The organism is Kitasatospora sp. LaBMicrA B282 (genome assembly GCF_050325825.1).
Classification (GTDB): domain Bacteria; phylum Actinomycetota; class Actinomycetes; order Streptomycetales; family Streptomycetaceae; genus Kitasatospora.
This window is the reverse complement of the sequence record NZ_JBNQTI010000004.1, coordinates 56,175-113,107: the sequence shown is the minus strand read 5'-3', so window position 1 is coordinate 113,107 and position 56,933 is coordinate 56,175. Positions and strand designations below refer to the sequence as shown.

General features: G+C 73.1%; 54 protein-coding genes (2 of these 54 cut by a window edge). 40 read left to right on the top strand and 14 right to left on the bottom strand.

Going from position 1 to position 56,933, the window contains the following annotated elements; translation table 11 throughout:
• From ACQRUO_RS02385 to ACQRUO_RS02325, 13 genes are all read left to right on the top strand, one after another.
• A protein-coding gene (locus ACQRUO_RS02385; protein WP_428313972.1) for a ParB N-terminal domain-containing protein crosses the window boundary here: on the top strand, nt 1–1,032 show its 3' portion. 60 nt of this gene lie to the left of the window's left edge; 1,032 of the gene's 1,092 nt are visible here — the last part of the coding sequence; the start codon falls outside the window, past its left edge; the stop codon is at nt 1,030–1,032.
• Nucleotides 1,029–2,393, top strand: a complete 1,365-nt coding sequence (locus ACQRUO_RS02380; protein WP_428313971.1) for a hypothetical protein — start codon at nt 1,029–1,031, stop codon at nt 2,391–2,393. The genes ACQRUO_RS02385 and ACQRUO_RS02380 overlap by 4 nt, the downstream gene beginning before the upstream one ends.
• Nucleotides 2,394–2,550: 157 nt before the next feature.
• A complete protein-coding gene (locus tag ACQRUO_RS02375) occupies nt 2,551–3,225 on the top strand; it encodes an L-threonylcarbamoyladenylate synthase (RefSeq protein ID WP_428313970.1) in 675 nt (224 codons plus the stop codon).
• Nucleotides 3,226–3,410: 185 nt separating this feature from the next.
• Nucleotides 3,411–5,048, top strand: a complete 1,638-nt coding sequence (locus tag ACQRUO_RS02370) for a B12-binding domain-containing radical SAM protein (RefSeq protein ID WP_428313969.1) — start codon at nt 3,411–3,413, stop codon at nt 5,046–5,048.
• Complete coding sequence (locus tag ACQRUO_RS02365; protein WP_428313968.1) at nt 5,045–5,716, top strand: hypothetical protein; 672 nt, start codon at nt 5,045–5,047, stop codon at nt 5,714–5,716. Before ACQRUO_RS02370 ends, ACQRUO_RS02365 begins: the two co-directional genes overlap by 4 nt.
• Nucleotides 5,713–6,798, top strand: a complete 1,086-nt coding sequence (locus ACQRUO_RS02360; protein WP_428313967.1) for a radical SAM protein — start codon at nt 5,713–5,715, stop codon at nt 6,796–6,798. Before ACQRUO_RS02365 ends, ACQRUO_RS02360 begins: the two co-directional genes overlap by 4 nt.
• Nucleotides 6,795–7,892 (top strand): enolase C-terminal domain-like protein, encoded by a 1,098-nt coding sequence (locus tag ACQRUO_RS02355; RefSeq protein WP_428313966.1) that lies wholly within the window; start codon nt 6,795–6,797, stop codon nt 7,890–7,892. Before ACQRUO_RS02360 ends, ACQRUO_RS02355 begins: the two co-directional genes overlap by 4 nt.
• A complete protein-coding gene (locus ACQRUO_RS02350) occupies nt 7,885–8,919 on the top strand; it encodes an HAD family hydrolase (protein ID WP_428313965.1) in 1,035 nt (344 codons plus the stop codon). The genes ACQRUO_RS02355 and ACQRUO_RS02350 overlap by 8 nt, the downstream gene beginning before the upstream one ends.
• Complete coding sequence (locus ACQRUO_RS02345) at nt 8,916–9,719, top strand: class I SAM-dependent methyltransferase (RefSeq protein ID WP_428313964.1); 804 nt, start codon at nt 8,916–8,918, stop codon at nt 9,717–9,719. Before ACQRUO_RS02350 ends, ACQRUO_RS02345 begins: the two co-directional genes overlap by 4 nt.
• On the top strand, nt 9,716–11,704 hold the full coding sequence (locus ACQRUO_RS02340) for a hypothetical protein (protein WP_428313963.1): 1,989 nt from the start codon (nt 9,716–9,718) through the stop codon (nt 11,702–11,704). The genes ACQRUO_RS02345 and ACQRUO_RS02340 overlap by 4 nt, the downstream gene beginning before the upstream one ends.
• Nucleotides 11,701–12,621 (top strand): TIGR03621 family F420-dependent LLM class oxidoreductase, encoded by a 921-nt coding sequence (locus ACQRUO_RS02335; protein WP_428313962.1) that lies wholly within the window; start codon nt 11,701–11,703, stop codon nt 12,619–12,621. The genes ACQRUO_RS02340 and ACQRUO_RS02335 overlap by 4 nt, the downstream gene beginning before the upstream one ends.
• A gap of 34 nt (nt 12,622–12,655) precedes the next feature.
• Nucleotides 12,656–13,399 (top strand): phytanoyl-CoA dioxygenase family protein, encoded by a 744-nt coding sequence (locus ACQRUO_RS02330; protein WP_428313961.1) that lies wholly within the window; start codon nt 12,656–12,658, stop codon nt 13,397–13,399.
• 22 nt (nt 13,400–13,421) lie between these two features.
• Nucleotides 13,422–14,321, top strand: coding sequence for an SMP-30/gluconolactonase/LRE family protein (locus ACQRUO_RS02325; RefSeq protein WP_428313960.1), 900 nt, complete (start codon nt 13,422–13,424; stop codon nt 14,319–14,321).
• A gap of 10 nt (nt 14,322–14,331) precedes the next feature.
• Here the strand turns inward: ACQRUO_RS02325 and ACQRUO_RS02320 are convergent, their stop codons facing one another.
• Nucleotides 14,332–15,231, bottom strand: coding sequence for a hypothetical protein (locus ACQRUO_RS02320; protein WP_428313959.1), 900 nt, complete (start codon nt 15,229–15,231; stop codon nt 14,332–14,334).
• Nucleotides 15,228–15,515: a phosphopantetheine-binding protein gene (locus ACQRUO_RS02315; protein WP_428313958.1), complete on the bottom strand. Its 288-nt coding sequence runs from the start codon at nt 15,513–15,515 to the stop codon at nt 15,228–15,230. The genes ACQRUO_RS02320 and ACQRUO_RS02315 overlap by 4 nt, the downstream gene beginning before the upstream one ends.
• A gap of 406 nt (nt 15,516–15,921) precedes the next feature.
• Here ACQRUO_RS02315 and ACQRUO_RS02310 point away from each other — a divergent pair, with 406 nt between their 5' ends.
• On the top strand, nt 15,922–16,791 hold the full coding sequence (locus ACQRUO_RS02310) for a phytanoyl-CoA dioxygenase family protein (protein WP_428313957.1): 870 nt from the start codon (nt 15,922–15,924) through the stop codon (nt 16,789–16,791).
• 17 nt (nt 16,792–16,808) lie between these two features.
• Nucleotides 16,809–17,738, top strand: coding sequence for a TIGR03621 family F420-dependent LLM class oxidoreductase (locus ACQRUO_RS02305; protein ID WP_428313956.1), 930 nt, complete (start codon nt 16,809–16,811; stop codon nt 17,736–17,738).
• Nucleotides 17,739–17,841: 103 nt separating this feature from the next.
• On the opposite strand, the gene ACQRUO_RS02300 is transcribed toward ACQRUO_RS02305, so the two are convergent.
• From ACQRUO_RS02300 to ACQRUO_RS02250, 11 genes are all read right to left on the bottom strand, one after another.
• On the bottom strand, nt 17,842–18,090 hold the full coding sequence (locus tag ACQRUO_RS02300) for a type B 50S ribosomal protein L31 (RefSeq protein WP_428313955.1): 249 nt from the start codon (nt 18,088–18,090) through the stop codon (nt 17,842–17,844).
• A 28-nt stretch (nt 18,091–18,118) separates the two neighbouring features.
• Nucleotides 18,119–18,310 (bottom strand): 50S ribosomal protein L33, encoded by a 192-nt coding sequence (gene rpmG / locus ACQRUO_RS02295; protein WP_428313954.1) that lies wholly within the window; start codon nt 18,308–18,310, stop codon nt 18,119–18,121.
• Between the two features lie 117 nt (nt 18,311–18,427).
• A complete protein-coding gene (locus ACQRUO_RS02290) occupies nt 18,428–22,117 on the bottom strand; it encodes a DUF4132 domain-containing protein (protein WP_428313953.1) in 3,690 nt (1,229 codons plus the stop codon).
• Between the two features lie 122 nt (nt 22,118–22,239).
• Nucleotides 22,240–23,931, bottom strand: a complete 1,692-nt coding sequence (locus ACQRUO_RS02285) for an FAD-dependent oxidoreductase (protein WP_428313952.1) — start codon at nt 23,929–23,931, stop codon at nt 22,240–22,242.
• Nucleotides 23,932–23,952: 21 nt separating this feature from the next.
• Entirely contained in the window at nt 23,953–24,228 is a 276-nt protein-coding gene (locus ACQRUO_RS02280; protein ID WP_428313994.1) for a UBP-type zinc finger domain-containing protein, read from the bottom strand.
• Between the two features lie 203 nt (nt 24,229–24,431).
• Nucleotides 24,432–25,337, bottom strand: coding sequence for an alpha/beta hydrolase (locus ACQRUO_RS02275; protein WP_428313951.1), 906 nt, complete (start codon nt 25,335–25,337; stop codon nt 24,432–24,434).
• On the bottom strand, nt 25,334–25,753 hold the full coding sequence (locus tag ACQRUO_RS02270; protein WP_428313950.1) for a nuclear transport factor 2 family protein: 420 nt from the start codon (nt 25,751–25,753) through the stop codon (nt 25,334–25,336). The genes ACQRUO_RS02275 and ACQRUO_RS02270 overlap by 4 nt, the downstream gene beginning before the upstream one ends.
• Nucleotides 25,753–26,349, bottom strand: a complete 597-nt coding sequence (locus ACQRUO_RS02265) for a nuclear transport factor 2 family protein (RefSeq protein ID WP_428313949.1) — start codon at nt 26,347–26,349, stop codon at nt 25,753–25,755. Before ACQRUO_RS02265 ends, ACQRUO_RS02270 begins: the two co-directional genes overlap by 1 nt.
• Complete coding sequence (locus ACQRUO_RS02260) at nt 26,346–27,038, bottom strand: EthD family reductase (RefSeq protein WP_428313948.1); 693 nt, start codon at nt 27,036–27,038, stop codon at nt 26,346–26,348. The genes ACQRUO_RS02265 and ACQRUO_RS02260 overlap by 4 nt, the downstream gene beginning before the upstream one ends.
• 53 nt (nt 27,039–27,091) lie before the next feature.
• On the bottom strand, nt 27,092–27,400 hold the full coding sequence (locus ACQRUO_RS02255) for a muconolactone Delta-isomerase (RefSeq protein ID WP_428313947.1): 309 nt from the start codon (nt 27,398–27,400) through the stop codon (nt 27,092–27,094).
• Nucleotides 27,401–27,411: 11 nt separating this feature from the next.
• Complete coding sequence (locus ACQRUO_RS02250; protein WP_428313946.1) at nt 27,412–28,455, bottom strand: ankyrin repeat domain-containing protein; 1,044 nt, start codon at nt 28,453–28,455, stop codon at nt 27,412–27,414.
• A 243-nt stretch (nt 28,456–28,698) separates the two neighbouring features.
• Between ACQRUO_RS02250 and ACQRUO_RS02245 the strand changes: the two genes are divergently transcribed.
• The 23 genes from ACQRUO_RS02245 to ACQRUO_RS02135 all read left to right on the top strand — a co-directional run bounded on the left by ACQRUO_RS02245 (nt 28,699) and on the right by ACQRUO_RS02135 (nt 53,617).
• Nucleotides 28,699–29,520, top strand: a complete 822-nt coding sequence (locus ACQRUO_RS02245; protein WP_428313945.1) for a type 1 glutamine amidotransferase domain-containing protein — start codon at nt 28,699–28,701, stop codon at nt 29,518–29,520.
• Between the two features lie 33 nt (nt 29,521–29,553).
• Nucleotides 29,554–31,179, top strand: a complete 1,626-nt coding sequence (locus ACQRUO_RS02240; protein WP_428313944.1) for a thiamine pyrophosphate-binding protein — start codon at nt 29,554–29,556, stop codon at nt 31,177–31,179.
• Between the two features lie 5 nt (nt 31,180–31,184).
• A complete protein-coding gene (locus ACQRUO_RS02235) occupies nt 31,185–31,697 on the top strand; it encodes a nuclear transport factor 2 family protein (RefSeq protein WP_428313943.1) in 513 nt (170 codons plus the stop codon).
• 14 nt (nt 31,698–31,711) lie between these two features.
• Nucleotides 31,712–32,101 (top strand): nuclear transport factor 2 family protein, encoded by a 390-nt coding sequence (locus ACQRUO_RS02230; RefSeq protein ID WP_428313942.1) that lies wholly within the window; start codon nt 31,712–31,714, stop codon nt 32,099–32,101.
• The gene (locus ACQRUO_RS02225) at nt 32,098–33,675 is read left to right on the top strand and encodes a GMC family oxidoreductase (protein WP_428313941.1); all 1,578 of its coding nucleotides are present in this window, start codon (nt 32,098–32,100) and stop codon (nt 33,673–33,675) included. The genes ACQRUO_RS02230 and ACQRUO_RS02225 overlap by 4 nt, the downstream gene beginning before the upstream one ends.
• Complete coding sequence (locus ACQRUO_RS02220) at nt 33,668–34,273, top strand: DJ-1/PfpI family protein (RefSeq protein ID WP_428313940.1); 606 nt, start codon at nt 33,668–33,670, stop codon at nt 34,271–34,273. The genes ACQRUO_RS02225 and ACQRUO_RS02220 overlap by 8 nt, the downstream gene beginning before the upstream one ends.
• Nucleotides 34,270–34,716, top strand: coding sequence for a VOC family protein (locus ACQRUO_RS02215; protein WP_428313939.1), 447 nt, complete (start codon nt 34,270–34,272; stop codon nt 34,714–34,716). The genes ACQRUO_RS02220 and ACQRUO_RS02215 overlap by 4 nt, the downstream gene beginning before the upstream one ends.
• Nucleotides 34,709–36,565, top strand: a complete 1,857-nt coding sequence (locus ACQRUO_RS02210; protein WP_428313938.1) for an AGE family epimerase/isomerase — start codon at nt 34,709–34,711, stop codon at nt 36,563–36,565. The genes ACQRUO_RS02215 and ACQRUO_RS02210 overlap by 8 nt, the downstream gene beginning before the upstream one ends.
• Nucleotides 36,562–36,903 (top strand): STAS domain-containing protein, encoded by a 342-nt coding sequence (locus ACQRUO_RS02205; RefSeq protein ID WP_428313937.1) that lies wholly within the window; start codon nt 36,562–36,564, stop codon nt 36,901–36,903. Before ACQRUO_RS02210 ends, ACQRUO_RS02205 begins: the two co-directional genes overlap by 4 nt.
• Nucleotides 36,900–38,972 carry a glycogen debranching protein GlgX gene (glgX, locus tag ACQRUO_RS02200; RefSeq protein ID WP_428313936.1) on the top strand — a complete coding sequence of 691 codons (2,073 nt, stop codon included), beginning with the start codon at nt 36,900–36,902 and terminating at the stop codon, nt 38,970–38,972. The genes ACQRUO_RS02205 and glgX overlap by 4 nt, the downstream gene beginning before the upstream one ends.
• A gap of 17 nt (nt 38,973–38,989) precedes the next feature.
• Nucleotides 38,990–39,301 carry an STAS domain-containing protein gene (locus ACQRUO_RS02195; protein WP_428313935.1) on the top strand — a complete coding sequence of 104 codons (312 nt, stop codon included), beginning with the start codon at nt 38,990–38,992 and terminating at the stop codon, nt 39,299–39,301.
• 19 nt (nt 39,302–39,320) lie between these two features.
• Nucleotides 39,321–39,749, top strand: coding sequence for an ATP-binding protein (locus ACQRUO_RS02190; RefSeq protein WP_428313934.1), 429 nt, complete (start codon nt 39,321–39,323; stop codon nt 39,747–39,749).
• Between the two features lie 7 nt (nt 39,750–39,756).
• Nucleotides 39,757–40,971, top strand: coding sequence for a PP2C family protein-serine/threonine phosphatase (locus ACQRUO_RS02185; RefSeq protein WP_428313933.1), 1,215 nt, complete (start codon nt 39,757–39,759; stop codon nt 40,969–40,971).
• 32 nt (nt 40,972–41,003) lie between these two features.
• A complete protein-coding gene (locus tag ACQRUO_RS02180; protein WP_428313932.1) occupies nt 41,004–41,759 on the top strand; it encodes a MinD/ParA family ATP-binding protein in 756 nt (251 codons plus the stop codon).
• Between the two features lie 8 nt (nt 41,760–41,767).
• Entirely contained in the window at nt 41,768–43,093 is a 1,326-nt protein-coding gene (locus ACQRUO_RS02175; protein WP_428313931.1) for a sugar phosphate nucleotidyltransferase, read from the top strand.
• 17 nt (nt 43,094–43,110) lie between these two features.
• On the top strand, nt 43,111–44,328 hold the full coding sequence (glgA, locus tag ACQRUO_RS02170; protein WP_428313993.1) for a glycogen synthase: 1,218 nt from the start codon (nt 43,111–43,113) through the stop codon (nt 44,326–44,328).
• Between the two features lie 11 nt (nt 44,329–44,339).
• Entirely contained in the window at nt 44,340–46,301 is a 1,962-nt protein-coding gene (locus ACQRUO_RS02165; RefSeq protein ID WP_428313992.1) for an alpha-1,4-glucan--maltose-1-phosphate maltosyltransferase, read from the top strand.
• Nucleotides 46,298–48,190, top strand: coding sequence for a 1,4-alpha-glucan branching protein GlgB (gene glgB, locus ACQRUO_RS02160; protein WP_428313930.1), 1,893 nt, complete (start codon nt 46,298–46,300; stop codon nt 48,188–48,190). The genes ACQRUO_RS02165 and glgB overlap by 4 nt, the downstream gene beginning before the upstream one ends.
• Entirely contained in the window at nt 48,187–49,749 is a 1,563-nt protein-coding gene (locus tag ACQRUO_RS02155; RefSeq protein ID WP_428313929.1) for a Na+/H+ antiporter, read from the top strand. The genes glgB and ACQRUO_RS02155 overlap by 4 nt, the downstream gene beginning before the upstream one ends.
• Before the next feature lie 374 nt (nt 49,750–50,123).
• Nucleotides 50,124–51,323 carry an IS701 family transposase gene (locus ACQRUO_RS02150; protein WP_428313991.1) on the top strand — a complete coding sequence of 400 codons (1,200 nt, stop codon included), beginning with the start codon at nt 50,124–50,126 and terminating at the stop codon, nt 51,321–51,323.
• A gap of 38 nt (nt 51,324–51,361) precedes the next feature.
• Nucleotides 51,362–52,852 carry a sensor histidine kinase gene (locus tag ACQRUO_RS02145; RefSeq protein ID WP_428313928.1) on the top strand — a complete coding sequence of 497 codons (1,491 nt, stop codon included), beginning with the start codon at nt 51,362–51,364 and terminating at the stop codon, nt 52,850–52,852.
• Nucleotides 52,849–53,208 carry a nuclear transport factor 2 family protein gene (locus ACQRUO_RS02140; RefSeq protein WP_428313927.1) on the top strand — a complete coding sequence of 120 codons (360 nt, stop codon included), beginning with the start codon at nt 52,849–52,851 and terminating at the stop codon, nt 53,206–53,208. The genes ACQRUO_RS02145 and ACQRUO_RS02140 overlap by 4 nt, the downstream gene beginning before the upstream one ends.
• Complete coding sequence (locus tag ACQRUO_RS02135) at nt 53,201–53,617, top strand: ester cyclase (protein WP_428313926.1); 417 nt, start codon at nt 53,201–53,203, stop codon at nt 53,615–53,617. The genes ACQRUO_RS02140 and ACQRUO_RS02135 overlap by 8 nt, the downstream gene beginning before the upstream one ends.
• 57 nt (nt 53,618–53,674) lie before the next feature.
• On the opposite strand, the gene ACQRUO_RS02130 is transcribed toward ACQRUO_RS02135, so the two are convergent.
• Entirely contained in the window at nt 53,675–54,214 is a 540-nt protein-coding gene (locus tag ACQRUO_RS02130; protein WP_428313925.1) for a universal stress protein, read from the bottom strand.
• Nucleotides 54,215–54,547: 333 nt separating this feature from the next.
• On the opposite strand from ACQRUO_RS02130, the gene ACQRUO_RS02125 reads away from it, so the two are divergent.
• Entirely contained in the window at nt 54,548–56,284 is a 1,737-nt protein-coding gene (locus ACQRUO_RS02125) for an ABC transporter permease (protein WP_428313924.1), read from the top strand.
• An 18-nt stretch (nt 56,285–56,302) separates the two neighbouring features.
• Nucleotides 56,303–56,933 carry the start of a nitrate/sulfonate/bicarbonate ABC transporter ATP-binding protein gene (locus tag ACQRUO_RS02120; RefSeq protein ID WP_428313923.1) on the top strand. It continues 773 nt past the right edge of the window, so 631 of the gene's 1,404 nt are visible here — the first part of the coding sequence; its start codon is at nt 56,303–56,305; its stop codon lies off the right edge, out of view.

Below are 56,933 nucleotides of genomic sequence, written 5' to 3'. Positions count from 1 at the left end.
CCGATCGGGAAATACGGCGCGGACGAGAACCGCATCGTATCGGTCGCCGTCGCCGAGCTGCTTCCCGCCGACTCACCCCGGCTGGCGGGTGAGAACATCGAGCACATCACCATGCTTGCGGAATCGGAGGCGGAGCTTCCGCCGATAGTCGTGCACCGCCCGACCATGCGCGTCATCGACGGGATGCACAGGCTCCGCGCCGCTCGGCTGCGCGGCGCCCAGCAGATCGACGCGCGGTTCGTCGATGACACGGACGGCAAGGACCTGTTCGTCCTCGCGGTGAAGGCGAACATCGCGCACGGGCTGCCGCTCACGCTGGCCGACCGGCAGGCGGCGGCGGCGCGCATCGTGATCTCGCACCCGCAGTGGTCGGATCGTTCCATCGCCAAGGTGACGGGTCTGGCCGCGAAGACGGTGCGGACGGTCCGCGAGCAGACGATGGGGGACGCTCCGTCGCCGCACAGCCGGGTCGGTCAGGACGGCAAGGTCCGGCCGTTGAGCACGGCCGTGGGGCGCAAGGCGGCCGGCGAGATCCTGAGCGCCAACCCCCATGCCTCGCTGCGGCAGGTCGCCAGGGATGCCGGCATCTCCCTCGGCACCGCGTTCGACGTGCGCAAGCGGCTGCTGTCCGGCGAGGATCCGGTGGCGTCCCGGCGGTGCGGCCCGCCGCCGGACGACGAGTTGACTGATCCCACCGAAGAGATGGCGGTACCGTCGGTCAAGGCCCAGGAACATGACGCACCGTCAGTTCGGCGGCGGGACGCCAGGCAGGTGGAGCAGCCGGTGGTGCAGGACCCTTCGGTGATCATGCACATGCTGATGCGGGATCCCTCGCTGCGTTTCACCGACTCCGGCCGGCTCCTGCTGCGCTGGCTGAACAGCCGGGGGATCAGCCTGTCGGACTGCGAGGAGATGGTGGAGAGCGTACCCCCGCACTGCACCCGCACCGTAGCCGACTACGCGCGCCGGATCGCCGACTCCTGGGCGCAGTTCGCCGAACAGCTGGAGCAGCGCGAGAAGGCGATGGCGTGACCGGAGGCGCTGTCGCGAGCCCGTCCGAGGAGAGCGTGCTCTGCACGTACTCCGGTGGGGCCGGAGCAGGAACCGGCGGCCTGACCTGGGCTCAGCAGTTCATGAGGGAGGTGGTCCTGGCCTCGGGAGCCGCCGTCGGCGACTTCGACGTGATCATCGTCCACGATCCGGTCGGACCCCTGCCGATCGATCGGGCGGAGGATCTGGTGCGCCGCCTGGTGCTGCGCCATCCGACGCTGCGGACCTCGCTGTCGGAGACCGCCGAGGGCGTGCCGGTCCAGCACGTCAGCGCGGCCGGCGCGCTGCCGGTCTCGGTGCACCGGAGTGCCGACCCGTTCTCGGCGGATCCCCGGCAACTGCTGGCGGGCACGACCTTCGAGACGACGGTCCGGGTGCTCTTCGTCGTTCAGGAGGACGCGGTGGCGCGCATCGCGTTGCGGGTCAACCACCTGCTCGCCGACGCCGACGGTTCCCGGGTCGTCTTCCTCGACTTCGCCGCGGTGGCGGCGCAAGGGCCCGCGGACCCGAGCGGCGACCCGGTCACGGCGTCGCCGCTGGACCTCGGGCGGTTCGAGGAGTCCGCGGCGGGCCGGCGGGTCCAGCGACGGTCGCTCGAACATGCCGCCGCCGTCTACGAGCTCGCACCGCCGACGATGTGGCAGCGCCGTCGGACCCCGCAGGCCCGGCGGTTCTGGCTGGGCGAGCTGCGGTCGGCCCAGTTGCTCCCGGCCCTGGAGATCCTGAAGAACACCGCGGGCGTGACCCGGGCCGGGATCCTCGCCGGATCGCTGGCCGTGGTGACCGCGTGCCGGGCGCAGACCGCGTCCGCCCTGCTGTTCCTCATCTCCAGCAACAGATTCGACCCCGCCTGGACGTCCTACGCCGGTCTGCTGACCCAGGAGGCGATTCTGCACCTCCCGATCGGCGAGACCGCGGCGGACACGATGGCGGCCGCCACCACCGCATCGCTGCGCTCCTTGCGCCAGGCCCGCTACGCACCGGCGGAACTCGCCAGGGTCAGGCGTGCCGCCGAGCATCGTCGCGGCGTCAGCTTCGACCGGCTGGGGAACGCCGTCGTCCTGAACCTCCTGTCCGTCGACGCCCCCGCCGCGGAAGTCCGGCGCACTCCCACCACGTTCACCTGGAACACGACGACGAACGCGGAGAACCTCGGGCTCTACCTGGATGCCTACCAGACTGCCGACGAGTTCGTCCTGGGCGTCCGGGTGGACACCGGCCTCATGGCGCCGGACGAGGCGGAAGGGCTGCTGCGGACGATGGAGTGGATGATCGTCTCCGCGGCCTCGCGCGAGGTGGCGATCGACGAAGTACGCACGCGTTTGAGGACCGGATTCGGGTAGCGACCTGGTCTGTTGTGTCGGAGGACGTTCAACTGCGGACGGCCCCCGGTTGAACAGCTGTGTTCCGATGCCGGAACGAGCACAGTGGGCATGCGATGTTGCTCTGTCGGAGGGGGAACGAGTTCATGAGTATCCGGCAGCCGGCGGGCGGCGGGCGATGAAGGTCCTGACCGAGGCGGCGGCGTCGCAGACCGTCGCGGTGCTGGACGCGGGCGGGATCGTCGTCCTGCCCACGCGGCGCTGGTACATGCTGTGCGCGGACTCGACCGATGCCCGGGCGTGCCGACTGCTGTTCGCGGGAAAGGGGCGGCCCGCCACCAAGCCCCTCGCGCTCGTCATGGCGTCAAATGCCGCGGTGGCAGCCCGGTTCACGCTGTCCGACCAGGCCCGGCGCCTGGCCGAAGGCCTCTGGCCCGGTGATCTGGCCCTGCTGCTGCCGTGGTCGGAGCCGCGGTCCGCGGCGGACCTGGACTGGCTCGGCACCCGCACGGCGATGGTCACCCGGGATCCCTGGCTGCTCGGGGAGGTGGCCGCGCAGACCAGGAACCCGCCCGCGGTGACGGTCGTCAGCCGCAGTGACGGGCGGGACGCCGTCGAGCGGCAGCCGGCCCTGAGCCCGGCCGAGGTCGCACGGTTCGTGGAGCGCACCGCCCTGCCGGTGGAGATCCTCGTGGACGGCGGCGTCTGCCCGCTGGGTCGGGGCCTGACGGTGGTCGACTGCTCGTCCGCCCCGCGACTGGTCCGGGAAGGTGCCGTGCACGCACGGGCCGTCAGCGAGGCCCTGGGCGTGCCCGAATCGGCGCTCGGGACCGTGCCGTCCGCCGCGCCTTGACAGCCGACCCGGCAGACGATTCTCTGAAACGGCCGGTGCTCATGGCACAAAGCCACAGGTACGTCCGGCGGAATGCCTCGGTCGCCTGATTCCGTCGACGCCCACATGTCGGCTCCACCGCCGCTGCGCCGCGAATTCCGGGCACTCCGACCGCTCACCGACCAAACCGAACCCGGAGGTGCCTGTTGGTCGACCTCAGTCCCGGCCCGAGTCAGAAGTCCGTCCTGGTCCTCTCCGGCGAGGGGCCGTACTTCAAGAACAGCACGTACTACGACGGCACGATGTTCGATGCCCACGCGAGCCGGCCGCTCGCGCCGGAGCACCCCGGGCATCCCCTCGGCACGCTGCGCCTGACCGACCTGGTCTACTCGGACGGTGCGCGGTGGCAGCCGCTGTTACGTCCCAAACGCGGCAGCGTGCCGCATCTGACCTCTTGCACCCTCGAATCCATCCTGCTGGCGGCCGATCGGTGCTTCGAGCTGATGGACCTGGAGCACGTCTGGGCCGCCGACGGGGAACCGGCGGGCCGTCACCCCGTCGTCTTCCTGTCCACCACCTTCATCTGCGACAAGGGGACCCTGCGGCGCGCCCTGACCTGGATCCGGGAGCGGTGCGAGGGCTCGCTGGTCGTCCTCGGCGGTCAGTACAGCAACCTGAAGTACGACTCCATCCTGCGCGCGCATCCCGAGGTCGACATCGTGGTCCGCGGCGACGGTGAACAGGCGATTCCGCTGCTGCTGGACGCCCTGGACCGCGGCGAGGGGCTCGACGAGGTGCCCAACCTGGTGATCCGCACCGGGCCGGAGCGCTACCGGCTGACCGGATTCGGGTACATCGACCTGGAGGCGCACCCGTCGCCGGGCTTCGGGAGCGACCACCGTCCGGTGGTGCCCTACGAGTCGATGCGCGGCTGCCCGTTCTCGTGCAAGTTCTGCTCCTTCCCCTTCGCATCGCCCGAGTGGCGCTACAAGTCCGCCGAGAAGATCGCCGCGGACTGGGCGCGCTACCGGAAGGTCAACGGGGCGCGCCACATCCGGGCCATGGACTCGACGTTCACCGTGCCGCCGACCAGGATGCGGCGCCTGATGGAACTGCTGCCCTCGGTGGACGTGACCTGGGAGGCCTACACCCGGGCCAACGTCATCACCGGCCGGGAGAGCGTCGAGCGGCTGGCCGAGGCGCACTGTTCGACGCTGTCCATCGGGTTCGAGTCGATGAGCCCCAAGTCCCTGGACCTGATGCACAAGCAGGTCCGGGCCGAGCACAACCGTCGGGCGCACGAGGCGCTCTCGGGTGGTCCCGTCAAGTACCGGTCCTCCTTCATGGTCGGCTACCCGGGCGAGGCCCCGGAGGACTACGAACTCACCCACCAGTTCCTGCGCGGCGAGTACACCGGCCACTTCATGCTGTCGGTGTTCTCGATGACCGACGAGACGATGCCGGTCTGGCAGGACGCCGAACGACTGGGCATCGAGGTCGAGGACTTCGAGGACCCCGACGCGGCGTGGACGCACATCGGCATGGACCACGTGACCGCGAAGCGACTGCGCAAGCGCACCCTGGACGAGGTTCGGCGGCACAACGACGACGCCGTCCTGCTGCTGTGGCAGTCCGACTACCACACGCCGCTCGTCCCCCACCTGCCCGCCAGGACCAACCTGTGGGCCGAGAAGCTCGTGGAGCGACTGGGCATGCTGCCCGTCGACGTCCCCGACGCACGGCGGCGGGTGCAAGCCGCGGCCGACCTGCTCGGCTCGCTGGAACCCCTCGGCGTGCGCGCCGACATCCCTGCCCCCATCAGCCTTCAGGAGCCGGCGCTGTGAACGATCGCCGATACAGTTACCTCCGTCTCGGGGAGGCCCCCGGGGAGGCCGACGACGGCACGCTGTACTGCGATCCGCTGACCTCGCTGGTCGCGTATCCGTCCTTCGAGAAGTACCTGGTCGAGATGGTCCCGCTGTTCGCCGGCGACGGACTGCACTTCGCGATCGGCGACGTGGACGGGTTGCGGGAGTACGTCTCCGAGCGACGGGCCGGCGATCCGACCAGCTTCGGGCACCTGGCGGGCAACGCCTGCATGCAGACCGTCGGGCGGGTGACCGCCGGCTGGGCGGCGGTCGAACTCACCGACGCGGCGTTCCGGGTCTGCGGGACCTTCGGCGGGGACGAAGTCATCGTCGCCGCCTCCGGGATCAGCCACGAGCAGTTCGCGGACCGGATCCGCAAGCTGTGCCGCATGCTCAAGGCCTCGGCCCCGCGCCCGTGCAGCTTCGCGCTCGGCACGCTGGAGGACCGCACCGTGACCAAGGGCAAGGCCTTCGCCGCCTACCGCCACATCGTCTCGAAGGTCGACGCCCGGCTGTTCCAGGTGAAGGAGCAGGCCAGGAGTGACGGCAGACACCTGAACGGCTCCGTGACCGACCTGGGTCTCGTGAGTCTGCTCGACCAGCTGGAGGCCGGTCATCCGGCGAGGATCGGAGGCGGACTGTGAACGACACCACGACGACCGGCATGGACAGCGCGCAGCTGCAGGCCCTGGCCGAGCGCCACCGGGTGCCGTACCTGGACGTGGCACTGATCGCGGCCAACTCCGAAGGCGCCCGCCCGCTGCAGGGTTACCCCAGGGCCCGGATGCAACTGCGGCCGCAGGGCTCGGCGGAGACCTGGCAGATCATCCTGCCGTTCGACAACGCGCAGTCCCCGTTCGAGGTGGCCGACGGCGCGTTGCGGCTCGCGGGCGAGCCGGTCGCCGACGTGGTCGCGTTGGAGAACGACGACGTCGTCCTGACCTACCTGCGGGCCGGCGGCCGGTCGATCACCCTGAACACCCACTCGCGGTCCAAGTGCACCGGCTGCCTGTTCTGCCCCAACGTGATCGAGGACGCCGCCGACGAGACCCTCGCCACGGCCGACCAGCTCGCCGAGGTGCTGGAGTGGCTGATGGCCGACAACGGTTGGCCGGACCTCTCCCACACCGAGGTCATCACCGTCTGCAGCGGCTGCTTCCACTACCCCGGGATGGCGATCGACCACATGGCGGCGCTGCGGATGGCGGCCGACCGCTACGGGTTCACCGGCCGGCTGCACCTGCTCTCCTCGGTGCTGCGCGACCGGGCGGACCTGGCGCGGCTGCGGGAGACCTGCGGACCGTTCCACCTGACCCTGACCATGGAGTGCTTCGAGCGCAGGTCGCTGCTGCTGAAGGACACCAAGGCCTCGCTCACCCTGGAACGGGCCGGCGAGATCCTGGAGGACTGCCGGGAGCTGGACATCGTCGGCGACTTCACCTACGTGGCCGGCCTCGACTCGCTCGAGACCGCCGTCAAGGGGATCGGCCACCTCGCGCCGCGGGTCGGCACCTTCCCCCGGATCCAGGTCTTCCAGGCACACAACGACTACATGCGGCGTGCCCGGCACCGTGCGGCCGAGGACCTGACCTACTACCTCGACCTGCGGGCGGAGCTCGAGAAGGTGTTCGCGCCGACCGGGCTGGTCCCCAAGTCCTGGGAGAACTACCGGCCGCTGTGGTACTCCGAGTTCGCGGGCGCTGCGGTGCCGGGCCCGAGGGTATGAGCCGGGGCACCGGCACCGGCTGGACCGTGCGGGTCGCGCAGGTCCGGCTGCACGCGTTCACGGTGCCGGCGCCCGCACCCGCCGCGCACCATCCGGCGGTCCGGACCGACGCGCGCCGCGACCCCGTGCGCGGCTGGCTGGTCGGCGTCGGCGACGGCCGGCACTGGGGGTGGTGGGGGCCGGTCGACCAGGCCGTGGCCGCCAGGGCCCCCGAGCTGCTGGCCACCGCCTTCCCCGCCCTGCCGGCCGAGGTCGACGCGGCGGACTTCGCACGCCGGCTGCGCCGGGCCACCCGGCACGGGCACACCGGCGTGCTCTCGCTCAGCGTCGGCGCGCTCGAACTGGCCCTGTGGGACCTGCTCGGCAAGCGGGCCGGGCTGCCGGTCTGGGCCCTGCTGGCACCGCGGGCCGTCGAACGGACCGTGCCCGCCTACGCGACCTGCTTCGGCGTGGACCCGGTGCCGAGCCGGCTGCCACGGGTGATGGACGAACTGGCCGAGGAGTTCACCGTGCAGAAGTGGCGGGCGGAGGTGCTCGGGCCGGAGCTGATCGACCTGACGAAGGACTTCGTCGTGCGGCGCGGGCCCGGTCGCCTCGCGGTGGACTTCCACGGCGCCTGGTCACCCGAGCGGGTCCGGGCCGCCTGCCGTCCGCTGGCCGGTGCGCTCGCCTGGGTCGAGGAGCCGTACCACCCGGACGAGGTGGACACGGCCCGGCCGGGCGAGTTCGCCGTGCCGCACGCGGCGGGCGAGCACTGTTACGGCCACGCCGACGCGGCGCAGCTGCGGGCCGGGCGCGTCGACGTCTGGCAGCCCGACGCAGTGTTCTGCGGCGGCCTGGTGAACCTGCGGCACCTGGTGCGGGAAGCCGCGCGGGCCGGGGCCCGGTGCGCCCCGCACGGCGGCGGCTTCCTCCCGGCGCTGCACCTGGCCGCGGCCGGCGAGCCGATCGACCTGGTGGAGCTGCACCTGCTGCTCGAACCGCGGCGCGCCGCGCACCTCGCCGAGCCGCCCGCCATGACGGCAAGTCACCTGGCCATCCCGACCGCGCCCGGCTGGGGCGGCGAACTGCGAACGGACCTCTTCGATGGCTGATCCACGGCCCGTCCTGCTGATCGACGCGGGGGGCACCCTCCTCACCCGGACCCGGCCGGGGCTGACCACCCGGGTGGTCCAGGCCGTCCGCCAGGCCCAGGGGCTGACCGCCGAGGCGGAGTCCCGGCTGCGCGCGGCCGTCCTGACCGCGGCGGACGCGCAGGCCTGCCTGCGCGCGCTCGACCTGCCGCCGGCCACCGCGGCCCTGGTGGCGGAGGTGCTGGCCGCGGATCCGGGCGAGGCCGTCGTGCTGCCCGGGGCGGCGGAACTGCTGCGCAGCGCGGTCGAGTCGGGCTGGCGGGTGGTGCTGGCCAGCAATGCCGGCCCCGGCACACCGGAGCTGCCCGAGGTGCTGCGGCGCCACCTGAGCGCGGTGGTGGAGTCCCGCGCCCTGGGTCTGGTCAAGGAGGATCCGCGGTTCTGGACCAGGCTGGTGGAGACCGAGCGGGTCGATCCGCGGCTGGCCCTGGTGGTCGGTGACCAGGAGGACGCCGACCGGTCGGCTCCGGCGGCTGCCGGGCTGCAGTCCCGGCTGGCGGCCGGCAGCCTCGCGCAGCTCGCGGCGGACCTGCGGGCGGCGGGTCCGGCGCCCGCACAGGCCTTCGCGGTCGTGGCCGGGGACCACGAGGAGTGGGCCGGGCGGGAGATCGTCGTGGCACCCCAGCTGGCGGAGCTGGTGGTCCGGGTCACCCGGGCCAAGCTGAGGTACTCCTCGGGTGCCGCGGGCGGTACCGCCATCGTGGTGAAGCGCCGCTCGGGGCCGCCCGCGGTGGTCGCCCATCAGGGTGAACTTCCGGCTCTGGCCTGGCTCCTGGCGGGGCGGGAACGCTCGCCGTACACCGTCCCCGCGAGCCTGCGCGCCCTGCTGGCGGAGAAGGGCCTCTCACTGGAGGTGCTCTCCGCCGCGGACCAACGGCACGCGCTTTCCATGATCTACGAGGCCAGGGCAGACTCGACGGTCACAGAGCGCACGGCGGATCTGGTGCGCTTCCTGGAAGACCGCAGAGAGCATGGAGTCCCGTCATGACGCACGACCGCGAGCTGTTCTCCGGCACCGCGCAGTACTACGCGCGCTACCGCTCGCCCTACCCGGCCGAGCTGCTCGAGGAGCTGGCCGCCGACTTCGGACTCGGCGCCGGTGCCGAGGTGCTGGACCTCGGCTGCGGCAACGGCCAGCTCGCCCTGCCGCTGTCCCGGACCGGCAGCACGGTCTGGGCGGTGGACCCCGATCCGGACATGATCGCCGAGGGCGTCCGACTGCAGGCCGACGGCGAGTACGGCCGGGTGCGCTGGATCCTGGGCCGGGGCGAGGGCCTGCGGACGGCGGGCCTGCCCGGGCTGCGGCTGTGCACCATGGGCGCCTCGTTCCACTGGATGGACCGCGAGCTGGTGCTGGAGCTGCTGGACGGGTTGGTCGAGCCGGACGGCGGGGTGGCGCTGGTCTCCGGCTCCGCCAGCATCTTCTCGAAGTCCGCCTCGGTGGAGGGCGCCTGGCTGGACGTCACCCGGGAGGTGGTCACCGAGTTCCTCGGGCCGCAGCGGCGGGCCGGACGCGGCACCTACAGCCACCCGAAGCGCGGCCACGAGGAGGTGCTGGGCGACTCCGCCTTCAAGTGGCTGGAGACGAGGCGGTTCACCTCCACCCGGCTGCTCTCGGTGGCCGAGGTGGTGGGCCAGCAGCTGTCCACCTCCTATGCCTCACCGGTGCAACTCGGGGAGCGGCTGGGCGAGTTCGAGTCCGAGCTGACCAGTCGGCTGCTGGCGCTGAAGCCGGGTGACGGGTTCGAGACCGTGGAGCACACCGATCTGATCGTGGCCCGCCGGTGATCACGCCGGCCGGCAGCGCCGCGGTGGACTACTGGCGGGCGGCCTGCCTGCTCGCCTTCAGCCACGCCGCCGGCCTGGCGTGGCCGCCACCGGGCGCGCCGCAGCGGCGGCGCGCCGCCGGGCACTGGGGCTGCAACCCCGGCATCGCCTGGGCGGCCGGGCACCTGGCCCAGGCCGCGGACGAGGAGTTCCTGCTGATCACGGGGACCGGGCACGCGGGCAGCTACCTGTTCGCCCAGCAGGCGCTGCGTTCGGGCGCCACGGCGGCCTCGATCAGCGCGGCCAACCGCCGCTACGGCCAGCCCGGCGGCGAGCCCACCGAACTGCTCGGAATCCCCGAACTGCCCTACGTGGGTGGCGAGCTCGGCCCGGCGCTGGGTGTCGGCCAGGGCATCGCGGCCGCCGCACCCGGTCTGCGCGTGGTGACGGTGGTCGGCGACGGCGAGTGCGAGACGCCCGCCGCGCTGGCCGCCCTCGCCCACCACGACGTGCTCGCGGCGGCCCCGGGCAGCAGCTGGCTGCCGGTGGTCAACGTGAACGGCGCCAGGATGGGCGCTGCGGCGAGGTTCTCGCCCAAGCGGTTGCAGAGCCTGCTCGAAGGCATGGGCTACACGGTGCTCAGCAGCGGCGCGCACCCCGACGAGGCCGCCGAGGCGGCGCGGCTCGCCTGGGAGTCGACCGCGGCCGGTACCCCGGCGGCGTGGCTGAGCATCACCGAGAAGGGCTGGCCCGCCCCGGCGCTGCTGGGCGGCCTGCCGTTCCGCGGCCCGCACGCGCACAAGCCCCGCGGGTTGGACCTGACCGACCCGCAGGTGCGGGCCGAGCTCGAGGACTGGCTCGGCGGGCTGAACTCCCCGCCGGTGGTCGACCGGGACGGCGGCGTGTCGCCCGCGGTGCGGCGCCTGGCCGCCCGGATCCGGCTCGACCTGCCCACGGCGCACGGCCCGTCGGCGCCGGCGGCCGAGGACGGCGGCCGTCCCGCGGCGGCGGGGGTCGGCACCGGCTCGCCCATGGCGGCCGTGGACGAGGTGCTCGCCGCCCGGTCGGTGCGGGTCTTCTCGCCGGACGAGGGGGCCTCCAACCGGATCGACCGCTGCCTGGCGGCGGGCCTGGTGACCGAGGTGCTCGCCGAGGAGCTCTGCTCCGCGTGGACCTGGGGCAGCACCGAGGCGGGCGTCCCGTCGGCGCTGGTCTCCTACGAGGCCTTCGCCCCCCTGGTGGCCACCCAACTGGCCCAGTACCTCAAGCTGATCACGGTCCGTCCACCGGCCGGGCGCCCGCCCTTCGCGGTGGTCCTGACCAGCCTCGGCTGGGGCAACGCGCCGACGCACCAGAACACCGACCTGGTGGGCGGGCTGCTCGCCCGGGCCCGGGACTGCCCCGTTCGTGTCCTCTTCCCGCTCGGCGCCGGCTCGGCTCGGCGCAGGATGCGGGAGGCGTTGGAGGACCGGGACGTGCTGGCCACGGTCACCTGCTCCAAGCAGGAGCTGCTCGACCTGCCGGACCCGGGCGGCGCGGCGGTGGGAATCCGCCTGCGGGGCGCGGCCGCTGACGACGCGGTGATCGTCGCGGTGGGCGACATCGCCGTCACCGAGGCGGCCGCCGCGATGGCGCTCGCGGCGGAGCACGGCGTGCGGGTGGGGATCGTCGCGCTGGTGGAACCGGCGCGGCTGGATCCCGGCGCGGTCCGCCGGGCCTGCGGTCCGCAGCTGCCCGGGGTGTGCCTCTCGTGGGTCGCCGCCCATCACCTCGGCTCCGTCTACCAGGCGGTCCGGCCCGCGGGCACCGCCCGGCTGGGCTACCGCGAACGCTGGGGGCCGACCGGCTGGGAGACCTTGGCCGCCAACGGGCTGACCCGGTGGTCGGTGCTGGGTCGGCTGCGCGCCGCCGGGTGCCCGCTGCCGCCGGAGCTGGACCGTCCGGCCGGCTCGGCGCCCGGACCCCTCGACCCCGCGACGCTGTCCTACGAGGTGAGAAGGATATGAATCCGTTCCGTTTCGGCATCCTGACCAAGGGTGCTCCGTCCGGGAGGGCCTGGCGCGAGCTGCTGGCCAGGCTCGACGACACCGGCATCAGCAGCCTGCACCTGCCGATGCACTCGACCCCGCAGTTCTCGCCCGGCGCGGCACTGGCCGACGCGGCGGCGCGGACCTCGCTGCGGATCGGCACGCTGGTCCGGAACAACGACCTGCAGCACCCGGCCCTGCTGGCCCGGGAGGCGACCACGCTGGCCCTGCTGTCGGACGGCCGCTTCGAGTTGGGCATCGGCGCGGGATGGATGGACCGTGACTACCAGCACTTCGGGTTGCCGCTGGCTCCGGGTGGCGAGCGGGTCTCCCGACTGGCGGAGGCGGTCGAGGTGGTGCGGCGGTGCTGGAGCGGTGCGGAGTTCTCGTTCCACGGCAAGCACTACACGATCGAGTCGCTGCAGGGGCTGCCGGGTCCCGCCGTTCCGCTGCTGGTCGGCGCCGGCGGTGGGCGGATGCTCCGGCTGGCAGCCGAGACCGCCGACATCGTGAGCTTCTCCCGTAACCTGGCCGCCGGGTCGACCCCGCACGAGATAGCCGTCGACGCGTCCCTGGAGTCGACCGAGCGGAAGGCGCGGGTCCTGCGGGAGCACCTCGGCGCGCGGGCGGCCGAGGTCGAGCTGAACGTCCTGGTGGTCCGGGCCGGCCTCGGCGCCGACGCCCGGGCGAAGCTGGACCACTACGTGTCGGACACGGGTGTGAGCGCGCAAACGGCCCGGGAGACCCCGGAGACCCTGCTGGGTGCCTCGGTCGACGAACTGGTGGACCTGCTCCAGGAACGCCGGGCGCGCACCGGGATCAGCTACTACGTGCTCCGGGAGCCGGACCTGGACCTGGCCCGGTCCCTGGCCGACCGGCTGTCGGGCACCCGATGACGAACCCAACCGGCTGACAGAGGGAGTGATGATGATGTCTCACCCAACGCGTGAGGTCCGATCGGCTGAGATCAAGGACGTTCCCGCCGTCATCGAACGGCTGGAGGCGGACGGCGTGGTGCTGGTTCCCGGCTACCTGGACGCCGCTGCCATCGCCGAGGCGACCGGCGAGTGTCGCGAACTGTTCGAGCGGACGCCGTCCTGGGCGCATCACGAGGACTACTCGGTCGGCCAGTCCGTCCGGATGGAACGCGGCGACGTCGACCCAGCCGACTTCCCGGTCATCTCCTCGGCCTTCGCCCGCCCTGAACTGGAGGCCGTGGTGGGCGCGTTCTTCGGCGAGGGCTACATCTTCAGCCGGACCATCTACGGGATCCTCGACGTCGTCGGCAGCACCACGCACGTGCAGCAGCTGCACTACGACAAGATGCGGCACCTCAAGTCGTTCGTCTACCTGACGGATGTCGGTGCTGCGAACGGCCCGTTCCACTGCCTGCCGGGTTCGCACCTCGTGGCCCGCGAGCAGCAGCGGGAGAACCGGCGGCGGCGCATCGTGCCGACGGACGAGGGCGTCCGGCAGCTGCCCGAAGGGCTGGTCGGCCGGGGCGTTCCGGTGCTGGGCGAGGCGGGCACGCTCATCCTGTTCGACAGCGACATCCTGCACCACGCCGGCATCGTCACCGAGGGGGAGCGCCTGGCGATCCGCAGCCTCAGCTTCGGCTCCTACCGGTCCGACACCTGGTACCGCCAGGACGGCAGCGTCGAGATCGCTCCTTGAGCGGCACGGCGGGAGCGACCCGGTGAAGAAGGACGTCGCCGTCCGTTGGTGCGCTGCGCGGCTCGAGGTCGGCGAGGGCCCGCGGTGGATCGACGGACGGCTCGTCCTGGTGGACATCCTGGCCGGCGCCCTCCACGAGACCGACGGAGATCGACCGGGCCCGCTGCGCCAGCTGCACCGCCTGTCGGTGCCGCTGGGCGCGGTCGCGCCCGTCGCCGGGGCGGCGGGCAGCTGGATCGTCGCCGCCGGTCGCGGCTTCGCCCTGCTCGACCGCTCGGGCGGGCTCGACTGGCTGGCCCGCCCGGCCAGGGGAGGAGTCGCACCCCGACGCATGAACGACGGGGTCTGCGATCCGTTCGGCCGCTTCTGGGCGGGCTGTACGGCCTGGGACACCACCCCCGGTGCGGGGGCCCTGTTCCGCGTCGACACCGACGGTGCCGTCACCCAGGTCCTGGACGGGATCACCACGCCCAACGGCCCGGCCTTCAGCCCCGACGGAAGGCTGCTGTACCTGGCCGACAGCGACCGCCGGGTCGTCGACCGCTTCCCCGTCGACCCGGTGACCGGGGCGCTCGGCGAGCGGTCCCCGTTCGTGACGTTCGACGCCGGTGGTCCCGACGGTATGACCGTCGACGTCGAGGGCAACCTCTGGGTGGCGGTCTGGGGCTGCGGTGAAGTCCGGCAGTTCACCCCCGCCGGTGTCCTGAAGGCCGTCGTGGCGGTACCGGCGCCCCAGGTGACCGCTCCGTGTCTGGGCGGACCCGCGGGCACCCGACTGTTCATCACCACGGCCGGGTACGGGCGGGCGGCCGACGCCGCTGACGGCTGCGGCGACGTCTTCGCCGTCGACGTGCCCACACCCGGTGTTCCGGCCGCCACCTTCGGCCCCTTGACCCGGGGCGGCGGGCGGCCCGGACCGTGACCGGGGTCCGTCAGCGGGCGCGGTAGCGCAGGGCCAGCACCGACCACGAGTAGCGGCCGGAGGTGAGCGCGAGCACCGGCGCGCCGTCCGGCAGGGTCCGCTGCTCGACCAGGTCCGCCAGCGCGCGGATGACGTCGGCGGTGAAGCAGTGACCCGCTTCGATCCCGGGCACGATCTGGTGCGGCACGCCCGAGGCGTGGGCCAGGAACCGGCGGGTACCCGTCGAGTACGCGCCGACCACCATGCCCGCCACCTCGCCCGCCCTCCAACCCGCAGCCGACAGCGCGGCCCGGGTGGCCGCACCGACACCGTCGACGCTGGCTCGCAGGCCTGCTATGCCCGGTTGCGGCCCCGGCGGGGCGGCGCGCATCGCCGTGCGCAGGGCGACCAGCTCGAAGCTCGGCCCCGGTGGCGGTCCGTGCGTGACGGTGCAGGCGCCGGCGGCATCGCCGAGGATGCTCATGCTGTCGGTCAGCACCCGGCTGTCCGGCCCGGCCACGTCGGCGGTGACGACGAGGACCGGACCGGCCTCGCGGCACGTCCCGGTCGCACTGATGATCGCGGATCCCAGGTTCGCACAGCCGTTGCCGGTCACGACGAAGGCCGGTGTCCGGTCGTGGCCGCCGGAGTGCAGGAGTGTGTTGAGCACGACGGAGGCCGCGGTGCCCCGGACCTCCTCGGTGGCGTAGACGATGCCGCTGACGTCCTTGGGCCGATCCGCGACGGGACGCAGCAACTCGACTGCCAGCTCCACCGATTGCCCCTTGTACACAGCTGCGCCGGTGGCTCCGGAGTCGCGCAGGGCGTCGCGGTTGGCCATGACGTCGGCGTCGCCCAGGTCGTCGAGCGCGACGACCTCCCCCAGCGCGACGCGGAAATCGGAGAGGTGGACCCGCGGGCTGCCGGTCATGGAGTCGGCGGCTCCGCTCGCCCGGTCGCCAGTGCGTCGACGACGAGCGCCACCGAGCCGACCGACTCGAACGTCGCCAAGGAGAGTGCGGAGTCCGGGAATTCGATGTCGAACTCCTGCTCGGCCGCGGCGATGAGCTGCATCAGCTGGAACGAGGTCACCCCCAGATCCTCCAGCCGGTCGTCGGCCGTGAGCTGGTGACCGTCGGGAAGATGGCTGAGGACCTTGCGCAGAATCCGCGCGAGTGCCGCCACGATCTCCTCATTGATCGGTGATTCGGCCATGACCTGCTCTCTCTCCTCGGGCGCGGACGCGGGCACGGGCGCGGGCGCGCACGAACTCGGCCCGGCGGCCGTCGGTTTGCCGAGCCGCCGTCAGTGATGGCGTTCAACCGGAAACGTTCCGCGGTCGAACACGGGCCGGGGTCCGCACGGGCGTTCCGGAACAGCTGCCCTGACTGATCATCAAAACATCAAGGAGGCTGCAAGATAGCACTCCGTGACACCGCCGGAAAGGTCGGTTCCCGAAACCGTTTCACGGTCGCGAACCGGTTTGTTCCGTCGTTCCGGTGAACGTTGACAGACCAGGCCGTGGTGGAAACGCTGGCTAAGCCGGTACCGGTGGCACCGCCACGGGGCGCCACGCCCGGCTGCGACGCGGCGACGGAGCAACAATCGAAAGAGGCCACCGATGAGCAGCTCGAACCTCACGCTCGACAGCGCGGATCGCGTGATCCCGGTGCTGGCGCGGGACGGCTACGCCCTGATCCGTGACGTCCTGTCGGCCGAGGAGGTGGCGCGAGCCCGCGCGGTCTGCGACGCCCACCTGCTGCCCGATGCCGACGCGGAGTGCGAGATCGAGGCCACGGAGCTGCTGCGGATGCCCGAGTTGGGCTTCATCTTCGACGAGCGCGTGGTGGCGGCGCTCAGCGGGTGGCTCGGTGGAACCCTTGCGTACTACCCGAATTACGTCGCGCGGCTCAACCGTTTCACGGAGTGGCACGTCGACAACGGATTCTCGCCGAGGTTCATCCCCGACGCGAGCCATCTGTACAGCCCGGACTTCCGGCATCTGCAGTGCATCGTCTATCTCCAGGACAACGTCCCCGGAGCCGGGGGAGGACTGGACGTCCGACCCGGGTCGCACGGCTGGGCGGCCGGCGGTCCGTTTCCGGATGACGACGAGCTCGCACGCAGCTATCCCGACATTGTCTCGGTCGACTCGAGGGCGGGCGACCTCATCGTCTTCGACGGACGGCTGATGCACCGGGGGACACCGACGGACGGCTCGCTCAAGCGTCGCAAGTACGGCATTTTCTGGAGTGCGTCACGCGATGACCAGGTGCAGATCGACCGCTACCTTGCGTACTTCCTGGCTCGCGTGGATCATCTGCGCACCCTGAACCAGCCCCCCGACGAATTCGAACGCGAGGAGCTGCGCTTTCAGCTCATGCGCAGTATCCGCTTTCCGGCGAGCTACCTCCCGCAAGAGGTCGAGGTCCTCCGCAAGTTCGGTGTCACCCTCGCGGAGCTGCCCGGGCTCACTCCGGGCAGCGCGTGACCAAGGAAGTCGCCCTGGTGTCCGGTGAGAACAGCCGCGCCCCGTTCCGGTTCTGTGTCGCAACGGGCGGCGTCAAGAACGCGGACGAGTGGTCGGAGCTGGCGCGCAAGGCCGAGGATCTGGGCTACGACCTGCTGGCGGTCACCGATCACGTCCAGCAGGAGATGGCGCCGTTCACGGCGCTGGCCGCGGCCGCCGCCGTCACCACCACGCTTCGGGTCGGCACCTACGTCATGTGCCATGACCTGCGCAGCCCCGTCGTCCTGGCGAAGGAGTTCGCGACCCTGGACATCCTGAGCGGCGGCCGGGCCGAGGTTGGGCTCGGTGCCGGCTGGTTGATGAGCGACTACACCCGGACCGGGACACCGTTCGGCAGTCGCGCGCTGCGCTTCGAGCGGTTCGCGGAGTACGTCGAACTCGTCCGCGAGCTCCTCGCCGGCGGTACGGTCAGCCATGACGGGCCGTACTTCTCGGTGTCCGACGTGCGGTGCGTGCCCGCACCGGTACAGCCGATCCCGCTGCTGATCGGTGGCTCGCGGCGTCGGTTGATCGAGTTCGCGGCGCAGCGGGCGGACACGGTGAGCATCGCGCCGACCACCCGCGCCGATGGCCGCCGGTCCTCCTACTGGGACGCGGAGATCGACGACCGGGTGCGCTGGGCGCGCACCGCCGCGGCCGGACGGTCCGCCGTGCCCGAGATCGACGTCGCCATCCATGAATGCCGGGTGCTGCCGCGCCCCAGGGCGGTGCTGACCGCGCTGAGCGCCGCCCGAGGAGTCCGCGAGGACCAGATCGACGCCATCCCCAGCCTTCTCATCGGGACCCCCGAGCACGTGGCCGAGCTTCTGCTCGCCCGTCGCGAGCGCTGGGGGGCATCGCGGATCACGATTCCGGAATCCGCGGTGGACGAGATGGCGCCGATCGTCGCCCGCCTCGCCGGCCGCTGATTCGCGGGCGGGCGGGGCGCACGGCTCTTCGAGATCGCGCGGTGTCCGGCCGGCACGACTGACCCAGGGTCAGCCGTCCCGAACCGGGCCCGGGCGTGCGGTGTCAGCTGCGGGTGCCGTAGCGGCGGTTGAAGCGTTCGACGCGGCCGGCGACGTCGACCACCCGGGACTTGCCGGTGTAGAAGGGGTGGCTGGCGGAGGAGACCTCGACGTCGATGACGGGGTAGGTGTTGCCGTCCTCCCACTCGATGGTCTTGGCGCTGGTGGCGGTCGACCTGGTGAGGAAGGCGAGGCCACCGGCCCGGTCGCGGAAGACGACGGGGCGGTAGTCGGGGTGGATGCCGGGCTTCACGGCGGTTGCTCCTTCGGCTCGGTGGTGGTCAGCGCTCTTCGCGGAACTCGACGTGGCGGCGGAGCACCGGGTCGTACTTGCGCAGCACCAGGCGGTCGGGGTCGTTGCGGCGGTTCTTGCGGGTGACGTAGGTGTAGCCGGTGCCGGCGGTCATGGGGGCACCCCCGGCCGGAGGCTGGGGGAGGAGTTTGATGATCGGGCGCAGTTCGTTGCGGGCCATGCGGTCCTCCTCGGATCGATGCCCGCGACTCTATACGAAATGAAACCCGTTTTCATCTGACGGTCGGGTAGGGCCCCGGCCGGCGGCGCTCACCGGGGAGCGCCGCCGGCCGGTCCGTCACTCGGCGGTGACCTCCGCCAGGTCGGCGAGCAGTTCGGAGGCGGTGACCGGGTCCAGGTCGCCGAAGCGCAGCGGGTAGCGGTCGGCCGCGGCGGGCCAGTAGTCGCCCGGTGATCGGTCGAGCCAGACGGTCCGGAAGAACTGGTGGGCGGACTCCTCGAGGTTGCCGACCCAGAGGCCGTCCTCGAGCGCGATGACCAGGTGGCCCCCGTCGCCGAGCGGCTTGGAGAACCAGCGCTCGATGCCGGCGTCCTGCGGGGCTCCGCGTTCCCAGCCGCGCTTGGTCAGGGCGAGCAGTCGGCCCACCGGGACGACGTGCTCCTCGAAGCGGCGCAGGCGGTGGTCGGCGGCCTCCTCGGGGGTCGGCCGGTGGACCGGGCGGCCGAGTTGGGCGAAGGGCTGGAGGATCTGGTAGTCGGCGAAGAGCTCTGACCAGGCGGGCAGGGTCTCGCCCAGCAGGAGGGGGTGGGCGAGGCGGACGGTGGCGCCGTCGGGGAGGGTGAAGGCGTCGTCGTGGACGTCGGCGAAGGTGCGGTCCTCGGCGACCCGGAAGGCGGTCACGCCCTCGGCGCCCCCGGTGTCCTCGGCGAGCCAGACCAGGCGGTGCACCAGGTGGCCGAGCAGCGGGTGCTGCACCAACAGCTCCCGGAACTCACCTGCCGTCCAAGCCCGTTGGGCCACCATCGCGGCTTCGAGTCGGCGGATCTGGTCGGTGGCGATGGTGCGGACGTCCTTCTTCAGCCCGGCGAACCGCTTGCGCTCGGCCGGGGCCAGCTCCTGGTCGTCCCGCGCCCCGGGAGCGGGCAGGTCCTTGCGCCGCTTGCCGTCGCCGTCCAGCACGAACGGGCGCAACTGCTCGTCGAAGCCCACGGTGAACCGGCGCGGGCCGTAGTCGATCACCGTGGTGCCGCCCGCGTCCAGGCCCAGGTCCGGGACCAGCCGGTCGGCCAACTGCTCGGCGGTCAGCCCCAGGCCGTCCGCGATCTCGGTGATCTTCTCCTGCGCCCGTTCCTTGAGCGCCTTGAACTTCACCCGCTGCGCCAGGCTGTTGAGGTGCAGCAGGGCGACGTCGGTGCCGATCCCGGCCAGCACGTCCAGGCCCTCGACCGCCCGGCGGTGCGCACCCTGGCCCGGCCAGTCGCGCACGATGGGGGTGAGCCGGCGCACCGTCTCGTCGTCACCCAGCACCCCGAGGGCGTGCAGGATCCAGCTCTCCTTGGGCGGCAGCCCGGCCTGGCGCCACTCCTCGAACAGCGCCCAGGCGAACCCGGCCAGCGCCTCGGCGCGGCAGACCTCGCGGACCACGGCCAGGCCGGGGTAGGGATCGCCGGGCTTGGAGATCGCGAGCATGGTCAGCACGTGCCGCACCGCCGTCTCCGGCAGCGCCGTCCCCGAGCCGTTCAGCAGCAGCTGCGGCAGCGCGCCGGGCTGCACCCAGCCGGGCAGGGCGGGCAGCCTGCCGGGCAGCGCGCTCTCCAGCGGGTCGGTGGCCAGCAACTCGGCGACGAGCTCCGCGGCCTCGGCGCCGTAGCGGTCGGCCACGGCGGTCCGGAACTCCGTCGCGCCCGCGTCGGCCGCGACCAGCCGCACCGCCTGCTCGGCGGCCTGCCGGGCCGCTCCGGCCGGGCCGACCGCGTCGGGCACCAGCAGCAGGCCGGCCGCGATCCCGTGCCGGGCGAACCAGGAACGGGCGGTCGGCTGCAGCGACTTGAGCCGGACCAGCCCGTCAGCCATGATCCGGGCGGTGGCCGCGTCCCGGAACGGGAGCAGCAGCGGAGCCAGGTGGGCCGGCTTGGCCTGCGCGACCGACCGCGCCATCGGCAGCGCCGCCAGGCCGTACCTGGCGACCACCGGGCGCAGGAACTCCTGCCCGCCCCAGAGATTGGTGGGCCGCCAGTTCTCCAGCCAGGGGGCGAGCACGTCGGCGGGTCCCTGCATCAGCAGCCGGTGCGCGATCCAGAGGCCGGTGTTCGTGCCGCTGAGCGCCCTCGACGCCTCGGCGGCCCAGTCGGTCGCGGCCGGGTAGGGCCACCCGGTGGACTCCGTCGCGGCCCACCGCTCCCGTTCGCCGCCACGCCACTCCAGCTGCGGCGCGTCGTCCGGCAGCAGGCCATCCAGTACCCGCGGCTTGCGGACGGTGCGCTTGCGGGTCCACGGCGGCGCGACCAGCAGCGGCGGCAGTGCTTCCGGCGCGGCTTCGGCGGCCCGCTCGCGGGCCGCGTCCAGGGTGCCGATCAGGGCCGTGGCCGCCGGGTCGAGGCGGGTCAGCAGCTCGGGCAGGACGGACTGCCAGCGGGCCAGGTGCGCGTTGAGCAACTGCCGGGCGGCGGGGGCGTGCTTGCCGTCGCGCAGCGCGGTCGCGGCGAGCAGGCGGGCGGCGCGCACCGGGTAGCGCTCCATGGCCTGCTGGAGCGCGGGCCTGGTGTACTTGTCGTCCAGCCGGGCGAGCAGCAGGCGGAAGGCGTCGTCGGTCGGGAACTGCGCGATGGCCGCGGTGATGGCGCGCAGCTGGTCGGCACCCTCGGTCTGCTCGACGGCTCCGCCGAGCAGCGGCACGCAGCCGGTGCCGAGGCGCTCGGCCAGCGTGGCGACGAGCGGGACCGACCATTCCCGCGAGAGCAGTGTCGGCGTCGGACCGAGGCGCTCCGCCTGCGCCGGGTCGTCCAGGGCGCGCAGCAGCAGCGAGTGCAGCTGTGACCCGTCGTTCCCGTACCCGGCGTGCTCGGCCACGCACTCGTCGACCCACTCCGGGGTGCCCGAGGCCAGGTAGGCGGCGACGGCCCGGCGCCGGGGCGTGCTGCGGCACTGCGCGAGCGCGTCGACGGCCTCCCGGTACGCGGGCTCGTCCGCGACGGCGAGCAGCTCCCGCACCCGGGCCGCCGGCGCCCTGCTGACGGCCGGGTGCGGATGGTCGGCCGGGGTGCGGAAGCGCAGCTTCGGGGTGCCGTAGCCGAGCACGCGGTACGTCCGGCCGGTGTACACCTCCAGGAGCTCCACCACGGCGCGGGCGGCGAAGGTCAGGCCGTGCCGGAGCACCCAGGCGTCGGCGAACGGCGCCTGCTCCAGGGCGCCGTCCTGCCACCCGGGCGGCAGCAGCGCGGCCACGGCGGCGGCGCCGAGCGGGTCCGGCTCGCCGGCCAGGTAGGCGCGGGCCGCGTGCACCAGCGCGGGGTCGGTCTCGCCGGCGGTCAGCGCGCGCTCGATCCACGACTCGTCGGCGGCGATCCACTCCTCGGCCAGTGCGACGGCGGCCGCCTCGGGCTGCACCACGGCGCGGGTCACGCTGCCGCGGCGCGGCGGGACCAGCCGGAGCCAGGCGGCGGGCAACACGAAGGTGTCCTCGTCCGGCAGCTGCACGGGCTCGGCAGCGGGTGTCGGGGCCAGCGCCGGGGCGGGGGTCGCTGCCGGAGCGGGTGCCGGGGCCAGTGCTGGGGAGGGTGCCGGTGCCGGAGCGGGTGCCGGGCGGGCCGCGACAGCTGCGCCCGCGGTCTCGGTGTAGCCCTTGCGCTCCTTCTCCCGCACGAGCTTGCCGAACTGAGCCTCTGCCGCCTCCGTGGAGGCCAGCTCCTTCACCTGGACCCGGCCCTCGGTGCCGATCCGGCCGTAGCGCACGCGTATCGAGGCGCCCTCGACCGCGGCCTCCCAGAACTTCTCCGAGCCGTCACCGACGAGCTCCCAGCGCCGCACCGCGTCTCCTCCCATGCCGTGGTCGGCCACCGGGTGCCGTGCTCATCCGGTGATCACGGGCGACACCCTAGCGATCACCGCGGACAGTGGTGCCGCGTCACGGGCCCGGGGCCGGCCGCCGGTCAGCCGTCGGCCCGGTAGCGATGGACGAGGGTGGCCGCCATGGCGCCCTCGCCGACGCCGGCGGCCACCCGCTTGACCGAGTGGGCGCGCACGTCGCCGGCCGCGAAGACGCCCGGCAGGCTGGTCTCCAGCAGGTAGGGGTCGCGGTCGAGCGGCCAGCGGGTGGTCTCGTCGTCGCCCGGCCGGTCACCGTGCGGCAGGTCGGGGCCGGTCAGCACGAAACCGTGCTCGTCGCAGGCGACGGTCGAGCGGAGCCAGCCGGTGCGGGGGCGGGCGCCGATGAAGGTGAAGACGAATCGGGCGGGCTCCTCGCTCCGCATCCCGGTCGCCTCGTCCAGCAGCCGGATCCGCTCCAGGTGCCGCTCGCCGTGCAGCGACAGGACCCGGGTGCGCAGCCGCACCTCGATGGTGGGCGTGCGGGCGATCTCGTCGACCAGGTACTGGGACATCCCGGCCGCCAGCGAGTCGCCGCGGACCAGGACGGTGACCCGGGCCGCGTACCTGGCGAAGTGGATCGCCGCCTGCCCGGCCGAGTTGGCCCCGCCGACGACGAAGACGTGGTGGGCGGTGCAGGAACTGCTCTCGGTGGTGGCCGCACCGTAGTAGAGGCCCGCGCCCTCGAACCGTTCGGCCCCCGGCACGTCCAGCCGGTGGTAGGCGACGCCGGTGCAGAGCAGGACCGTCTCGGCGCTGATCTCGGTGCCGTCCGCGGTGCGGACGATCCGCGCCCGTCCGGCCTGGCGCAGCGCCACCGCCTCGACGGGGTGGAGCAGTTCGGCGCCGAACCGGGCGACCTGGCTGACCGCGCGGCGGGCCAGGTCGCCGCCGGACAGACCCGCCGGGAAGCCGAGGTAGTTCTCGATCAGGCTGGAGGTGCCGGCCTGCCCGCCGGGTGATCCGGTGTCCAGCAGCAGGGTGGAGAGGCCTTCCGAGGCCGCGTACACGCCGGCGGCCAGGCCCGCCGGGCCGGCGCCGATGATCACCGTGTCGTAGTGCGGCCGGGAGGCGGTGGTGGACAGGCCCAGCCGTGCGGCGAGTTCGGTGGCGTCGGGGGAGTGGAGCACGTCGCCGTCGGGGAAGACGACCAGGGGGAGCGCCGCACCGCCGTGGCCCGTCAGCAACTCCCGCGCCTCCGGGTCGGTTTCGGCGTTCAGGAAGCGGAAGGGCTGGCCGTTGCGGGTGAGGAAGTCGCGAACCCCGTGGGTCCCGGCGGAGACGGTCGGACCGATCACCCGGATGCCCCGGTAGGCCGGGCGGTAGGCGGCGAGCCAGTCGGAGAGCAGGTCGTCCAGGACCGGGAAGAGCCGTTCGGCGGGCGGGTCCCAGGGCTTCATCAGGTAGTAGTCGAGCCGCACCCGGTTGATCGCGGTGATCGCGGCGTCGGTCTCGGCGTAGGCGGTGAGCAGCACCCGCCGGGCGTCCGGGAAGCGGCTGACGGCTTCCAGCAGGAAGTCGACGCCGGTCATGTCCGGCATCCGTTGGTCGACCAGGAAGAGCGCGGGGTCGTGGCCGCGCCGTTCCAGGGTGTCGAGGACGCCGAGGGCCTCGCCGGCCGAGGACGCGCCGAGGATCCGGTAGCGATCGGCGTACTGTTCGCGCAGGTCGCGGCGGATGGCGCGGAGGACCTGCGGGTCGTCGTCGACGGTGAGGATCACGGGCCGGGGCGGCGCCTCGGCCGGGGTCGGGGGCATCGCGGGGTCTCCCTCGGTCGGTCAGGAGCGGAGCAGGCGGCTGAAGTCGAGGAAGGTCCGGTCCGGGTAGCACCAGCCCCACTCCTCGCCCGGCTGGTGCGAGGCGACGACGGGGTGGCCGGTGGCCCGGTGGTGGGCACTGGCGTGCCGGCCCCGGGAGGAGTCGCAGCAGCCGACGTGGCCGCAGGTCAGGCACCGGCGCAGGTGCACCCAGGCGCTGCCGTCGGCCGCGCACTCCTGGCAGCCGGCGGCCTCGTCGGTGGCGGGCGATCGGTCGGCGGGCGATCGGTCGATCAGTGAGCAGTCGACCAACGAGCGGTCGATCAGCGAGCGGTCGATCCGGTCGAGGTGCGCACAGGCCGGGGCGGCGGGTGCGCGGTCGGGCGGGATGGGCATGGCGGGCATGGCGGGCATGGCGGGCTCCGGGGTGGGCGTGGCGGGGTGCCGCCCGGGGTGCGGTGCGGGGGCCGCGCCGCACCCCGGGCGGGCGAGGGCGGCGGTCAGGGGCGGCCGAGGGTCTCGGTGAAGTGCCGGGCGGCCCGGCCGGCGGCATCGCGGACCGTGGCGTCCCGGTCGTAGAAGTCGAACTGGCTGCCCTCGGTCCAGACCAGGGTGCGGGGCGCGGTGAGCTCGGCGTGGAACTTCTCGGCGCCCTGCGGGATGGCGCCCGCCCGGCTGTGCACCAGCAGGGTGGGTGCCTTGATCCGGGCGGCCGCCGGGTGCGGGTCGAAGGTCAGCCACTGCGGCCAGGACATCACGGCGAAGCGGTTGTCCCAGGTCGGCACGGCACCGCGGGTCGGGTCCAGGTAGTAGTCGAAGAGGCCGAACATGGCCGCCTCCGGGTTGGCGGTGCTGACCGCCGGGACGTACTGCACGGGTTCGCCGTGCTCGTGGCGCCGCTGGGCCGCACGCCCGGCGTCCAGCTTCCGCTGGACCCCGTCCGGGCCGCCGTAGATCTCCTGGACCAGCGCCTCGTCGTGCAGCCACGGCGCGACCAGGGCCAGGCTGCGCACCCGCGGGTCGTCGGCGGCGTTCACGGCGGTGTAGCCGCTGCTCGCGCAGATGCCCAGGGCGCCGAGGCGGTCCGGGCGGACCTGCCCGTCCCGTTCGAGGAAGCCGACGGCGTGGTGGATGTCGCGGATCTTCCGGGCCGGCGACTCCAGCTGCCGGGGTTCCCCGCCGGACTCGCCGAACCCGGCGAAGTCGAAGGCCAGCGCGGCGAACCCGGCCTCGGCCAGGTGCCGCGCGTAGGTGGCGGCCATCTGCTCCTTGACGGTGAGCCAGGAGCCGGTCACCACGATCCCGGGGACCGGGTGCGGTAGGGCGGGCCGGTACAGCGTGCCGACCAGTTCGGTGCCGTCACTGTCGAAACGCACCCGCTCGGTGCGCACTCCCGCGGTGGTCATATCGCCTGCCCGTCGATCGCGCGCAGGATCTCGGAGGGGTCGGTGAACGACTTCCAGCGCACGATCTTCCCGTCGCGGACGGTGAGCCACTGGATGAACTCGATGTCGAAGAGCTGCCCGGTCCTCCTGACCACCGAGCGCTCGTGCAGCACGCCCATGGCCTGCTCGCCGTCGACGACGAGCTGGACCAGGCGCTCTGGGCCGACCTCCACCACGTCGGTGAAGACCTTGAGGCTGGCCAGCACCTCGGCGGGGCCGCGGCAGGTGCCGATCCACGGCATCCGGTCGTTGTAGCCCGGCACCGGCGCGTAGTTGATCCACTCGACGTCGTCGGCCAGCAGGCTCAGCGCTCGCTCGAAGTCGCCGCCGGTCAGGGCGTCGAACCAGTCGGTGGCGATCTGGCGGGTGGTGCGCATCAGCTGTTCCTCCCCATGGTGCTCGTCCTCTCCATGATGTGGCGGTTGCCGTCGGCCCAGGTGGTGGTCATGGTCAGTCCGTCGATCCGCCAGCCGGCCCGGGTGCGGCGCAGGGTGAAGCGGTAGTGCCCGCCGAGCGTCCAGAGCGGGCCGCCGAGGGCGTTGGCCAGCAGGTGGGTCGCCTGGAAGTCGGCGGTGGCGACGGCGTGTTCCCCGTGCAGCTCGACCAGGTGGTTGGTGAGCAGGTGCTGGGTCGCCGCCAGCGGACCGAGCAGCGCGCGCCAGGCCCCGATGAGCTCGTCCACGGTCGTCACGACCGGTCGGCCGCCGTCGAGGCTGGTGTAGTCGACCAGCACCCGGTCGGTGAAGACCGCGGTGCGCAGCCGGTCCCACTCGCGCTTGTCGGTGTGCCAGCACATCCGGGTGCAGGTCTCGACGACGTCCAGGCGGTCGCGCAGCTCCTGCTCGGGGGCCCGGTCGTGGGTCGGCAGCCGGTCGTTCGTCAGGACCAGCCCGTCCGTGTGGGCCTGGATGTTCATCAGGTCCCGGTTGCCCGTCAGATCGCGGTCCTCGTCGGTCGGGTGCCGGCCGTTCACCGCGGACCGCCGCGGCCGAAGATCCAGTTCTCCCGGAGCAGCAGCGTGTGCCGGTAGCGGGGTTCGGTGAAGCCGTCGAGGTCGGCGAGCAGGTCCTGGTACTCGGGGGTGCGGGCGGCCGCCTCAAAGGCCACCACGTCGTCGAACCAGAGCTGGTACGCGGCGTCGAGCACCGCCTCGCCGACCCCGTAGGCGGCGTCCCGGACGTGGTTCTGCAGGTAGCGGCGCAGGCCCGGGACCTTGGTGGCCAGCGCCGCGTGCTCGCCGAGGCTGTGCTCGCGGAACTCGCGCAGCGGCAGCCCCTCGCGGCGTTTGACCAGGATCATCGCCTTGGTGGTGGGGCCGTCCCCGGGGGTCCCGGGCACGACGGCGTGGGCGTCGGTGTCCAGCACGACGGTGCGCCAGAAGGCCGCCCAGCGCGGTTCGTCGAGCCGGGCGCCGTCCAGGAACTCGGGCGTCTGCAGCGAGGCGAGCTGCTCCTGCTCGTCGGTGAGCCAGATCTCGGCCGCGCCGCTCCACAGCGGGTCGGCGGGATCGCCGGGCCGCGGCACCCGGGTGTCGACGCAGTACCGGCGGATCTGCGGGATCCGGGCGGCGTACCGGACGGCGTGCTCCTCGACCCAGTAGCGCTGGAACTCCGGCTCGGACAGGCCGGGTTTGGGGTGCGCCAGGATGATCTGATGGATCATGGTCTTCCCTTCGGGGGCTCGGGGGCTCGAGTTTCTCGGTGAGCGCGGACGGTTCAGACGGCGTAGCGCTTCTTCACGTCCTCGGCGAAGCCGAGGTAGTCGCGCAGCGGCCAGACCTCCTCGAACTCCAGGTACTCGCGCATGGGCAGCCGTCCGAGGGCGGTGCGGTCCAGTTCCTCGGCGTCCGGCGAGTCGATGATCGCGATCACCCGCTTCTGCGCCGCCACCTTCCAGATCCCGACGCAGAAGCCGGAGTTGATGGTCTCGACGGCGTGCTCGGCCTCCTCCCGCTCGACCTCCCACAGCTCGTCGAGCGAGATCCGGCCTTCGTGGTTCCACTTCATCTGGACGTAGAACAGCATGGGTCCTCCTGTCACAGGTCGGTGTTGAGAACGCTCACCAGGGGGTGCTCGGCGCCCAGGCTCGCGCGGGCGACGTCGGCGGGGCGCTTGCCGTCGTGGCCGATCAGGTCGAGCCGGGCGCCGGCCTCGACCAGGATCCGGGCGCACTGCTCGTAGCCGTGCCAGAGGGCGTCGTGCAGCGGGGTGTAGCCGTTGGTGATGCCCTGGAAGTCCAGGTCGACGCCCGGGGCACGGACGAGCAGCGCGGTGATCCCGGCGTGGCCGTTGTACACGGCCTTGTGCAGCGGCACCGCACCGAAGGTGGGCTCGGTGGCGTTGACGTCGGCGCCGGCCGCCAGCAACGCGCGGGCGATCTCCAGGCGCCCGTCCCGGCAGGCCACCAGCAGCGGGGTGTGCCCGTCGTCGAAGCCGTTGACCATCGGGTACCGGGCGTCCACCGCCGCGCCCGCGGCGAGCAGTTCGCGCACCGCGGTGAGGTCGCCGGCGACCACCGAGGCCATCAGCCGCTGTTCCCCTGCCGCTTCGGCGTCCGCCGCGGTCCGGGCGGTGAGCAGGCGTTCGGCGGCGAGCAGCTGTTCCTTGCCGCGGGTGTTGACGTTCAGCTCGTACTCGAAGTGCCGGCGCATCGAGAAGCCGTAGTGCGTCGAGAGGTTGAGGCCGGCGTCGTGCTCCAGCAGGACCGCGGTCACCTCGGGCCACTTGTACCAGAGCGCGTCCATCAGCGGCGTGTGCCCGGTGGTGGCCGCCACGGCGTCCACGAAGGCGCCGGCCCGGAGCAGGGCGCGGACGGTCTCGGGGTCGCCGCCCTGCACGGCCTTGTGCAGCGCCGTGCCGCCGCCGCGCGAGTCGGCGGTGTAGGGGTCGGCGCCGGCTCGCAGCAGCCGCCGCACCAGCGGGGCGTCGCCCCGCCCGGCCGCGATCATCAGGGCCGTCAGGCCGCTGTGCCGCTCCCGGGTGCCGGCGTCCGCGCCCCGGGCCAGCAGGCGCTCGACGGTGGCCACGTCGCCCTGGTGCACGGCTGCCAGGAATTCCTTCTCGTGCCGTGGGCTGGTCATCCATTCCGCCTTCCGTCGACCGATCCGGCGACCGAACACTAACCAGCGCCCGGGCACCCCGAACGCCGACCTCACAAACTTGTCCGTGGCTTCCCCGCCACCTGCGCGTCCTTGACGCCGGAACCGCCCGACCTCACCAACTCCGGGCAACCTCACAAACCGGCTCCGGGACCCTTTGACAGGCGTTCGCCGCTGGTCCAGTGTCAATTCCCGGAACCCCGACCGAAGGAATCGGAGGACGAAATGCGACACATTCTCGTGGTGCTGTCCGAGTACGGGTACTGGGCGGAGGAACTGGTCGGCCCACTGAGCGGGTTCGACGAGCGGGGGTACCGGGTCACCTTCGCGACCCCCACCGGCAAGCGGGCCCGGGCGCTGCCGCCGAGCCTGGACGAGCAGTACGTCGACCCGCCGCTCGGCCGCTCGGTGACCACCGCGGAGGTGGCCGCCCTGGGCCGTGCCCTCGACAGCAGCAGCCGGCTCGACGACCCGCGCAGCCTCGCCGGCTGGCTGCCCGAGCGTCCCTACGCCAGCGCGCCCGACCACCTGCGGAGGCTGGAGGACTACCACCGCGCGCTCGAACGGATCGACGCCGACCTGCGCGAGTACGACGCCCTGCTGATCGTCGGCGGCAGCGGGCCGATCGTCGACCTGGCCAACAACGAACGGCTGCACGAGCTGATCCTGGCGTTCGTCCGGGCCGGCAAGCCGGTGGCCGCCGAGTGCTACGGGGTCGCCTGCCTGGCCTTCGCCCGGGACTGGGACGACCGGCGCAGCATCATCCGCGGCAAGCACGTCACCGGCCACTGCAAGGAGTACGACTACAAGGACGGCACCGGCTTCCTGGGCACCGACTTCGTGATGGGCCCGCCGCCGTACCCGCTGGAATACGTCCTGCGCGACGCGACCGCCCCGGACGGCGCCTACCACGGGAACTTCGGCCGGCCGGTCTCGGTCGTCGTCGATTTCCCGTTCGTCACCGGCCGTTCCACGCCGGATTCCTTCCTCACCGGCCGGAAGCTGATCGAGGTGCTGGAGGAGGGCCTCACCAGGTACGGCTGGTAGGTCATTCCAACCCCCTAGTCCCAGGAGAATTCGGTGGCGACCCGACCAGGGAAAGAAAAGCTCATCGAGCAGTTCATGGCCGACGGCCTCGACGTCATGTTCGGAAATCCCGGAACCGTGGAACAGGGATTCCTCGACGTGGCGGACCGGACCCCGGGATTCAGGTACGTGCTGGCCCTCCAGGAGACGGTGGCGGCGGGCATGGCCGACGGGTACGCCCGGGCGACGGGCGGACCGGCGCTGCTGCAACTGCATGCCGGCGTCGGTCTCGGCAACGCGATCGGCATGCTCTACCAGTCGCTGCGCGGCCACACCCCGCTGGTGGCGATCGCCGGCGACGCGGGCGTGCGCTACGACGCGATGGACGCCCAGATGGCGGCCGACCTGGTGGCGATGGCGCGCCCGGTGACCAAGTACGCCACCCGGGTGGCCGATCCGCGCTCGCTGCTGCGCACGGTGCGCCGAGCGGTGAAGATCGCGCTGACCCCGCCGCGCGGTCCGGTCTTCGTGGCGCTGCCGATGGACGTGCTGGACGCGCCCAACGACGAGGCGGTGCTGGCGACGTCCGTGCCGGTCACGACCAGTGCCCCGGCCGCCGGGACGGTGGCCCGGGCCGCCGGCCTGCTGGCCGGCGCCGAACGGCCGCTGATCCTGGTGGGCGACGGGGTCTCGGTCGCCGGGGCCCAGCCGGAACTGGTCCGGGTGGCCGAAGTGCTGGGCGCGGACGTCTGGTGCGTGGACTCCTCCGAGGTCAACGTGCCCGCCTCGCACCCGTTGGCCAAGGGGCAGTTGGGGCACATGTTCGGCGAGCGCAGTGCCGCCGTGGTGGCGGGCGCGGACGCGGTGCTGATCGTGGGCACGTACGTCTTCCCCGAGGTGTTCCCGCACCTCGGCAACCCGTTCCGGCCCGGCGCGCGGATCGTCCACCTCGACCTCGACGCCCACGAGATCGCCAAGAACCACCCGGTCGACCTGGGCGTCGTGGCGGACCCGAAGCCGGCGCTCGCGGCGCTGGGCGGCGAGCTGGAGCGCCGGCTGACGCCGGATCAGCGGCGGCGGGCGGCGGAGCGCCTGTCCGCGGCCCGGGCGCGGACGGGGATCGAGCAGCCGGGCGAGGGGACGCTGGAGAGCTTCGTGCGGGAGCTCGCCGAGCGGACCGGCGGCGACCTGATCGTCTTCGACGAGGCGCTCACCTGCTCGCCCACCGTGGTGAAGCACCTGCCCCCCGACCGCCCCGGCGACTACTTCCTCACCCGCGGCGGCTCGCTCGGCGTCGGCATCCCCGGCGCGGTGGGCGCCAAGCTGGCCCACCCGGACCGCACGGTGGTCGGCTTCACCGGGGACGGCGGGGCGATGTACACCTACCAGGCACTGTGGAGCGCCGCCCGGTACGGCGTCGCGGCCAAGCTCGTGGTCTGCAACAACCGCCGCTACCGGCTGCTCGACGACAACATCGAGCAGTACTGGAGCGAGCGCGCCATCCCGCGGCACGACTACCCGTCCTCCTTCGACCTGTCCCGGCCCGAGCTCCGCTTCGCCGAGTTGGCCAGGGCCCTGGGCGCGGACGGCCTCCGGGTGGAGAAGCCGCAGGACGCGGCGGACGCGGTGGCGCGGATGCTCGCGGCGACCGGCCCGTTCCTCGTCGACCTCCAGGTGTGAGCGCCGTGCCGAAGAGGCCTGCCGGGGCCGCGGACGGGTCCGTCTCCGGCGCCGCGTCCGGGGCCGCCCCCCGGGCAGCAGCCGGCGAGCCGATCGACGAGCGGGCCGTGCGGGCGCTGGCCGAGCAGTGGTACGCCGCGCTCGACCGGCACGCCGAGCTGACCGAGGTGACCCGCCTGCTGGTCGACGACGGCCTCGAACTGCGCTTCCCGGAAGGGACGTTCCGGGGGCACCAGGGATTCGCGCGGTGGTACGAGGCGGTCTGCCGCCGGTTCTTCGACGAGCGGCACAGCCTGGTCGGCGTGCGCTGCACGGCCGCGGGCACCGGGACGCTGGTCGAGGTCCGGGTCGACTGGCAGGCCCGCCGCTGGCAACCGCCCGCCGCCCGCAGCGAGTGGTTGGGCTTCCGGGCCCACCAGAGCTGGCTGGTGGCACGCGGACCGGACGACGGTGCACCGCGGATCAGGACCTACGTCTGCCACGCGCTGGAGCCCATGCCCGGCTCCGCCGCCCTGTGAGGAGTGGGGAAGCGATGAACGCCCGTGAGGTACTGGCCAACTACTACGTCTACGCCAACGAGGGCGACTGGGCCCGGTGGTGCGAGCTCTTCGCCGAGGACATGGTGATGGACGAGCAACTGGCCGGCCGGATCGAGGGACGGGCCAGGCTGCGCGCCGTGGTGGCCGGGCTGGGGGAGCTGTACGCGGCGTTCGAGAACCTGCCGCTGCACTTCCTGGTCGACGGCGAGGAGGCGGCGGTGGTCTCCCACATCTCCGCGCGCAGTTCCGCCGGGCGGCCCATCGAGGCCGACGTGATGAACTACTTCCGCATCCTCGACGGCCGGATCACGTACATGGCCAACTTCCACGACACCCAGCCGTTCCAGGTGCTCTCCCGGGCCCATGGCGGGGACGGCCGATGAGCGGCCCGGCGGGCCGCGGCGGGGACGCCCACGAGGAGTACGACTACGTGATCGTCGGTGCCGGCACGGCGGGCTGCGTGCTGGCGAACCGGCTCACCGAGGCGGGCGACGCCCGCGTGCTGCTGCTGGAGGCGGGCACCGGGCGGCTGCCGGCCGAGGCCACCGACCCGACGGCCTGGCTGCGGCTGCAGGGCGGCCGGCTGGACTGGAAGTACCGCAGCGTGCCCCAGGTGGGCCTCGGCGGCCGGGCCACCCGGGAGCCGCGCGGCCGAGGGATCGGCGGCAGCGGCACCCTGTCCGCGATGATGCACGTTCGCGGACACCCGGCGGACTACGACGACTGGGCCCGGCAGGGCGCGGCCGGCTGGGCCCACCAGGACGTCCGGCCGTACTTCGAGCGCCTGGAGCGGCAGCTGCCCACCGTGGACGCCGGGCAGAACGAGCCCAACCCGGCCTCCCGGGCCTTCGTCGAGGCCTGCGTGGAACTGGGCCACCCGCGGCTGGCGGACTTCGACACCGGTGCGGGGTGCGGGGTCGGCTGGCACCGGCTGCACATCTCCGACGGCCGTCGCAGCGGCGTTCTCGCCGGGTACCTGGAACCGGTGCTCGGCCGCCCGGGCCTCACCCTGCGCTGCAACGCCCGGGTCCTGCGGCTGCTGGTGCGCGAGGGCCGCTGCGTCGGGCTGGAGTACCTGCAGCGCGAGGAGCGGGCAGGCGCGGACGCCGCTCGCCCGTCGGCCGGCCCGCCCGCGACCGGGCCGGGCCGGCACCGGGTGCTCGCCGCCCGCGAGGTGGTCCTCGCCGCCGGTGCGATCGACACGCCCAAGCTGTTGCTGCTCTCCGGCATCGGCGACGCGGCACGGCTGCGCGGACTCGGCATCGAGGTGCGGGCGGACCTGCCGGGTGTGGGGGAGAACCTCCACAACCACGTGCTCACCGGGGTGATGTCGCAGTCGCGCACCCCGGTGCCGCCCGCCCGGCAGAACCTCTCGGAGAGCGCGCTGTTCCTCGCCTCCACCCCCGGTCTCCCCGCGCCCGACCTGCAACTCGCCTTCGTCCACGTGCCGTTCGACGCCGTGATCGGCGCCCGGTACCCCGACACGGTGAGCGTGCTGCCCGGTGTGGTCCGGCCCGCCTCGCGCGGCCGGGTGCGGCTGGCGAGCGCCGATCCGCTGGCGCCGCCGCTGATCGACCCCAACTACCTGGGCGAGCGCTGCGACCTGGACCGCCTGGTGCAGGGCGTCGAGCTGGCCAGGGAGATCATCGCGACCGCCGCGTTCTCGCCCTGGCACAAGCAGGAGCTCGCGCCCGGCCCGGCGGTGACCGCCGACGCGGACCTACGGGCCTTCGTCCGGCGCACCGCTGACAGCTACCACCACCACGCCGGCTCCTGCCGGATGGGCATCGACGACCGCTCGGTGGTCGACCCGCGGCTGCGCGTCCACGGCGTGGGCGGACTGCGGGTGGCCGATGCCAGCGTGATGCCCGCCCTGCCGTCCGGCAACTGCCAGAGCGCGGTCGCGATGATCGCCGAACGGGCAGCCGATCTGATCAAGGAAGTGACCCGTGCCTGAGGCCGTGACGATCGACGGCCCGCTCTCCGGTACCCGGATCGCGGTGCTGATGGAGAGCGACTACTACGAACCCGAGATCTCCTACTACCGCCACCGGTTCGCCGAGGAGGGCGCGCGGGTCGAGTTCCTCACCCGGCTCTGGGGCGAGCGGGAACTGACCTTCACCGGCCACGAGTACCGTGCGCCGTTCAGCGTCACCCGCAGCCTCGAAGGGATCGACCCGCGCGACTACGCGGCGATCATCGTGCCCTCCGGCATGGTGGCGGACCGGCTGCGCTACACCGAGGACGTCAACCGGCTGGCACCCGCCGTGCGGCTGCTGCGCTGGGCCTTCGCCGAACCGGGCGTCCTGAAGGGCGTCATCTGCCACGGGATGTGGCTGGCCGCCCCGATCCCGCAGGCGGTGCGCGGCCGGAAGCTCGTCTGCCACAACAACCTGGTCGGCGACGTGCGCAACATGGGCGCCGAGTACGTGGACCAGGACGTCGTGCTGGACGGGGACCTGCTCACCGCGCGCACCGGCGAGCACCACCACCTCTTCGCCCGAGCGCTGATCGAGTGCGTGGTCGAACGGCGCGGCTCGCGGGAGGCACGGTGACCCGCTGGCACCACGTCGGCCTCAACTGCCGCGACCAGCGGCGGACCGAGGAGTTCTACACCCGCTGGTTCGGCTTCCGCCGGGCGCGCACGGTACCGGTCGGCGAGGGCGAGATCGTCTTCCTGCGCAACGGTGACGCCTACCTCGAACTCTTTCCGGCCGGTGGCGAGCCGGGCGAGCCGGGCGAGGTGGGCCGCGCGGACGGCCCGGGCCGGCCCGGCACCGTGCGGCACCTCGCCTTCCGGACCGAGAGCGTGGCCGACTTCCTCGCCGCGCTCGGCGACGCGGCCGAGATCACCCTCGGCCCGCTGGACTTCGACGACCTGCTGCCCAGCTGGCGGACGGTCTGGCTGCGGGACCCCGACGGCACCGTCGTCGAGGTCAGCCAGGGCTTCCAGGACCAGGGCCCGCAGGACCAGGAAAGGGACTCGACCCATGTCTGACCCGGTGACCCTCACCTTCTCCGACACCATCGCGGGGTACGTCACCGCCTACCACCACGAGCAGCGGGAACTCCTGCTGGCCACCGCCGACGGCCGCGAGCTGGTGCTCACCGTGGCCGACGGGACGCCCGCGGAACTGCTGCGCAACCTGGACGAGCCGTACACCGACGCCGGCGGCCACCTGGCGGCCATGCTGGAACCGGGACGGTTCCTCTTCGCCCACGTCCTCGGCTACCCGGAGGACGGCGCGCTGCGGCTGGAGGCCACGAAGCTGGTGTTCCTGGGACGCCGTCCCGAACTCTTCCGGTTCGAGGAACCCGACTGGTGGATCCGCCAGTTGGAGAGCATCGCCGCCTTCTACCGGCGCGCCCAGTTCGGCGACGGGCCGGTCGACTACACCCGCTACCGCACCCAACTGCGCCTGGGCGGTGAGAAGACCGCCAGCCACGTCCAGGAGACCGACACCATCTCCCGGCTGGTCTACGGCATGGCCTCGGCCTTCCTGCTGACCGGCGAGGACGCGTACCTGGAGGTGGCCGAGCGCGGCACCGAGTACCTGCGCGACCACCTGCGGGTGGTGGACCAGGAGGAGGACGTCGTCTACTGGTACCACGGGCTGAGCGTGGATGGGGACACCGAACGGAAGCTCTTCACCTCCGAGTTCTCCGACGACTACGACGCCATCCCGATGTACGAGCAGATCTACGCGCTGGCCGGCCCGGTGCAGACCTACCGGATCACGGCCGACCCGCGGATCCGTGCCGACGCCGACGCCACCCTGCGGCTGTTCGAGAAGTTCTTCCACGACCCCGAGCACGGCGGCTACTTCTCGCACGTCGACCCGATCCTGTTCCGGGCCGACCACGAGTCGCTGGGGCCCAACCGGAGCCGGAAGAACTGGAACTCGGTCGGCGACCACGCGCCGGCGTACCTGGTCAACCTGTACCTCGCCACCGGCGAGGAGCGGTACGCCCGGATGCTGGAGGACACCTTCGACACGATCGTGGCCCACTTCCCTGCCGACCGGCACGGCCCGGACCGGAACAGCAGCCCCTTCGTCCAGGAGCGCTTCCACCGCGACTGGACGCCCGACACCACCCACGGCTGGCAGCAGGACCGCGCGGTGGTCGGCCACAACCTCAAGATCGCCTGGAACCTGATGCGGATGCACTCGGTGCGGCCCAAGCCGGAGTACCTGGAGACGGCGGCGGGGATCGGCGAGCTGATGCCCGCGGTCGGCAGCGACCGGCAGCGCGGCGGCTGGTACGACGTGGTCGAGCGGGTGCTCGCCGACGGACAGCGGTTCCACCGCTTCGCCTGGCACGACCGCAAGGCCTGGTGGCAGCAGGAGCAGGCGATCCTGGCCTACCTGATCCTGCACGGCACCACCGGGCGGGCGGAGTTCCTGCGCGAGGCGCGGCAGGCCGAGTCCTTCTACAGCGCCTTCTTCCTGGACCACGACGAGGGCGCCGTCTACTTCAACGTGCTGGCGGCAGGCCTGCCCTACCTGCTCGGCACCGAGCGGCTCAAGGGCAGCCACTCGATGAGCATGTACCACTCCGCGGAGCTCTGCTACCTCGCCGCGGTCTACACCAACCTGCTGATCAACGGAGCCCCGATGGACTTCTGGTTCAAGCCCGACCCGGCCGGCCTGGCCGGCGGCGTGCTGCGGGTGGCACCGGACCTGCTGCCGGCCGGGTCGGTGCGGATCGCCGAGGTGGAGGTGGACGGCGTGCCGCACCACGACTACGACGCCGAGCAGCTCACCGTCCGCCTGGCGCAGCACGGGCCGCGGGTGAAGGTCCGGGTCCGGCTGGCCCCGACGCCCCGTCAGGAGCCCAGGCCATGACCGTCGAGGTCCGCTCCCGCGACCACGGCGGGGTCACCGTGGTGGAACTGGAGGGGGAGATCACCAGCGTCTCCTCCGCCGAACTCCAGCAGCGGATCCTGCCGCTGATCGGCGGCACCGGCACCACCGTGATCGACCTGGCCAAGGTGCCCTACATCTCCAGCGCCGGCCTGCGCACGCTGCTCCTGGTGCACCGCCAGGCGCTGCGCCGGCAGACCGAGACCGTCCTGGTCGGGCTCTGCGACGAGGTGCGGTTCGTGATGTCCGCCACCGGATTCCTGGAGTTCTTCGACGTCCGCGAGAGCGCGGCGTCCGTTCTGGGGTCGGCCGGCGGATGAGCGGCGAGCGGATCGACACCTACCCGACCCGGCAGATCGCCGGCTACGGGGTGCGGGCCGGCTCCCCGCTGCCCTTCGGGGCCACCCCGGTGCCCGGCGGGATCAACTTCTCGGTCTACTCCGACCGGGCGAGCCGGATGTGGCTGGTGCTGTTCGAGCCCGGCGCTCCGGAGCCGCTGGCCGAGCTGGAGTTCCCCGCCGGGTTCCGGATCGGCAGCGTGTACGCGATGACCGTCTTCGGCCTGGACGTCGAGAACCTGGAGTACGGCTTCCGGGCGGACGGTCCGTTCGACCCGGCCCGGGGCGACCGCTTCGATGCGAGCCGGGTGCTCACCGACCCGTACGCGCGGATGATCTCGGGCCGGGACGTCTGGGGCGCCGCACCGGACCGCGACCGACCCGGCCCCCACCGCTCCCGGCTGGTCGCGGACGACTTCGACTGGGGGGACGACGCGCCGCCGCGGATCCCCACCGAGGACCTGGTGGTCTACGAGCTGCACGTGCGCGGTTTCACCCGCCACCCCTCGGCCCAGGTGGCCGCCCCCGGCAGCTTCGCGGGCCTGCGCGAGAAGATCCCCTACCTGGTCGACCTCGGCGTGAACTGCGTGGAGCTGATGCCCGTCTTCGAGTTCGACGAGCACGACAACCCGCGCCGCGATCCGGCCACGGACGAGCCGCTGCTCGACTACTGGGGCTACAACACGGTCGGCTTCTTCGCCCCCAAGGCGGGCTACGCGGCCACCGGTCGGTTCGGCATGCAGGCCGACGAGTTCAAGGCCATGGTCAAGGAGCTGCACGCGGCCGGCATCGAGGTGGTCCTCGACGTGGTCTTCAACCACACCGCGGAGGGCAACGAGCAGGGCCCGACCATCTCGTTCCGCGGGCTGGACAACGCGACCTACTACATGCTCACCCCGGACGGGGACTACTACAACTTCAGCGGCACCGGCAACACCGTCAACTGCAACCACCCGGTGGTGCGCGACTTCGTGCTCGACTGCCTGCGCCACTGGGTCTCGCAGTACCACGTCGACGGCTTCCGCTTCGACCTGGCGGCCATCCTGGACCGGGCCCCCGACGGCACCCCGCTGGCCAACCCGCCGTTGCTGGAGCAGCTCGCGCACGACCCGGTGCTGCGGCACTGCAAGCTGATCGCCGAGGCCTGGGACGCCGCCGGCCTGTACGAGGTGGGCAGCTTCCCCTCGTACGGGCGGTTCGCGGAGTGGAACGGCAAGTACCGGGACGCCGTGCGCCGCTTCCTCAAGGGCGACCCGGGCACGGTCGGGGAACTGGCCACCCGGCTGGTCGGCTCGCCCGACCTCTACACCGGGCGCGGCGCCACCGCCTCGGTCAACTTCGTCACCGCCCACGACGGCTTCACCCTGCACGACCTGGTCTCGTACGACGAGAAGCACAACGAGGCCAACGGCGAGGGCGGCGCGGACGGCGGCAACGACAACCACAGCTGGAACTGCGGCGTCGAGGGCCCGACCGAGGACCCCGAGGTGCTGCGGCTGCGGCTGCGCCAGACGAAGAACGCCATGGCGCTGCTGCTCACCAGCCAGGGCGTGCCGATGCTGCTGGCCGGCGACGAGCTGGGCCGCACCCAGCGCGGCAACAACAACGCCTACTGTCAGGACAACGAACTGACCTGGCTGGACTGGGAGCTGCTCGACCGCAACGCCGAACTGCACCGGTTCGTGCGGTCGTTGATCGCCGTCCGGCGGGCCCGTCCGGTGCTGCGCGGCACCGAGCACCCGGGCGCCGAGGTCGGCTGGCACGGGGTGCGCGCCGGGGCACCGGACTGGTCGGACCAGAGCCGGCTGCTGGCGATGACTCGCGCGGGTGACGGCGAGCAGCTCTACCTCGCGGCGAACTCCCACTGGGAGCCGCACGAACTGGAACTGCCCCCGGCGGGCCCGGGTGCGTCCTGGCACCTGGCCCTGGACACCGCCGCCACGGCCCCGCACGACATCCACCTGCCGGGCGAGGAGCCCCGGTTGGCGGACCAGGACCGATACCGGATCGGACCCCGCTCGACGGTGGTCCTGATCACCCACCGCTCGTAGCCACCGGAGGACCCGCCATGCCCCTGTCCGTGTCGGTCAGCACCTCCCGCGACACCGCGACCATCGAGCTGGTCGGCGAGTTGGACGCGGCCAGTGCACCCGCCTTCCACGACACCATCGAGCAGGCCGCCGCGGCCGGCGTCAGCACCGTGCTGATCCGGGCCCACGCGCTGACCTACCTGGCCAGCGCCGGGCTGCGCTCGCTGGTCTTCGCCCGCCAGAAGATGGGCGACCAGGTCACCATCACGGTGGCCGGCGCCTGCGCCCCGGTCGCGCGGACCATCCGGCAGGCCGGGTTCGACCGCGGCCTGACCCTCACCGAGGAATGACACCGGGCGGGCCGCACAGATGAACCCGTTGCGCCTGCCTGCCGAACCGGCTTCGCTGGAGCGGATCGCGCGCTACGTCCTGGAGCACGCCGAGCGGGCCGGTCTGTCCGCGGAGGCCGGCTACCGGCTGCGGCTGGCCACCGACGAGCTGGCCACCAACGTGGTCGTGCACGGCTACCGGGGCCGGGCCGGCGAGCTGCGGCTCAGCGCCGGTACCGACGGGCGGAGCGCCTGGGTGCGGCTGGAGGACGACGCGCCCCGCTTCGACCCGAGTGCCGGGTGCCTGCCGCCGCGCACCGAACTCCCGCTCTCCGAACGGCCGATCGGCGGACTGGGGATCCACCTGGCGCTGACCGCGCTCGACGGCTTCAGCCACGACTACGCCGAAGGCCACAACACCAGCACCCTCGTGATCCGGCTCGACCGGCCGGGCACCCCCACCGAATGAGGTCCAGATGACCAGCGTCACCGCGTTGCTCCTGCACCCGGAACGGTGTCCGCCCCGCGACCTGCTGGCCGCGCTGGCCGCCGAGGACGTCGCCGTCGAGGTCCGCACCGCCGAGCAGGCCCTGGGCGGGCAGCCGCCGGCCGCGGCCGAGGTGCTGCTCGCGCCGGCGGCCATGGCGCCGCGGACGGTACGGGAGGTGGGCCGGCGCCTCGGCGGGGCCGGCCCGCAACCCATCGTGGTGGTCTACGCCGAGCACGAGTACGACGCCATCGAGCAGCACGTCCGGCTGGGGCACGACTACCTCGTCCCGCCCTTCCTGCCGCCGCTGGTCCGGGCCCGGCTGCGCAGTTGCTCCGAGCGGGCCAGGCTGGGCCAGACCATGGAGGAGATCGAGGCGCACGCCGAACTCATCAGCTACGAGCGGGAGCTGAAGATCGGCCGGCAGATCCAGGAGGGCTTCCTGCCGGAGGACCTGCCGACGCCGGACGGCTGGGACCTCGACGTCCGCTTCCGCCCGGCGCGCAAGGTGGCCGGCGACTTCTACGACGCCTTCGAGCTGGTCAACCGGCGCCGGCTGGCGCTGGTGGTGGCGGACGTCTGCGACAAGGGCGTGGGCGCCGCGCTCTTCATGGCGCTGATCCGCAGCCTGCTGCGGCACACCGCCGAGCACAGCGGCCTGCAGAGCCTGATGACCACCGCGCTCGGCTCGGCCGACAACGCCGGCCTGATCCCGGTGGTCGGCGCCACCCCGCTGATGAACGCGGTGGTCGGCACCAACGGCTACCTCACCCGCAACCACAGCGGTCAGGGCTACTTCGCCACCATGTTCTTCAGCGTCCTGGACCCGGCCACCGGCAACCTGGTGTACATCAACGGCGGGCACAACCCGCCGCTGCTGGTCCCCGGGGAAGGTGGCGAGCCCCGCCCCCTGGAGCCCACCGGACCGGCCGTCGGCGTCATCCCGGACTGTGCGTTCTCGCTCGGCTACGCGCGGGTCCGCCCCGGGGACACGCTGTTCGTCTTCACCGACGGCGTGCCCGAGGCCCGCGACGAGCAGGGCCGGTTCTTCGGCGACGAGCGGGTGCTCGACCTGCTGCGCGAGCCGGCCCCCTCCGGGCGCGCGCTGCTGGAGCGGATGGAGGCGGCGCTGCGCGAGCACAGCGGCGCGGCCGAGCAGCACGACGACATCACCATGATGGCCGTCCACCGGAAGGTCGGCTGACCGCGGCGGGGGATTCGACGGAGAGCGGACCAATGGCAGCACAGATCATCGCACTGCACTCGCACCGCGGCGGCACCGGACGGTCCACCATCGCGGCGAACCTGGCCAGGCTGATGGCGGACCAGGGCCTGCGGGTGGCCCTGGTCGACACCGACCTGCAGTCCCCGGCCGCCCACCACCTCTTCGGCCTGGGCGAGCCGAGGCCCGGCCGCACCCTGGCCGACTACCTGGTCGGCCGCTGCGAGGTGGAGGACGCGGCACTCGAGGTCCCCGCCGCCGGCGAGCTCTTCCTGGTGCCGGCCCGGGCGGAGGCCTCCGGCATCCACGAGATCATCGCCGAGGGCTACGACGTCGGCCTGCTGCACGAGGGGTTCGACCGCCTGGTCACGGCGCTGGGGCTCGACGTCCTGCTGCTGGACACCCACGCGGGGATCACCAACGAGACCGTCACCGCGGTGGCCGGCGCGCAGACCGTCCTGGTGGTGACCAGATCCTGCCGGCTCGACCTGACCGGCGCCGGCGAGACCATCGAGTTCACCCAGCAACTCGGCGGTCCGCGCCGGGCCCTGGTGGTGAACCTGGTCCCGCCCGGGGTGCCCGGCGAGCTGGCCCGGCAACGCGCCGAGGCGGCCTACGGCTCCCCGGCCGCCGCCGTCCTGCGCTACACCCCCGAGCTGGCGATGGTCGCCGGCGCCCGGTTGTTCGCCGAGTCCCACCCGGACCACCGGCTGACGGGGGAATTCCGCTCGATCATTCCCGCCCTGCTGAGCCGGGGCGGACGGAGGTGAGGGAAACGATGGAACGGCTGTCCGCGATCGCCCTGGTCGGCGGCCGGGGAGTGCGGGCCCGCCCGCTGACCCTGCTGAACACACCGGACCACCTGCGCAGCAAGGCCGCCCTGTCACTGGCCGGCCGGAGCCTGATCGAGTGGGCGGTGGAGCTGCTGCAGGGGCAGGGGATCGAGGACTTCTACGTGGTGGCCAACGGCGCCGAGAACCGCGCCCAGACCAAGGCCATCCTGGAGCACGGCGAGCGCCTCGGCGTCTCCGTCCGCTACTCCCGGACCCGGTTCGACCGCGGCAACACCGGTTCCGGGCAGGCGACGCTGCGCTGCCTGGAGCACTGGGACCTCGGCGGCCTGGCGCTGGTCTTCCCGTCCGACTCGGTCTTCGACTTCGACCTGGCCGCCATGGTCCGCGCCCACCGGGCCGCCGACGCCGTGGTGACGGTGGCGAGCGTGCTGCGCCCGGCGGCCGAGGCCGCGGGCAAGTACGGGGTGCTGCGGCGCGGGCCGGACGGCCTGGTGGAGCGGTTCCTGGAGAAGCCCGACCGGCGCACCGTCGAGACCCTGGCCGGCCCGGTGGCGGAGACCAACGCCGGGATGTACCTGGTGGACTGCGAGCGACTGCGGCTGGCCGGGCGCGAGCCGGAGCTGGTCGCGTTGGCCGGGCGCGGCCTGGACTGGGGCGGCGACCTGCTGCCCCACCTGGTCGCCCACGGCCACCGGGTGGCCTCTCACCCGATCGCCAAGTTCGGTGACCTGGGCAGCCCGCGCGACTACCTGACCACCCTGCGCGAGGTGCTGCGCGACGAGTACCCGCAGCTCAGCAGCCGGATCGAGCCGCCGCCCAGTGCCCTCGCGCGGGCCCGGATCCACCCGAGCAGTCTGCACTCCAAGGACCGGACCAGCGGCCGCACCCTGGCGGAGAAGATCGCTGACGGCACCGTGCGGATCGGCCCCGACGTGCGGATCGGGCGGGACGTGGAGATCGGCCCGGGGGTCACCCTGATCGGCTCCGACGTCGGCGACGGCGTGGACATCGGCGAGGGCAGCCTGCTGCGCGGGGTGGCCTGCGGCGACCACGGCATCATCGGCCCCGGCGCGCGGATCTCGGACTCCTTCCTCGGCACCATGGTCGAGATCGACTCCACCCTGCTGCGTCCGGTCCGCCTGGCGGAGTTCTGCGCCCTCGGGGACGGCGTGCGGGTCCGCGCGGGGACCCGGCTGCGCGGGGTGAACGTCTTCCCCCGCCTGGAGGTCGGCAGCGGGGTGCAGGCCCCGCCCGGCACCAGCCTCGCCGGCCTGCAGGACCTGCTGCACTGGGCGGGGGAGCCGCGGTGAGCGGGCCCGGGACCGGCCTGCGGGTCGACCTGCTCACCCGGGAGTACCCGCCGCACGTCTACGGCGGCGCCGGCGTGCACGTGGCGGAACTGGCGCGCGAGCTGCGGCGGCTGCTGGACCTGCGGGTGCACTGCTTCGGCGAGCCCCGCCCCGGGCCCGCCGTCACCGCGCACCCGGTGCCGGCCGGACTGGACGGGGCCAACCCCGCGCTCCAGGCGGTCGGCACCGCCGCCGCGATGGCGGCCGGCTGCGCCGGGGCCGACGTGGTGCACAGCCACACCTGGTACGCCAACATCGCCGGCCACCTGGCCAAGCTGCTGCACGGCACCCCGCACGTGGTCACCGCGCACAGCCTGGAGCCGCTGCGGCCCTGGAAGGCCGAGCAGCTCGGCGGCGGCTACGCGCTCTCCTCGTTCTGCGAGCGCACCGCCCTGGCGGCCGCCGACCGGGTGATCGCAGTGTCCGGCGCGATGCGGGCGGACCTGTTGCGCTGCTACCCCGAGCTCGACCCCGGCCGGGTCGAGGTGATCCACAACGGCATCGACACCGCCGAGTTCCGCCCGGTGGCCGAGCGCGACGCACTTGCCCCGCTCGGGGTCCGCGTCGACCGGCCCACCGTCGCCTGCGTCGCGCGGCTGACCCGGCAGAAGGGGCTGCGCCACCTGCTCCGGGCCGCGCCGCAGCTGGCCGCCGGGACCCAGCTGGTGATGTGCGTCAGCGCACCCGACACGCCGGAGATCGCCGCGGAGTTCGAGGCGCTCGCGCGGGAGGCGGCCGGCACCGGCGCCGACCTGGTCCACGTGAGCGAGCCGCTGGACCGCCGGGCGTTGCGCCAACTGCTCTCGCTGGCCCGGGTGTTCGTCTGCCCGTCGGTCTACGAGCCGATGGGGATCGTCAACCTGGAGGCGATGGCCTGCGAGACGCCGGTGGTCGCCACGGCCGTCGGGGGCATCCCGGAGGTGGTCGCGGACGGGGAGACCGGCCTGCTGGTCCCGGTCGGGGCCCGGCCGGGCGGTGACGGCGAGCCGGCCGACCCGGAGGCCTTCGCCAAGGACCTCGCCGCACACGTCAACGAGCTGCTCGCCGATCCGCGGCGGGCCCACCGGATGGGCCGGGCCGGGCGGCGCCGGGCGGTCGAGCGCTTCTCCTGGGCGGCGGCCGCGGCGCGGACCGACCGGGTCTACCGGGCACTGGCCGGATCGGCCGACACGAGCGAAGGGAGTCGGGTCCGTTGACCACCGAGACGATGGGGCGCATCCCGATCACCGACGTCCGGCCGGCGGTGGCAGGCGGTCAGCGGGCGGCCCGGCTGGTGCCCGGCGAACCGCTGGAGGTCTCCGCGACGGTCTTCCGGGAGGGCCACGAGGAGGTCGGCGCCCAGCTGGTGCTGACCGATCCGGACGGCAAGGAGCTGTCCGCCGTGCCGATGGTCCAACGGGTCCGGGGAACCGACCGGTTCGCCGCCGAGATCACGGTGGACCGGGTGGGTGACTGGAGCTACCGGGTGGAGGCCTGGGGCGACCCGTTCGCCACCTGGCGGCGGGCGGCGCTGGTCAAGGTCCCGGCCGGGCTCGAGGTGGACCTGACCCTGGAGGAGGGCGCCCGGTTGCTGGACCGCGCGGGCCTGGCAGCCGCCGACCTGGTGCGTGACACCACCCGTCCGGCCGACCGCCGCCTGGCCGCGGCGCTCGATGCGAGCGTGAGCGCTGCGCTCGTGGCCCACCCGTTGCGCGAACACCTCACCGTCACACCGGAGTTCCCCCTGCGGGTGGACCGGGAGCGGGCGCTCTACGGTGCCTGGTACGAGTTCTTCCCGCGCTCCGAGGGCGCCGTGCTCGACCCCGCCGGGCGGCGGCCGCCGCGCTCCGGCACCTTCCGCACCGCCGAGCGCCGGCTCCCGGCCGTCGCCGCGATGGGTTTCCAGGTGGTCTACCTGCCGCCGATCCACCCGATCGGCACCAGCCACCGCAAGGGCCCGGGCAACAGCCTCACCGCCGGGCCGCACGATCCGGGCTCGCCCTGGGCCGTCGGGTCGGCCGCGGGCGGCCACGACGCCGTGCACCCGGAGCTGGGCACCCCCGCCGACTTCCGCCACTTCGTCGAGGTGGCCCGCGGCCTCGGCCTGGAGGTCGCACTGGACTTCGCCCTCCAGTGCTCCCCGGACCACCCGTGGGTGCGCGAGCACCCCGAGTGGTTCCGGCAGCGGGCGGACGGCAGCATCGCCCACGCCGAGAACCCGCCCAAGCAGTACCAGGACATCCACCCGGTCGACTTCGACACCGACCCCGAGGGCCTGCACCGCGAGTGCGCGCGGGTACTGCGGTACTGGATCGGCCAGGGCGTGCGGATCTTCCGGGTGGACAACCCGCACACGAAGCCGGTCCCGTTCTGGGAGCGGCTGCTCGCCGACATCCGCGCCACCGACCCGGACGTCCTCTTCCTCGCCGAGGCCTTCACCCGGCCGGCCGTGCTGCACGCGCTGGCCCGGATCGGCTTCCAGCAGTCCTACACCTACTTCACCTGGCGCAACACCAAGCGCGAGCTGACGGACTACCTGGGCCAACTGGCCGGGCTCGACGGCAGTGCGACCGCCGACTACCTGCGGCCCAACCTCTTCGTCAACACCCCTGACATCCTCACGTCCTACCTGCAGGACGGCGGCCGGGCAGCCTTCCAGGTCCGGGCGGTGCTGGCCGCGACCGCCTCGCCGAGCTGGGGCGTGTACGCGGGCTTCGAACTCTGCGAGGCGACGCCGGCGGCGCCGGGGAGCGAGGAGTACGCCGACTCCGAGAAGTACGCCTACCGGCCGCGGGACTGGGCCGCGGCCGAGTCGCAGGGCCGCTCGCTGGCCCCGTTCCTCACCTCGCTCAACCGGCTGCGCGCGGCGCACCCGGCGCTGCACCAGCTGCGCAACCTGCGTTTCCACCCCTGCGACAACGAGCAGCTGCTCTGCTACTCCAAGCGCTCGGCGGCCGCCGCCGACGTCGTGCTGGTGGTGGTGAACCTGGACCCGCACCGGGTGCAAGAGGGTACGGTCACCCTGGACGCGGCCGCCCTCGGCCTCGGCGAGGACGAGGGCTTCGAGGTCCGTGACGAACTGGGCGGTGCCCGCTACCGCTGGGGCCGCGCGAACTACGTCCGGCTCGATCCGCGGCGGCAGGTCGCGCACCTGTTCACCGTCCGTCCGCTGACCAGGACTTCGCGGTGACGGCGATCCTCGGCGAGCTCGACCTGCACCTGATCGGCGAGGGTCGCCACGAGCGGCTCTGGCAGGTGCTGGGCGCCCATCCGGGGCCCGGCGCCACCGGCTTCGCCGTGTGGGCTCCGGGTGCCGGGGCCGTGCGGGTGGTGGGCGACTTCAACGGCTGGGACGGCAGCGCCCACGCCCTGTCGCGGCGCGGCTCCTCCGGCGTCTGGGAGTTGACGGTCGAGGAGGCCCACACCGGCGATCTCTACAAGTACGAGATCCTCGGCGCGGACGGCCGGTGGCGGCAGAAGGCCGACCCGTTCGCGTTCGCCGCCGAGTGCCCACCAGGGACGGCCTCCCGGATCCACCGTTCGCACCACCGGTGGCAGGACGCGGCCTGGTCGGCGGCGCGCGCCGCCGGTCCGGCCGCGCAGGAGCGCCCGCTGAGCGTCTACGAGGTCCACCTCGGCTCCTGGCGGCCCGGGCTGTCCTACCGCGCGCTGGCCGACCAACTGCCCGCCTACGTGGCCGAGCTGGGCTTCACCCACGTCGAGCTGCTGCCGGTGGCCGAGCACCCGTTCGGCGGCTCCTGGGGCTACCAGGTCTCCTCCTACTTCGCGCCCTCCGCCCGGCTCGGTGACCCGGACGACCTCAGGTACCTGATCGACCGGCTGCACGGGCACGGCATCGGCGTGATCCTCGACTGGGTGCCCGCCCACTTCCCCAAGGACGCCTTCGCGCTGGCCCGGTTCGACGGCGGCCCGCTCTACGAGCACCCGGACCCGCGCCGGGCCGAGCAACCCGACTGGGGCACCCTGGTCTTCGACCACGGCCGTCCCGAGGTGCGGAACTTCCTGGTGGCCAACGCGCTCTACTGGTGCGAGGAGTTCCACGTCGACGGCCTGCGGGTGGACGCGGTGGCCGCCATGCTCTACCTGGACTACTCGCGGGGGTCGGGCCAGTGGCTGCCCAACGACCACGGCGGCCGGGAGAACCTGGCGGCGGTCGCCTTCCTGCGCGAGCTCAACACGGTGCTGCACCGGCGCTGCCCGGGCGTGCTCACCGTCGCGGAGGAGTCCACCGCCTGGGACGGCGTCACCAGGCCGGTCGAGCACGGCGGCCTCGGCTTCGACTTCAAGTGGAACCTGGGCTGGATGCACGACACCCTGGACTACCTGGGCCAGGACCCGGTGCACCGGCGCCACCACCACACCGGGATGACCTTCCCGATGGCCTACGCCGCCTCGGAGCACTACGTCCTGCCGATCAGCCATGACGAGGTGGTCCACCTCAAGGGCTCGCTGCTCGGCCGGATCCCCGGCGAGCGCCGCCGGCGGTTCGCCGACCTGCGCGCCTACCTCGCCTTCCAGTGGGCCCACCCCGGCAAGCAACTGCTGTTCATGGGACAGGAGTTCGCGCAGCCGTCGGAGTGGTGCCACGAGGCCGGACCGGACTGGGCGGTGCTGGAGCGGGCCGAGCACCGAGGCGTGCACGAGCTGGTCCGCGACCTCAACCGGATCTACCGCGCCACCCCGGCACTCTGGCAGCAGGACCGGGCGCCCGACGGCTTCCGCTGGATCGACGCCGACGCGGCCGAGCAGAACCTGCTCTCCTTCATCCGCTACGACTCCGCAGGGCGGCCCTTGGTCTGCGTGTACAACTTCTCCGGGCAGGCCCGCCCCGGCTTCCGGCTCGCCCTGCCCGCGGTCGGCCGGTGGCGCGAGGTGCTCAACACGGACGCCCACGGCTACGGCGGTGGTGGCGCCGGCAACCTCGGCGGCATCCGGGCCGAACCGCGCCCCTGGCAGGGCCACCCGGCGAGCGCCGCCCTGCTGCTGCCCGCGCACAGCGCCCTCTGGCTGGCCCCGGACGACCGTGCCGAGGTGCCCGCCGCCGGGGTGCGGCCGTGACCGCGGTGCTGCTGCTGGTCTGCGGGGCGACACTGGTCTCGGTGCTGGCCCGGCGGGTCGGCCGGTCGGCACCACTGGTGCTGGTCACGGCCGGGCTGGCGGCCTCCTTCCTGCCGGGGTTGCCCGACTACCACCTGGATCCGGACCTGGCCCTGCTGGTCTTCACCCCGCCGTTGGTCTACGCGGACGCGCGGGAGAGCTCCTACCTGGACCTGCGGGCCAACGCCCGGCCGATCGGCCTGCTCTCGGTCGGCCTGGTGCTGGCCAGTACCCTGGCGGTGGGGCTGGTCGCCCGTGCGGTGGTGCCCGGGCTGCCCTGGACGGCGGCCTTCGTGCTCGGCGCGATCCTAGCCCCCACCGACGCGGGGGCCGAGGTGGCGGTCGCCCGGCGGCTGCGGCTGCCCCGGCGGATCGTCACCATCCTGGTGGCGGAGAGCATCGTCAACGACGCCACCGGGATGACGGTCTTCCGGTTCACCGTCGCGCTGGCCGCCGGGAGGGCCACCTCGCTGCTCCAGGGGGTCGGCGAGTTCCTCTACCAGGCCGGCGGCGGCGTGCTGGTCGGGCTGCTGCTGGCCAGGCCGGCCGGGCTGTTGCTGCGCCGGCTGGACGACGCGGTGGCGGAGAACGCGGTGTCCCTGGTGGTGCCGTTCGCCGCCTTCGCGCTGGCCGAGTCGCTGCGGGCCTCCGGCGTGCTGGCGGTGCTGGTGGCCGGGCTCCACCTCGGTCACCGCGCCACCGGGTCCTCGCACCGGGCCCGGCTGCAGGAGGCGGCCACCTGGACGTTGGTCACCGGGGTGCTGGAGGCCGTCGGCTTCGCCCTGATCGGTCTGCAACTGCGCCCGGTGCTGCGCGAGCTGCACGCCGGCTCGGATCCGGTGCTGCTCTGGTACGCGGGCGCCGTGCTGGCCGCCCTGCTGCTGGTGCGGATCGCCTGGGTCTTCCCGGCCACCTACCTGCCGCGCCTGTTCTCGGCCCGGGTCCGGGCCCGGGACCCGGCGCCGCCCTGGCAGTACCCCGCGGCGATCAGCTGGGCAGGCACCAGGGGAGTGGTCTCGCTCGCGGCGGCCTTCGCCGTCCCCCTCGACCTGCCGCGCTGGGACCTGGTGCGCTTCCTCGCCTTCACGGCCGTGCTCGGCACCCTGCTGCTCCAGGCGCCGAGTTTCCCGGTCCTGGTCCGCCGCCTCGGCCTGCGCGAGCACCGCGAGGAGCACCAGGAGGCGCTGGCCGAGGCGGTGGCGCAGGAGACGGCCGCCGACGCGGCCTGGTCGCGGTTGCAGGAGCTGATCGGCAGCGGCCGGGAGGACCCGCCCGAGCCGGTGCTGGAACGGCTGCGCGACCTGGCCGAGCACCGGCGGTTCAGCGCGTGGGAGCGGGTGGCGGCGGACGGGCAGCCGGAGCCGCCCACCGCGGCCTACCGGCGGCTGCGGCGGGAGATGCTCGCCACCGAGCGCGGCGTGTTCGTCCGGCTGCGCCGGCAGGGCCGGATCAACGACGAGGTGCTGCGCCGGGTGATGCACGAACTCGACCACGAGGAGGCGGCGTTGGCCCGGGAGTGAGGGCGCGCCGGACCTCCTCAGAGGTATGGACCGGACGGGTCGCCGGTTATCCCCTAACACCGCCGTGGCTGGGCCGTCAAATTTCGTCCGGCGGTTTGTTAGGTATTTCTGTGGCCGCCGTTCTGTTGGAATACACACCGTCGGCAGGGTTGGTCGAGTTGCCCGCCACCCCCTTAGGGGGGCGTTAAGACGGCCGTCGCGCCCCTGCCGCGAGCTGGTCGATCCGGTTTAATGGAGGCCGAACAAGGGCCACGGAGGGAGGGTTTGCGGGAAGGCCGCCGGACGAGGTTCGTGGATTCATCGGACGCCACGGTCCGGGGAAATGCTTTCCGATTGCATTCGTATCCGAATGATGGTGGCAGGGAGGGATGTATGTGGACGCGATATTCGGAAATTGCGCTCCGCAGAGCGTGTCCCAGGACCACGTGGACGATCTTTGCGGCCTCTTGCTGGCCTCGGTCCCCCGGAGCGACCAGCGCCGCTGGGGCGAGCTGTACGTGCGAGGGCTGCTCCGAACGCAGGGGCGCAAGACGATCCAGGGGATTGCCGCCGCCGAGGGCAGTGCGGCCATGCAGAGCCTGCAACAGTTCATCAGCACCTCTCCCTGGCAGTGGAAGCCGGTGCGCCAGTCGCTGGCGCGCCACCTCGACCGGGAGATCCGGCCGGCGGCCTGGGTCGTCGAACCGCTGACCGTGCTCAAGGCCGGCCGGCACTCGGTGGGAGTGGAGCGCCAGTTCGTCCCGGGCCTCGGCCGGATGGCCAACTGCCAGCAGAGCACCAGCGTCTGGCTGGCCGCCGAGCGGGCCAGCTGCCCGGTGGACTGGCAACTCGCGCTGCCCGTCGGCTGGGTGGCCGACCGGGAACAGCGCCGGCGGGCGGCCATCCCCGAGCACGCCAGGGCACTGACCCCGGTCCAGTGCTCGGTGGAGGCGGTCCTCACCATGGCGGAGGACTGGGGGCTGCCGGCCAGACCCGTGGTCATGGCGGTGCCCGGGCCGGACGTCTTCGAGGTCACCGCGGCCTTCACCGCCCGGCGGATCCCCTTCGTGCTGCGCATCGACGGCACCCTCCCGGTGGTCGAGTCCGCCGGCGGCACCCGGGTGCTCCCGGCGAGCCGGCTGATCGGGGCGCTGCGCGAGCGCGCCGGCGTGGTGGACTGGCGGGACCTCGGCGGGCTGGTGCAGCGCAGCGCCCGGGTGGTCGGGGTGCGGGTCGGGCTCCCGGCGCCGGCCGACCGAGCGGGTGGCTGGACCGGGCTGCGCCCGTACCTGCTGGTGGGTGCCTGGAGCGACCCGCTGAGCGCCCGGCCGACCGAGTTCTGGCTGTCCAACCTCGGCCACCTGCCGACCGCCACGGTGCTGCGGACCGCGAAGCTGGCGCGGCGGGTCTCCCGGGACCTGTTCGAGGTCGGTGACCGGGTCGGCGCCCGCGACTTCGCCGGGCGGACCTTCCGGGGCTGGCACCACCACGCCACCCTGGTCTCGATCGCGCACGCCGTCTGCGTGCTCGCCCGGCAGGGCCGGCCCGGGTACCCGCCGCTCCCGGTTCACCGCACCCTGGTCGGGGCGCGGTGAACCCGCGGGCAGCGGAGCGCGTCGGGTCCGGAGGCCCGGTGCCGTCGGCGGGCGGGCCCGAGCGGCTGCGCGACGTGGAAATCTTCGCCGACCTGACCGGTGGTCAGCTGGCCTGGCTCTGGTCCGTGACCGAACGACGGACGCTGACCGACGGCGAGGTGCTGTTCCGGGACGGCGAACCGGCCGGCCACTTCTACGTACTGCTGGAGGGCGAACTCCTCGTCACCAAGCGGATCGACGGCCGCGAGGAACTGCTCACCCGGCACAGCACCCGCCCGCTGGCGGCCGACGACCACGACGCCAAGCCGCCGGCGGCGCACCGGTTCACCGGCGAGCTGCCGCTGCTCACCGGCGGCGGCTACCTGGCGACCGCCACCGCGGTCGGCCCGACCGTGGTGCTCGGCTGCGCCAGAGGGGTCTTCCTGGACCTGCTGGCGCGCTGCCCGAGCGTGGCGCGGGTGCTGCTGCCGGTCCTCGCCTGGCGGATCACCTCCTCCCAGGCGCAGGCCAGCGGCCGGGCGAGCGTGCAGGCGCTCGGCACGCTGGCGGCCGGTCTGGCCCACGAGCTCAACAACCCGGCCGCAGCCGTCGTCCGGGCCGCCCAGGACCTCGCTCCGGCGCTCGACCGGCTGACCGGCACGGCGTCGACCTGGGGCGCCGTGGCGGACCCGCGACAACGGCAGGTGCTGGACGCGGTGCTCGACCGGATCACCCGCACGCCTCCGGCGGCCGGGACCGACCCGCTCGCGCTGGCGGAGGCCGAGGACGACCTGACGGACTGGGCCGCACGGTGCGGCGCGAGCCGCCCTGCGGCGCTCGCCACGGCCCTGGCCGAACGCGGCCTGGACCGCTGCTGGCTCGCCGGGCGGCTCGGTGAACTGGGGCCATCAGTCGGATGCGAGGTGGTCGCGCCCGGGCTGGACCACCTCGCCGCACTGGTGGAGGCCCGCGCACTCACCGCACAGCTCCAGGAGGCCGGTCCACGGATCTCCGCCCTGGTGGCCGCCACCCGGGACTACGCCAACCTCGACCGCGCCCCGGAACAGGAGTTCCCCGTGGTCGACGGGCTGGAGGCCACCCTGGCCATGCTGCGCCCGAGACTGACGGGAGTACGGACCGTGCGCGACTACGCGCCGGACCTCCCGCCGGTGACCGGCCACCCGACGGAACTCAACCAGGTGTGGACCAACCTCATCGACAACGCGCTCGACGCCATGGCCGGCACCGGGACCCTCACCCTGCGCACCCGGCTCGAAGGCAGCTGCCTGGCGGTCTCGGTCGGCGACACCGGCCCGGGGATCGCCGCCACGGCCCTGCCGAGGATCTTCGAACCCTTCTACACCACCAAGGACGTCGGCAAGGGCACCGGTCTCGGGCTGCACCTGTCCTACCGCATCGTCACCCAGCTGCACCGCGGATCGATCCACGCCCGCTCCGCGCCGGGGGCCACCTGGCTGGTGGTCCGGCTCCCGGTCGCCGGCAGCCGGGCCCGGTGCCCGATCACCGAGCAAGGAGGCCCCACCCCGTGACCGCCCCCGGCACCACAACCCCCGGTCCCTCGACCGTGCACACCGTCCTCACCCGGCAGCTGGACGCACTCGGCCGCGGCGACCTGGACGCGCTGCTGGCGAACTACGCGGCGGACGCGGAACTGCTCAGGTCGGACGGCGTCTTCCGCGGACCCGAGCGGATCCGGGCCGCATTCGCCCGGTACCTCGCGCTGCGCCCGCGGCTGGTCGAGCTGAGCGAGTGCACCGAGTCCTGCGACACCCTGCTCTACCGCGCAGTGCTGGAACTGGGCGGAACCCGAAAGGAGGCCATCGGCACGATGGTCATCAGGAACGGAAAGATCTGGCGGCAGACGGCGGGAGTCTTCGATGGCTGAGCGCACCCCCCTCGAAACCTACCGGGCCTGGAACGACTGCCTGCTGGCGGGCGACCTGGCCGGCGCGACCCGGCTGATCGACGCCGCGCACTGGCGGGAGAAGTGCCTGGGCCTGACCGACTGGCTCACCGACTTCGGGACGGCGCTCGGCCACTACGAGAAGAACATGGTCAAGCCCTGGCAGGACCTGGAGATGCACGAGGAGGAGGTGGTCGAGGGCAGGGAGGCCGTCACCATCCGGTTCCGGGTCGAGGCCACCCACGTCGGACGGTTCCTCGACTGGCCCGCCACCGGTCGGCGGATCTCCTTCCAGGCCATCCGCATCGTCCACGTGCGCGACCAACTGGTGACCGGCCAGTGGGCGCAGCTGGACCTCTGGGGCATCGAGCAACAGCTGACCGCGAGGTGAGCGGGGGTGCGGCGCACCGGACCGGCAGGTTCCGTGCGCCGCACCCCGGCAGGCGTCTCAGCGGCCGGGCACCGGCTCGGTGGGCAGGTGCCACCGCACGCGCCGCCGGAAGGACTCCAGCTCGCGCTGGAGCGGCGGCCGCGGCACCACCAGGACCGCACCCCGCGCGCGCTTCACGCAGTGCCCGGCCACCGACGGCCAGAGCCCGCGCCGCAGCAGTCCGCCGCCCGCGCCCACCACCAGCAGGTCCTGTTCGCGGTCGGCGGCGGCGACCAGCGCCGCGCCCGGTGCCCCGCGCACCAGCTCGCCGACCAGTGCGACGTCTCCCGCGCCGGCGCTCCCGCCCCAGGCCAACGCCTCGTCAAGGGTCTCGGCAGCGGCGGCGTACGCGGCTTCCAGGAGCGGCGAGGCGGGGTAGCGCCGGTAGCCGCGTTCGCCGCCGGGCGCCTCCCAGGCGTGCACCACGAGCAGCTGCGCCGCGCGGTACCGGGCCTCCAGCACGGCCCGGTGCAGGGCGGCCAGACTGCCCAGCGAGCCACTCACCCCGACGACGACGCGATGTTGCGGAGCCGACCCACCGGGGTCACTGTCGACCATCTCAGCCTTTCGCCAAGGACACGCGGAGCACGCGTGTGCCGCCCAACGCAATCACGCGCCCGCCGGACCCGCGGGCGTCTTGACGCGGTCCTGATCCGCCGGGCACGAATCCGAACGGCACCCTGACGCCCGAAGGCCCGGGTGCCCGGTCCGGCGTACGGATACCGTCAGGGATCCGGCCCGAAACCCTCCTCGGGCGGCATCGCGAGGCACGGCCGCCCTTAGGGTTTGCGAGGCGCCGGCTGCCCCAAGATCGACTGTGCCGTCGGCGGAGATCAACCATGCCGTCACCGCACGCCGGGCGCCGGCACGGCCTGTCGGTGGAGGGGTGCAGTGGCAGCAGTGGAGCGGGCGCCGGCCCGGGGAGTGCTGCGCCGGCCGGGGCTGAGCCCGGTCGACGCGGTGGTGGCGCTGGCGTTGGTGGCCGTGCTCTACGGGCTCGCCCGGTTGGCGCCCTCGCTCGGGGTGCCGTTCCTGCCGGGCAGCGCCCGCGCCCAGGTCTCGACCGACCCGGCCGAACTGCCCTTCTACGCCGCGCGCTCGCTGCTGCGGATGTTCGCGGCGCTGGTCGCCTCGGTGCTCTTCACCTTCCTGTACGCCAGCGCGGCGGCCCGGCTGCGGCGGGCGGAGAAGGTGCTGCTGCCGGTCCTGGACATCCTCCAGTCGGTCCCGGTGCTGGCCTTCCTCTCCATCACCGTCACCGCCTTCATCGCCCTGTTCCCCGGCTCCGAACTGGGGCTGGAGTGCGCGTCCGTGTTCGCCGTCTTCACCGCGATGGCGTGGAACATGACCTTCGCGTTCTACTACTCCCTGGTCAGCCAGCCCCGGGAACTGGACGAGGCGGCCCGCATCATGCGGCTGACCAAGTGGCAGCGGTTCTGGAAGCTCGACGTGCCCAGCGGCATGATCCCGCTGGTCTGGAACGGCATGATGAGCTTCGGCGGCGCCTGGTTCTTCCTCGCGGCCTCGGAGAGCATCAGCGTGCTGGACCGGCAGTACGCCCTGCCCGGCATCGGCTCCTACGCGGCGGCCGCGGCCGCCAAGGGCGACCTCGGCGAGATCGGCATCGCCATCGCGGTGATGGTGGTCATGGTGGTCGGCGTCAACTTCTTCTTCTGGCGCCCGATGACGGCCTGGGCGGAACGCTTCCGGGTCGAGGAGTCGCAGGCCGGCGAGAAGCCGCGCAGCCTGGTCCTCGACCTGCTGCGCCGCTCCGTGCTGCCCGACCTGCTCGGCCGCGCGCTGCGCCCGGTCGGCACGCTGCTGGCCCGCCTCACCCGCCCGTTCGGCCTGGCCGAACACCCGCTGACCCGGCCGCTCGGCCGCACCCGGGCCGGGGACGTGCTCTTCTGGACGGCCGTCGGCGCCGGCGTGCTCTACGGCTGCCGCGAGGCCTACGACTACATATCCGCGACCGTCGGGCTCGGCGAGTTCGGCCACGCGGCCGCGCTCGGCGCCGCCACCTTCGGCCGGGTCCTGGTGCTGATCGTCGTCGCCACGGTGGTCTGGGTGCCGATCGGGGTGTGGATCGGGATGAACCCGCGGGTCACCCGCTACGCCCAGCCCGTGGTGCAGGTGCTGGCCAGTTTCCCCGCCAACTTCCTCTTCCCGTTCGCCATCGCGGGCTTCGTCGCGCTCGGCATCTCGCTGGACTTCGGCTCGGTGCTGCTGATGGCGCTGGGTGCGCAGTGGTACATCCTGTTCAACGTGATCGCCGGCGCCTCCGCGATCCCCGGTGACCTGCGCGAGGCGATGACCGACCTCGGCGTCCGGGGCTGGTTGCGCTGGCGCACCCTCATCCTGCCGGCGGTCTTCCCCTACTACGTGACCGGCGGTATCACCGCGGCCGGCGGCGCCTGGAACGCCTCCATCGTCGGCGAGGTCGTCGACTACGGGCACCGCCACCTGACCGGCTACGGCCTCGGCGCCTACATCGCCCAGGCCACCGGCACCGGCGACCACCCGCGGATCCTGGTCGGCGTGCTCGTCATGATCGTCTACGTGGTCGCCCTCAACCGCCTGGTCTGGCGCCGCCTCTACCGCATCGCCCAGACCCGCTACGCCCTCTGAGCCCGATCAGGACACCCCATGAGCACCCAGCCGAGCACGACCCCGAGCACGCCCGCGACCGCCCCGGCGCGCACCCCCGCGATCATCAACGCCACCGACGTCACCAAGACCTTCACCAGCCCCGAGGGCACCGCGTTGCCGGTCCTGGACTCGGTCGGCCTCACCCTGCACGAGGGCGAGATCGTCGCCCTGCTGGGCAAGTCCGGCTCCGGCAAGTCCACCCTGCTGCGCTGCCTGGCCGGCCTGATCGCACCCACCAGCGGCACCGTCAGCTACCGCGGCACGGCGCTGAACGGGGCCAACCCCGGCGTCTCGATGGTCTTCCAGTCCTTCGCGCTGCTGCCCTGGCTGACCGTGCAGCAGAACGTCGAACTCGGCCTGGAGGCCCGCGGCATCGGCGCCGAGGAGCGGCGGGAGCGGGCGCTGAAGGCGATCGACCTGATCGGCCTGGACGGTTTCGAGGGCGCCTACCCCAAGGAGCTGTCCGGCGGCATGCGCCAGCGGGTCGGCTTCGCGCGGGCCCTGGTCGTGGAGCCGGACGCGCTCTTCATGGACGAGCCGTTCTCCGCGCTGGACGTGCTCACCGCGGAGAACCTGCGCAACGAGCTGGTCGGCCTCTGGGAGGGGCACGAGGCACCGGTGAAGTCGG

Bases quoted from the DNA above. Each gene is read 5' to 3' on its own strand.
- ACQRUO_RS02135 (WP_428313926.1), top strand. From the start codon at position 53,201: ATGGCTGAGCGCACCCCCCTCGAAACCTACCGGGCCTGGAACGACTGC.
- ACQRUO_RS02130 (WP_428313925.1), bottom strand. From the start codon at position 54,214: ATGGTCGACAGTGACCCCGGTGGGTCGGCTCCGCAACATCGCGTCGTC.
- ACQRUO_RS02320 (WP_428313959.1), bottom strand. From the start codon at position 15,231: ATGACCGGCAGCCCGCGGGTCCACCTCTCCGATTTCCGCGTCGCGCTG.
- ACQRUO_RS02205 (WP_428313937.1), top strand. From the start codon at position 36,562: ATGACCGTCGAGGTCCGCTCCCGCGACCACGGCGGGGTCACCGTGGTG.
- ACQRUO_RS02275 (WP_428313951.1), bottom strand. From the start codon at position 25,337: ATGACCACCGCGGGAGTGCGCACCGAGCGGGTGCGTTTCGACAGTGAC.
- glgX (WP_428313936.1), top strand. From the start codon at position 36,900: ATGAGCGGCGAGCGGATCGACACCTACCCGACCCGGCAGATCGCCGGC.
- ACQRUO_RS02175 (WP_428313931.1), top strand. From the start codon at position 41,768: ATGGAACGGCTGTCCGCGATCGCCCTGGTCGGCGGCCGGGGAGTGCGG.
- rpmG (WP_428313954.1), bottom strand. From the start codon at position 18,310: ATGGCCCGCAACGAACTGCGCCCGATCATCAAACTCCTCCCCCAGCCT.
- ACQRUO_RS02355 (WP_428313966.1), top strand. From the start codon at position 6,795: ATGAGCCGGGGCACCGGCACCGGCTGGACCGTGCGGGTCGCGCAGGTC.
- ACQRUO_RS02195 (WP_428313935.1), top strand. From the start codon at position 38,990: ATGCCCCTGTCCGTGTCGGTCAGCACCTCCCGCGACACCGCGACCATC.
- ACQRUO_RS02270 (WP_428313950.1), bottom strand. From the start codon at position 25,753: ATGCGCACCACCCGCCAGATCGCCACCGACTGGTTCGACGCCCTGACC.
- ACQRUO_RS02255 (WP_428313947.1), bottom strand. From the start codon at position 27,400: ATGCTGTTCTACGTCCAGATGAAGTGGAACCACGAAGGCCGGATCTCG.
- ACQRUO_RS02260 (WP_428313948.1), bottom strand. From the start codon at position 27,038: ATGATCCATCAGATCATCCTGGCGCACCCCAAACCCGGCCTGTCCGAG.
- ACQRUO_RS02375 (WP_428313970.1), top strand. From the start codon at position 2,551: ATGAAGGTCCTGACCGAGGCGGCGGCGTCGCAGACCGTCGCGGTGCTG.
- ACQRUO_RS02245 (WP_428313945.1), top strand. From the start codon at position 28,699: ATGCGACACATTCTCGTGGTGCTGTCCGAGTACGGGTACTGGGCGGAG.
- ACQRUO_RS02350 (WP_428313965.1), top strand. From the start codon at position 7,885: ATGGCTGATCCACGGCCCGTCCTGCTGATCGACGCGGGGGGCACCCTC.
- ACQRUO_RS02210 (WP_428313938.1), top strand. From the start codon at position 34,709: ATGTCTGACCCGGTGACCCTCACCTTCTCCGACACCATCGCGGGGTAC.
- ACQRUO_RS02190 (WP_428313934.1), top strand. From the start codon at position 39,321: ATGAACCCGTTGCGCCTGCCTGCCGAACCGGCTTCGCTGGAGCGGATC.
- ACQRUO_RS02335 (WP_428313962.1), top strand. From the start codon at position 11,701: ATGAATCCGTTCCGTTTCGGCATCCTGACCAAGGGTGCTCCGTCCGGG.
- ACQRUO_RS02250 (WP_428313946.1), bottom strand. From the start codon at position 28,455: ATGACCAGCCCACGGCACGAGAAGGAATTCCTGGCAGCCGTGCACCAG.
- ACQRUO_RS02185 (WP_428313933.1), top strand. From the start codon at position 39,757: ATGACCAGCGTCACCGCGTTGCTCCTGCACCCGGAACGGTGTCCGCCC.
- ACQRUO_RS02230 (WP_428313942.1), top strand. From the start codon at position 31,712: ATGAACGCCCGTGAGGTACTGGCCAACTACTACGTCTACGCCAACGAG.
- ACQRUO_RS02180 (WP_428313932.1), top strand. From the start codon at position 41,004: ATGGCAGCACAGATCATCGCACTGCACTCGCACCGCGGCGGCACCGGA.
- ACQRUO_RS02310 (WP_428313957.1), top strand. From the start codon at position 15,922: ATGAGCAGCTCGAACCTCACGCTCGACAGCGCGGATCGCGTGATCCCG.
- ACQRUO_RS02330 (WP_428313961.1), top strand. From the start codon at position 12,656: ATGTCTCACCCAACGCGTGAGGTCCGATCGGCTGAGATCAAGGACGTT.
- ACQRUO_RS02165 (WP_428313992.1), top strand. From the start codon at position 44,340: ATGGGGCGCATCCCGATCACCGACGTCCGGCCGGCGGTGGCAGGCGGT.
- ACQRUO_RS02345 (WP_428313964.1), top strand. From the start codon at position 8,916: ATGACGCACGACCGCGAGCTGTTCTCCGGCACCGCGCAGTACTACGCG.
- ACQRUO_RS02225 (WP_428313941.1), top strand. From the start codon at position 32,098: ATGAGCGGCCCGGCGGGCCGCGGCGGGGACGCCCACGAGGAGTACGAC.
- ACQRUO_RS02315 (WP_428313958.1), bottom strand. From the start codon at position 15,515: ATGGCCGAATCACCGATCAATGAGGAGATCGTGGCGGCACTCGCGCGG.
- ACQRUO_RS02285 (WP_428313952.1), bottom strand. From the start codon at position 23,931: ATGCCCCCGACCCCGGCCGAGGCGCCGCCCCGGCCCGTGATCCTCACC.